Below are 49,503 nucleotides of genomic sequence, written 5' to 3' on the forward strand. Positions count from 1 at the left end.
GAGCAGCGACCACTCCGCCGACGGCGCCGCCCTGCGGCGGGCCCAACTCGCCCGGCTCGCGGACGGACTCGGCGGGGTGGCCGGCGACCTCGTGCTGGCCGGCGACTTCAACGACGGCGGCGACGCCCCCGCCACGGCGCTCGGGCTGGCGGACGTCTGGACGGAGGTCCACGGCCCGTCCGACCGGACACCCACGTTCGATCCGGGGGCCAACCCGCTGGCCGCGGTCTCCTCGCTCTCCGGCCGGGCGGGGCGGCTGGACCGCGTCCTCCTGCGCCCGGGGCGGTGGCGGGCGGCGGCGGCCGTGCTGCGGGGGGACTCCCCCGCGGCCGACGGGCTGTACGCCTCGGACCACTACGGCGTCGAGGCGGAGCTGCGGCCGGGCGCCGCCGGACCCGCGACGCCGCCGGCCGCGGCGGACGGCGCCGAGGACGCCCGGGCCCGCGAGGTCGCGCGGCGCGTCGCCGAGGCGCTGGGCGAGGGCGTCGTCCACCTCGCCGGCTCGCGGCGCATGGGCTGCGCCCCGGCCGGCGCGGACGTGGACCTCGTCGCGGCGCTGCCCGGCGCCGCCGACCCGGCCGCCGTACGGGCCCGGGTGACCGCCGCGCTGCCGGACGCCACCCGGGTGCGGCAGGTGGCCGGCGCACGCGTACCCGGGCTGCGGCTGCACACCGGCGGCCTGGACGTCGACCTGGCGGTCGTCGCCACCGGGGCGCTCGATCCCGCCGAAGCGGTCGCCCGCCGCGCCGAGTCGGGCGGGGCGGCGGCGGTGGCGCTGAGCGCGGTGAGCGACGCGGACGCGGTACGGGCCGCGGTCGGCGCCCGCCGCGCCGCGTTCGCCCGGCTCGCCGTCCCGGTGAAGGCGTGGGCGAGGGCCCGCGGTCTCGACTCGGCCCCGTTCGGCGGACTGCCGGGCCTGGCCTGGTCGGTGCTGGCGGCCCGTACCGTGCGCGAGGCCGGGGACGCGCCCGCGCCGGACGCGCTGCGCCGCTTCTTCGGCACCTGGGCCGCCTGGGACTGGCGGGAGCCGGTCGGGCTCCTCCCGGGGGCCGCGGGGCCGCGGGCGCCGCTGGTCGTCCTCACCCCCACGGAGCCGGTCCGCACCTGCACCGGGCAGGTGACCGCCGGCTTCCGGGACCTGCTGGCCGAGGAGTTGTACCGCGCCTGGGCGCTTCTGGAGCAGGCGGCGGAGACCGGCGCGGATCCCTGGCCCGAGCTGCTGTCGCCGCCGCCGCTGCACGGGCGGCACGCGGCGTGGGCGGTCGTGACCGTACGCCGGGAGGGCACCGCCGAGTTCGAGGAGACCCTGGGGCGCATGCGGGGGCGGCTGGTGGCGCTGCTCACCGCGCTGGCCGAGGCCGGAGCGGCGGACGCGCACGCCTGGCCGCGGCCGTTCGAGACCGGGCCGGCGCTCGCGCGGTACGCGATCGGCCTCGGCCGCACCCCGCCCGGCGCCGCCCGGCTCGCGGCGATCGCGGCCGGGTGGCGCGACGGGCTGCACGGCGTCGCCGTCGCGCGGGCGGATCCGGACGGCGTACCGGCCCTGCGCTGACCTCCGGCCGCGGGGGCGTTACGGCTTCCTGGCGATGAGCCCGACCAACGACGCCTCGGCGTCGGTGTAGAGGGGCGTCGGCGGCTCGTCGGAGATGTCCGGGGTCCAGCGGCTGACCGGCAGGACGCCCGGCGGCAGCAGCTCCAGGCCGAGGGCGTCGAGCAGTTCCACGAGCTGCTTCCCGGTGCGGGCCTGTGCCGGGAGGCCCTGGCTGCGGTAGAGGCGGGCGGTGGCCTCGACCTGCTCGGGGGCGTACTCGTCCGTGATGTGGCTGAGGATGAGGTGGCTGCCGGAGGGCAGCGGGTCCATCAGGGTGCCGATGATCCGCTCCGGGTCGTCCTCGTGCGTGATGAAGTGCATGATCGCCAGGAGGGTGAGCGCCACGGGGCGGCCGAAGTCGAGAACCGGCTCGGGACCGGCGAGGCAGGGGTGGCCGAGGATGCCCTCCGGCCGGCGCAGGTCGCCCTGGATGTAGTCGATGCGGCCCTGCTCGGTGGAGTTCATCAGGGCACGGGCGTGCGCGAGCACCACGGGGTCGTGGTCGGTGTACAGGATGTGCGCCCCGGGCTGTTCGCGCTGGACGATCTGGTGGACGTTCGGCGAGGTGGGGATGCCGGTGCCCACGTCGAGGAACTGGTCGATGCCCGCTTTGGCAAGCCGCTCGACGGCCATGTTCATGAAGAGCCGGTTGCCGCGGGCGGCCTGGCTCACCGTCGGCCACACCTTCTCGACCTGCCTGGCGGTCTCCCGGTCCGGCGCGTAGTGGTCCTTGCCGCCGAGGAAGTAGTCGTACATCCGGGCCGTCTGCGGCTTCGTGAAATCGATCTCCGGCGGCGTCCAGGACGTTCCGACCGCGGTGCTCAGCCAGGCGGTTTCGCCGTTCCCGGTGGTCACATGCACTCCGTTCTCGTGGTGGTCCTGTCGGGCCGGCGCGCTGCCGGCGGTCACGGCTTCCTGGCGATGAGGCCCAGGCACGACGCCTCGGCGTCGGTGTAGAGGGGCGTCGGCGGCTCGTCGGAGGTGTCCGGGGTCCAGCGGTTGACGGGCAGGACGCCCGGCGGCAGCAGCTCCAGGCCGAGGGCGTCGACCAGTTCCGACAGCTCGCGCTCGTCGCGGGCCTGCGCCGGCAGGCCCTGCTGGTGGTAGAGCCGGGCGGCGGCGTCCACCTCCGCGGGGGCGAACTCGGCCGTGATGTGGCTGAGGACGAGGTGGCTGCCGGAGGGCAGCGCGTCCATCAGGGCGCCGACGATGCGCCGCGGGTCGTCCTCGGGGGTGATGAAGTGCATGATCGCCACGAGGGTGACGGCCACCGGGCGGGCGAGGTCGAGGGCCGGGTCGGGGCCGGCCATGCAGGGGTGGCCGAGGATGGTCCCGGGGCTGCGCAGGTCGCCCTGGATGTAGTCGATGCGGCCCTGCTCGGTGGAGTTCATGAGCGCACGGGCGTGCGCGAGCACCACGGGGTCGTGGTCGGTGTACAGGATGCGCGCCCCGGGGCGTACCGCCTGGGCTATCTCGTGGACGTTCGGCGAGGTGGGGATGCCGGTGCCGACGTCCAGGAACTGGTCGACGCCGACGGCGGCGAGCCGCTCGACGGCCAGGTGCATGAAGTGCCGGTTGGCGCGGGCGAACTTGCCGACGCTCGGCCAGACCCCGACGACGCGCTCGGCGGTCTCCCGGTCCGGCTCGTAGTGGTCCTTGCCGCCCAGGTAGTAGTCGTACATCCGGGCCGTCTGCGGCTTCGTGAAATCGATCTCCGGCGGCGTCCAGGACGTCCCGGCCACGGTGCTCAGCCAGGCCGTCTCGCCGTTGTCGGTGGTCACATGCACTCCGGATTACGCCGTCGGATGATCCGAACTCTGTCATACGAGGTGCGGTTTGTCTCGGACTCCCCTGCCCCCGGGTCCAGTTGGGCACACCCCCGGCCGGTGCCGCGGACCCCGTCCGAGGTCCAGTTGACAAGATGTCCTGACAAACCCCTTGCCCCGGCTCTCCGTCTGGCTTAGAAAGGCGGTCGTGAGCCTCATCGAGCGGGGCTCACCTCGTACGTCAAGGGGAGGCCATCGGTGACGAACTCGCCGCAGGGGGACAGAACAGGGCCCGCGGGGGCACAGGACGCGGACCGGTCGGGGCCGAGCCGGCGGCTGGTCTCGGCCGCGCTGGTATCCGGCATCGTCGGTACGGCGCTGGGCGCGACCGCTCCGTCCGCGTGGGCGGACGACTGGAGCGTGCCGCGCCCGCGCAAGGCGCCGCCCGGCGGGCGGGACCGGGCCCACAACGACGTGCTCTTCGTCGGCGCGCACCCGGACGACGAGTGCGGCAACCTCGCCACCTTCGGGCAGTGGCGGGAGCAGCACGGGCTGAGCACCGGCGTGCTCACCATCACCCGCGGCGAGGGCGGCGGCAACGCGGCCGGCCCGGAGGAGGGTCCGCCGCTCGGGCAGATCCGCGAGGACGAGGAGCGCGAGGCGGTCGGCCTCGCGGGCATCGACAACATCTACTACCTGGACAAGCCCGACTTCTGGTACACGCTGTCCGGCCCGCTGACGGCCGCGATCTGGGACGTGGACGACACGCTGGAGCGGGTCGTCCGGCTGATCCGCGCCACGACGCCCGACACCGTCGTGACGATGGACCCGCGCCCCTTCAACCAGCACGGCGGCCACCAGCTGTCCGCCCGGCTGGCGATCGAGGCGTTCTTCCTCGCCGGCGACCCGCGCGCGTTCCGCTCGCAGATCACCAAGGAGGGCTACCGCCCGCACCGCCCGCGGCTGCTGCTCGCGCAGAACTACGGCTTCGGCAGCCTGCTCGGCCCGGACGCCCCCAAGCAGCGCCGCACCGACCGCGCCAGCGGCCTGCCGGTCTTCGGTGTCTTCACCGGTACGCGCAGCAAGGAGTACGGCACGAGCTGGGCGCAGGTGGAGCGGGACGCCGCCCGCAAGTACGTCACGCAGGGCTGGGCCGCGCGGCCGCCCCAGGTGCCGACCGACCCCGAGCAGCTCGGCTCCGACTGGTACACGGTCCTGGCGGCGAACGGCAAGGCTGTGAAGTCGAAGGTGCGCCCCCAGGGCGAGCTGCGCCCGCTGTACGCGGAGTTCCGCGACTGGACGCAGCGCGTCGGCCTGCCGTGGCTGGCCAACGACGCGCAGCCGGAGTACCCGGAGGCGCCCGCCACGACGATCCCCGAGGTCGCCACCGCCCCCGTGCTCGACGGCGTGGAGCGCCCCGGCGAGTACCCGGGCCCCGAACTGCCGCTGGTGCACTGGGAGGGCGAGAAGGTCGGCGCGGAGGACGTCTCGGCGACCGCGAAGCTCTCGCGGCACGGGGACGACCTGTACGTGTTCGTCAAGGTCACCGACGACCGCAGGGGCACGGCGCTGGAGGAGGACGACGCCAAGCGCCACTGGCGTACGGACGCGGTCGAGATCACCCTCGACCCGCGCGGCACGGCCGACGACACCTCGACCACGTTCAAGACGGGCATCTTCCCGTACAGCGCGAACGGCGGCGGCGCGCTGGCCGAGCGCGACGGCGACAACCGGCAGGGCCCGGCGGCCGTCACGGCGCCCGGGATGCGGGTGGTCTCGGCGGTCTCGGACCCGTACCGGGGCTACACGATCGAGGCGAAGATCGCGCTCGCCGACCTGCCGGCCGCGGCGGACCCGGCGAAGTTCGCGCTCAACGTGCTGGTGTACGACTCCGACACCGACGACAAGACGGGCCAGACCCGGCTCGCCTGGTCGCCGTTCGGCAGCGCCCAGGCCGACCCGTACGTCTGGGGCAACGCCGCGCTGGAGGGCTACACCCCGCCCGCCGACCGGCCGACGGAGCCGGCGGAGCCGGAGATCCCGACGGACGCGGCGCGCAGCGAGGACTCGCCCGCGTCGGTCGCGCAGTCGCGGCGTACGGGCGTCCCGCTGGCGGTCGGCCCGCGCCCGCGCCGCTGACGCGGCAGGGCAGCCGCGGGCCGTACCCGCTCGCGGCTGCCGGGTGCTCCGCACCCGCCGGGAAGACAGACCCCGGGCCCCCGGCAGGCGCGCGCCGTTGACGCGCTCCTCCCGGGTGTACGCCCCGCGCCCCGCCCGCCCCGGCGGGGCGCGGCCGTACGCCCCGGGCGCCGCCCCGGTCCCGTGGCGGCGCGCCGGTATCGTGAGCCGCATGGTCACGGACACCAGGGACGCCCAGCGCGGCGAGGAGATACTCGCCGTCTTCGACTCCGCATTCGGCGAGCTGCTCGCCGCCGATCCCGCCGCCTTCCGGCTCAAGTTCCGCAAGATGGCGGCCTCGGCGTTCGCCTTCTACCGCGGGACGGCCTGCCTCTATTACCACGACCTGGAAGCCGGCGAGCGCGGCGACCCGTTCCTGACCGAGCAGACCGGCCGGGTCTGGATCCACGGCGATCTGCACGCCGAGAACTTCGGCACGTACATGGACGCCAACGGCCGGCTCGTCTTCAACGTCAACGACTTCGACGAGGCGTTCGTCGGCCCGTTCACCTGGGACGTCAAGCGGCTGGCCGGTTCGCTGGCGCTCATCGGCTACACCAAGGCGCTCAGCGACGGGCAGATCACCGGCCTCGTCCGCGCGTACGCCGACGCGTACCGCGAGCGCATCCGCGCGCTCGCCGCCGGCGCCAAGGACGACGAGGTGCCGCCCTTCACCCTCGACACCGCCACCGGGCCGCTCCTCGGCGCGCTGCGCGCCGCCCGCGCGCACACCCGCTTCGGGCTGCTGGAGTCGATGACGGAGGTACGGGACTACGAGCGCCGCTTCACCTCCGGCGGCGGCGCCATCGAACTGGACGCGGCCACCCGCGCGCGGGTGCTCGACGCCTTCGAGGGCTACCTGGAGACGCTGCCCTCCGGCGGCCGCGAGCGGCGTCCGGACGCGTACCGCGTGAAGGACGTCGTGGGCCGCCGCGGCATCGGCATCGGCAGCGCGGGGCTGCCGTCGTACAACATCCTCCTCGAAGGGCACAGCGACGCCCTGGAGAACGACATCGTCATCTACATGAAGCGCGGCCAGACCCCGGCGGTCGCGCGGCACGTCACCGACCCGGCGATCCGCGCCTACTTCCGCCACGAGGGGCACCGCACGGTCATCTCGCAGCGCGCGCTGCAGGCCGCGTCGGACCCGTGGCTGGGCTGGACCGAGCTGGACGGGGCGGGCCAGCTGGTCGCCGAGGTGTCGCCGTACGCGGTGGACCTGGACTGGTCGGACATCGACGACCCGGAGCAGGCCGAGGCCGTCGTGGGCGACCTGGGGCGGGCCACCGCCACCATGCACGCGGCGGCGGACGTCGCGGAGAGCGGGCACTCGCTGGTGCCGTTCTCGACGGAGCGGGCGATCGACGCGGCGATCTCGGCGGACGCCGACGGGTTCACGGAGATGCTGGTGGACTTCGCGCACGACTACGGCGTACGGGCGCGGACCGACCACCAGATCTTCGTCGACCTCTTCCGGAACGGGCGGATCTCCGGCCTCTGAGAGGAGCCCGGCAGCACAGCGGAACACGGCACAGGGCGCGCACGCGGACGGCGTGCGCGCCCTGACCTGTACGCGTCCCCTTGACATCATTATTGGTCTGGACCAACCTGTCCCACGCGCATCCCCCGCCAGGCCCCAACACCCCAAGCCGTGGAGGCAGTTGTGGACCGATTCCTGCGCTTCTCCAGACACCGCTCCCGCCGCAGCGCCCCGCTCGCGGCCCTGATCGCCGCGCTCGCCCTGCTGGGCGGCGCGCTCTCCGGCACCGCCGCCGGCGCCACCGCGCCCGAGGCCGCCGCCGAGCCCAACCTCGTCCGCAACGGCGGCATCGAGGCCGGCCTCGACGGCTGGAACTGCTCGGCCGGCAGCGGCTCGGCCGTCTCCAGCCCCGTGCGCACCGGGACGTCCGCCCTCCGGGTCCAGCCCTCGGGCAGCGGCCAGGGCCAGTGCACCCAGAGCGTGTCCGTACGCCCGAACGCGCAGTACGCGCTGAGCGGCTGGGTGCAGGGCTCGTACGCCTACCTCGGTGCACGCGGCACCGGCACCGCCGACGTCTCGGACTGGACGAACTCCGCCGGCACCTGGACCGAGCTGAGCACGTCCTTCACCACCGGCCCGAACACCACCTCGGTGACGGTGTACACGCACGGCTGGTACGGCCAGCCCGCCTACCACGCCGACGACATCACCCTGACCGGCCCCGGCGGCGACCCGGGCACCGTCCCGGCCGCCCCCTCCGGGGTGTCGGTCGGCGCCACCACCGCGACCTCCGTCTCGCTGTCCTGGAGCGCGGCGAGCGGCGCGACGGGCTACACGGTCTACCGCGACGGCACCCGCGCCACCTCGGTGACCGGCACCTCCGCCACCGTCACGGGGCTGACGCCCAGGACGGCGTACCGCTTCGAGGTGACGGCGACCAACGCCGCCGGCGAGTCACCCAGGTCGGCCCCCGTCAGCGCCACCACCGGCGACGGCGGCGGCAACCCCGGCGGCACCCTGCCGCCGCACGCGCTCGTCGGCTACCTGCACACGAGCTTCGCCAACGGCTCCGGCTACACCCGGCTCGCGGACGTCCCGGCGAGCTGGGACGTCATCAACCTGGCCTTCGGCGAGCCCACTTCCGCGACGTCCGGCGACATCCGCTTCCAGCTCTGCCCGCAGACCGAGTGCCCGAACGTGGAGCCGGTGGCGGACTTCAAGGCGGCGATCGCGGCCAAGCAGGCCGCGGGCAAGAAGGTGCTGCTGTCCATCGGCGGCCAGAACGGGCAGGTCCAGCTGAACAGCACGGCCGCGCGCGACGCGTTCGTCCGGTCGGTCGGCGGCATCATCGACGAGTACGGGCTGGACGGCGTCGACATCGACTTCGAGGGCCACTCGCTCTCGCTCGACACCGGCGACACCGACTTCCGGAACCCGACCACCCCGAAGATCGTCAACCTGATCTCGGCGCTGAAGAGCCTGAAGGCCAAGTACGGCGAGAAGTTCGTGCTGACGATGGCGCCGGAGACGTTCTTCGTGCAGATGGGCTACCAGTACTACGGCACCGGTCAGTGGGGCGGCCAGGACCCGCGCTGCGGCGCGTACCTGCCGGTGATCCACGCGCTGCGCGACTCGCTGACGCTGCTGCACGTCCAGGACTACAACTCCGGCCCGATCATGGGCCTGGACAACCAGTACCACACCATGGGCGGCGCCGACTTCCACATCGCGATGACGGACATGCTGCTCACCGGCTTCCCGGTCGCGGGCAACTCCGAGCGGTTCTTCCCGGCGCTGCGCCCGGACCAGGTGGCCATCGGGATGCCGGCCAGCAGCCAGGCGGGCAACGGGCACGTGTCGACCGGCGAGGTGAACAAGACGCTGGACTGCCTGACGAAGGGCAGCAACTGCGGCTCGTACCGGACGCACGGCACCTGGCCCGGCATGCGCGGGCTGATGACCTGGTCGATCAACTGGGACCGGTACAACAACTGGGAGTTCAGCAGGAACTTCGACGCCTACTGGCCGTAGGCCCTTGGACCTGCGCGGCCCCAGACTCGAAGGGCCCCAGTGGGTGTCGACTGGGAGTTGATCACGCCTGGTGGAGTCTCATCGACTCCATCAGGTGCACCCAGCGCTCCTGCAGGACACCCATTGTCTCGCGCTCCATCGTCGGCGTCACGTTCGAGTACACGCCTTCCACGCCGGGAAGCTCGTGGCCCATGCGGGACTCCACTGCCACGCGACTGATGCGCCCCGAGTCGTCCAGCCACTCCTTGTGGCCGTGCCGCAGCAGGTACATCCGCTTGCCTTCGTAGTCCGGCACCGCGGGGATCTCAGGGATCGGGCGGCGGCGCCTGTCCCCCGTCGCCTTCCTCTCCTCGTGGCCGTCGGCGATCGGCCGCCAGTAGGCGCCGTCGAAGTTCGTCGACACAAGCTCCCCGCCCTTGATGCCGGGGAAGACCCACTCCTCATCGTGACTGTCGAGGAGCAGCCGCAGGAGCGTCGCCAGGAACGGCGGGATCACCAGCGTGCGGTAGGAGCCGTACTTCGGCGGCAGCGTCAGCAGCTCACCCTGATCGCGCTGGCGCTGCGTCTGCACGCGGATGGCGGGCATGCCTCCGTCACCCTTGTACCGCTCGGGCTCCGGCTCCGCATGCTCCCCGTCCGGGTCGGGGTCGGACGACGGCCAGTTCGGGTAGCAGTACTCCCGCCGGAGCCCGTACAGCTCCCCCGGCCGCATCCCTGTGACCGCCATCGTCAACATGAAGACGTAGCCGGGGAACCCCCAGTACTGCTTGGCGTTGACGGCGAGCTGGTACACGGATTCGGCGCGCATGTGCCGCTTCCGCTCCCGCGGCTTCTTCTTGTACCGCCCCCGGCGGCGCTGGCGCTCCACCGGCGACGCGCTGCGCAGGCCGGCGCCCACCGCGTCTTCCATGAGCATCCCGAAGACCATGAGGATGTTCTTCGCGCTGCCCTCGCCGACTACTCCCCCCAAGTGCTTCTTGAAGCCCCTGTAAGCGACGATGTCGATCTCTCCGACAGTGCGGCGCTCGAAGTACGGCTTGATGTGCTTACGCAGGTGGCCGCGGTAGCTCTTCTCCGTCAGCGGCCCGTGATCGAGACTCTTTTCCCAGGTGTCGCACCAGTCCGACATCAGGGTCGAGCCGTCCCGGTTTCTGATCAAGTGCCCGTGGCGCTGCTCGTGCTCGCGGTCGAGGCCGTAGTTCCATGCCTCTTCCTCGGCAGTGAATCCGCCCTTGGACTCGTACTTCCTGCGGCCGGACGGGTAGTACTCGCCGGCCCACCACTTGACCCGGCAGGTGCCCCCGCGCCATTCGATCTGCGGCATGGGCCCCCCTGGGGTGCAGTGTGCGTGTGCGCGGCAGGCTCTCGCCTGCCGCTTTCACGCTACCTCGTGTACTGCGGCGTTCGTTCGCGAGCAGGAGCACGTGGGTGTGACCTCGACTCCCTGGCGTTTGGCCAGCTCGCGCACTGCCTGTTGAGCGGTGGGACTCTGCAGAACGTCCGGGGAGACCGCAACCAGTATGTCTTCCCCGATCTTGATGGACCATCCGAAAGCGTTCGGCCCAAGGTCCATGGTGCTGATGTGATGCATGGGCCCCCTCGTCCCGTGTCTACTCGGGTGCCCCCCAGGTGGATGCACACCAGGGTGACACGAGGGGTTGGAATTTCACACACTCCGCAGTCTCGCGGATGCCGATCCGTTTGTAACAATCGCCGTGGTTCGAAAGGTTGTAGTCCGAACGGCCCTTTTATTGATCGGTTTCGGGCAGCACGCCTTGGCGTTGCAGCTCCTCGATCACGCGGCTGTTGAGCGCTTTGATCTCCCGCACGGTGAGGTCTGGCGTGACGGCCATGGTCGCGTCCGTCACGGCCCGCTCGATCTTCTCCGTGAGGCCGGTGATCGGCACGGTGGCGTACATGACGTCGCCATCCTCGGACATCTGCACCGGGACAGGCTCGCCGCCCTGGGCGATCTCGTCGCAGGAGCCGGGCGCCCAGCCGAGTGCGCGGTCGACTTTCACGTAGCTGACATCGCGGACGGGCTGGCCCTCTTCGATGCGCTGAAAGGTGTCCTTGGAGACGCCGGCGGCGATGGCGGCTTCTCGGCGTGAGGGGTAGCGCTCCAGGCGTCGGGCCTTTACGGCCTTCGCCAAGCGTTCAAGATCGCGATCCGGCATGACCACCAGTGTGCCAGGACCAGGCAGGGCCAGCTAGGGCCAAAGTCGCCAAGGGCGTCAACCCAGGGCGACCAGCGAAGACGCCATGAGGCTAGCTAGGACGATCTCATGCCTGACTTCGACGCGACTTAACGCGAACTAGGGCTAGACATGAGGGCTAACTAGCGCTACCTTCAATGCCATGCACAGACCCCAACCCTTCTTCGAAGTGGACGGGGACGCGATACGGCGGAAGCGCATGGACCTCGGACTGGACACCGAAGTGCTCGCAGACTCCGCCGAGATCAGTCGTCGCTACCTGAGCCACCTCGAAAACGGCACCCGCCGGCGGATGCGGCCTGGCAAGTACGCAGCCCTCAGGGCCGCACTGGGTGCCGATGCCAACGAGCTACTGCTCGCCCCACCGAGTACCGACTCCCCGAAGGAGTGACATGGCCACCAGCGACCGGTACGCGAAGTACGGCCGCCCCCAGGCCCCCGCCGATCCCAACCAGGAGTACATGACCATCCAGGAGACGGCCTCCGTCCTGGGGTGCAGCGTCGACACGATCCGCCGCCTGCTCAAGGAGCTGGACATCAAGGCGAAGGTCGGGCGCCGCGTCATCACCGACAAGGCGGACCGAGCCCTGATCTACGAGTACCGCCGCAGCGACCGCAAGCCGGTCCGCCGCCGCACCTCACAGCCCCGCCGTCCTGCCGCCGCCTAGAGCGGCTGCGGCCCCGCCCCGGGCCTTCACACACCGGGACGAGGCCACCGCGGCCCGAGGGCCGCGTGCGACCCACCCCCACCATCCCTACAGAGAAGGGCGGACCACATGTCCTCCATCATCCCTGATCTTCCGGACGGCGTGCAGTCTGTGTTCGACGAAGCCGTCGACGCGTACCGCCGGTTCGACGAGTCGTCCACCTACATGTCGGCAGGCGAGCGCCTGCTGGCCCGCCGTGAGGCTGTCGCGGATATCGCTGCGGCGAAGAGGCTGCTGGACCACCACGACCCGAAGCTCGCAGAGCAGGCCGCGCGCGCCGCGCAGTCCGGCGGTGCCCGATGAACCCCCGCCGGACCGCCGAGCAGGAGCGCGACTTCGCCCGCTGCTCCCAGCGCTGGGGGTCGGCCCACTGCTTCCGGAACTTCCGCACGGCCCAGCAGGACGAGGCCGACCGCAAGTTCACCGCACGCATCCGGCGCCTGTTCCGAGGCGGTGCGCGATGAACTTCCCCGAGTTGGACGCCGAGTTCGACGCCGCGACGGTCGACGTGGAGGCGGTAACGCCGCTGGCCGCGATGTGGGCCGAAGCCGAGGAGAAGGCGGCCGTCATCTCCGAGTTCCCCCCGTCGTCCGCGGCGGTCGGCCGCATCGCGCTGGACATGCTCCCCGAGGGCGAGCACGACGAGGCGTGGGACGAGCTGTTCTACGTGTACGCCCAGGCCCGCGCCGCGGGTGCGGAGACCCGGGAGCGCTGGGAAGCCGAGCGCCAGCAGCGTGCCGAGTTCAACGCGAAGCTCGCCGCGTTCCGGGAGTGCCGCGACCACGGCGGCCCCTTCCCGGCCGGACTGCTGGACGACATCGCCCGCCTCACCGACGAGCTGCACGGCGGTGCGGCATGAGCGCCCACGCCCCTTCCCCCAACTGCGACTGCGGTGCCTGCTGCAGCGCCTGCGGCCACGACGCCGGCTGCTCGGTGTTCGAGCCGCAGCCGGAGCCGCTGTCGATGACCGAGCTGAAGGCGCGGGCCGACGCCCGGCCGGACAGCCTCCTCGCATCGCTGATGTCCGACGTCGACAGGGACCACGCGCGCTACATCGACATCTTGGGGGGTCACTCATGAACGCCGAGACCTGGAACGAGCACTACCCGATCGGCACCCCAGTCATCGCCTACCCGCTCCTCCGGCCGGAGGACCCGATGTCCGTCGCCTACCGGCAGCGCGCCGAGGCCGGTCGCGCCTACGGGGATTCCGACCCCTGTAAGCGGCTGGAGACCCGCACCCGCAGTCGGGCATGGGCGCTCGGACACGGCACGCCCGTGGTGCTGGTCGACGGCTACTCGGGCGGCATCTGCCTGACGCACGTGGACCCGGAGCCGAGCGGCGCGGACGAGATCGGCGGTGCCTGATGGACGCCCTCGACTCCACCCCCGCCCCGGTCCTGGATGCCGCCGCCGTGCGGCTGGCTGCCGCGCTGGACACCCGGCGCCCCCCGCGGCCGATCGCCGCACTCCTTCGCTGGCTCGGCCTGGGAGGCAGGTCATGACCATCCCGCAGACCCTCCGCATCAACGCCCTCGACGTGCCGGCCGCCGCGGTAGAGGCCGACGCGCTCCGGCTCCTCGCCGCCCGCGTCGACCCCGAGACCCGACACCAACTCCTCGACCTCGACACCGACTCGACATGCCGCCCCGCCGGCTTCGCGTGCCCCGCCTGCCCGCCGAAGGGCGTGGACTCCGATGGCTGACCGCGCCGAATCCCGCGAGATCCAGACCGCCGCGGACACCGCCCGGCACGTGGGCCAGCACCTCATGCGCACCGGCGGCACCGTGGGCATGGGCGAGTCCGCGCTCCTGTCGATCGGGCTGCTCCTCGCCGACGCCGCGGACGCCCACACCCCGTACCAGGACCGGGACGGCCTGCACTGCGAGCGGGACGACGACACGTGGCCGTGCACCGACGTGCGGCGGGCGCATGCCGTCGCGCAGCTCGTGAACGCCGCGTGGCCGCGGCCCGCCGCCGCCGAGGGGGAAGCGGCATGAGCCTCATCGACGACTTCACGCCGGTCAGCGCGATCGAGTCCCGGGCGCCGCTCGCGGACCGGGCGCAGTACGCGCTGGTCGACCTTGACGCCGCCTGCCGCCGCATGTGGGGCGACGAGGCCGGGTGGACGGGCAGCCAGCGCCAGTTCTACGAGCGGGCCAGCGCCGAGGTCTTCGCCGACTACGAGGCCGCCGCCACCCCGGGGGTGCGCCATGGCTGACACCCGACTCACGAGCGCCGGCATGGTCCTCGGACCCGACCCGGCAGACATCGAGGTCGCCCACAGCGAGACGCCCTTCGGGGTCCAGTACGCCGCGCTGCGACTCGGGCGGGCCCTGAGCATCCACGTCGAAGCCTCCTCTCCGGAAGCCCTCGACGCACTCGCCGCGGCGGCCACCCGGCTCGCCGACTGGAAGCGGCAGCAGCAGGCCCGAACGGAGGCCGCGTGATGACCGCCCTGTCCCCGCGGCAGCACCGCCTGTGGGCCCTGCTGTCCGGCCGCAAGAAGATCACCACCGGCGACGTGTGGGCCATCAACCGGCTGCGGCTGAAGGCCCCGAAGCGCACCACCACTCGGGGCGACCTGCGCCTGTTCTGCCAACTCGGGCTGCTCTCCCCGCACGGGCCGGAGGACGCCCGCTGGTACGAGCCGGTGGGGGTGGCCTCGTGAAGCCCCGCCTCCTGGCCGCCTACTGCGGCGTCGGCGGCTGCACCCGCGGATACCAGCTCGCCGGCTTCCACGTCGCGGGCGTCGACATCGCCGACCAGCCGCGCTACTGCGGCGACACCTTCATCCGCGGCGACGCGATCGACTACATCAAGGCCCACGGCCACAAGTACCACCTGATCCACGCCGGGCCGCCGTGCCAGCACGACTGCACCCTCACCGCCGGCACCAACGCCGGGAAGTTCACCTACCCGGACCTGATGGCCGACACCCGCGCGGCCCTGGAGTCGACCGGCCGCCCGTATGTGATCGAGAACCCGCCGGGTCGGGCCGCGAAGAAGATGCGCGTCGACCTCACCCTGTGCGGCGAGCAGTTCGACCTGGCCGTGATCCGGCACCGCAACTTCGAGCTCGGCGGTTGGGCCGCGCCGCAGCCGGCGCACCGCAAGCACCGCGGGCGGGTCGCCGGAATGCGGCACGGCCAGTGGTACGAGGGCCCCTACTTCGCCGTGTACGGCGACGGCGGCGGCAAGGGCTCGGTCGCCGACTGGCAGCGGGCCATGGGCATCGACTGGACCGACATCCGTAAGGAGATCGCCGAGGCCATCCCGCCCGCCTACTCGCAGTGGCTCGGCGAGCAGTTCCTCGCCCGACCCGAGGCGGTGGCCGCATGACCGCCCCGACGCGTGAGGCGCTGGCGGCCCAGGTCGCCGCTCTCACCGCCCGCCTGGCCCGCGTGGAGGCGCAGCTCGCCGCCGCCCAGGCCGCCAACGCCCGCCTCCGCGGGACCCCCGACTACGCGGCGTCCCTCGCCGCCGGCCACACCGAGACGCTCGCCGGCTTCGAGGCGCGTACCGGGCGCCGGGACCTGGGGGCGCTGGTCCGCGGGGCGATCCACCAGCGCGACGGGCAGCGGTGGACCGCCCGCCCGACCCACGACCACCAGACCGAACGGAGCACACGATGACGGACACGAAGACGTACACGGCCGAGGAAGCCGCCGCGCTGCTCGGCAAGCCGGAACAGCTCCCGAAGAGGCTGAGCGCCAGCCAGATGCCCGCATCGTGGGTGTCGGCCGACGAGCGCGAGCAGGACATCGCGAAGCGCTTCCGCACAGACACCGCCAGCCACCAGATGACCGTGCTCCACAACGACGGCCTGTACCGGCACATCCGGTTCCGGCAGACCAAGCACAGCGCCTACTGGTTCGACCTCGTCACCTGGCCGGGCGCCCTCCACATCCGCGGCGACCTCGGCAACAACTACACCTTCCAGCGCCTGCCCGACATGTTCGAGTTCTTCCGCAGCAGGCGCGGCGGCATCAACGCGCACTACTGGGCGCAGAAGCTGGACAGCGGCAGCGACTCCGTGAAGACGTACTCCGAGGATCTGTTCCGGCAGCTCGTGGTCGAGCACTTCGTGGACTCGGTCCGCTGGAGTGACGCCCCCCGCGGTCTCGGCAAGGAGATCCGCGCGGAGATCCTCGATCAGGATCTGTCGGACGAGGGCGAAGCCCGCGGTCTGCTGGAGTCCTTCGAGTTCAAGGGCTTCAAGTTCCACGACGTGTGGGAGTGGTCGTTCGGCGACTGGGACTGGTCGTTCATCTGGGCCTGCCACGCGATCGTGTGGGGCATCCGCCGGTACGACAATGTGCGCGGCTACGGCCTGGAGCGCCTCGCCGAGCCGGCGCCCGCCCGCGAGGCGGTGGCAGCGTGAGCGACCACCCGGAGATCATCTCCATCCCGAAGGCCGACTTCCTGCGCGCCCTCACGGGCGGCGATCTGCCCGCGGACGCGATCCGCGAGGAGCGCTGCCTGAAGCCGCCGATCGGCTGCGGCCAGCCGCTCATCTCGGAGACCGGCGAAGCCCGCGTCTTCTGGGACCAGGACGAAGCCCGCCGCTACGAGGCCGAGTGGCGCATCACCGGCCTCTGCCCGACCTGCCAGGACGCCAACGAAGCAGCCGCGGAAGCAGGTGAGATCTGGTGAGCATCCTCCACCCCTCCCGGGAGCGCCGGCACCGCGAGGCCCCGCCGCGGGCATCGACCAAGCTGCGCCTGCTGCGCGACCGGCTGGCCGATGCCGAGCAGCAGCGGGACGGGCTGCGGCAGCGGAACATCATCCTCGCCGACGAGCTGATCGTCACCACGGCGCGACTCCAGGCCGCCGACGAGCGCATCGCGCTCCTGCAGCAGCAGGCCGAGCGTGCGGCCGACGCCGAGAAGCGGGCCGCCGCTGCGGAGTCGAAGCTCGCCGAGGTGGGCGCGATCACCGTCCCGCCGATGGTCCGCAACGTCACCGCGCCCGACGACCAGGCGACCGCACCCCACGGCGTGCGGACCATCGGCGGGCCCGCGGCGAGGGTCATGCCGCTCGCCGAGGCCGCCCGGCGCGGGCACTTCGGGACCGCCGGCGACACCATGCCGCTGCGCGTCGGCCGACAGCCCGGCCAGGGCGAGGACACCGGGGAGGTGGCGTGACATGAACTACGCGATGACCGCGGCCGAGCGCGTCGCGCAGATCCGCACCGCTGCCGCCGGAGCAGTCGCGTCGTACCGCGACAAGGTCGCCTTCCACATCAAGAACCAGAACACCGAGTCGCTGGAGGCTGCCCGTCGAGACCTGGCCCACGCCGAAGCCGAAGCGAAGACCCTCGACGGACTGTCGGATCTGGAAGTCCTGAACCGGGTCTGCGAGGAGGTGATGCAGGAGCGGATCACCGTCAACGACCGGTACATGGGCCTGCTCGTCGAGCAGCGCAAGTACGGCGAGCGGGTGCGGGCCGGCGTGATGCGCGAGGTGCGCGATCGACTCGACATGCTGGCCTGCCACGCGGTCAGCCGGAAAACCCAGGAACTTACCGCCGTCCTCACCGCCGTCGACGCACTGCCTGAGCGGGCCAACGCGGAACGGATCGCCCAGCTCAAGAGGATCGCGTCCGGCGCCCGGCACGGGCTGCGCGTAACCGACGGGACGCAGGGTGAGGACCCGACGAGGTCGTGGCGCCTGGACGACAACCGGGCCCTCGTGCATGCCGCCCGCTCCGTGCTCGGCGTGCTGCGTGACAAGCCCGAGGTTTCCGCCGACGACGTGATCCGGCTCGTCGGCGAAGCCCTCACCCCGAACGGGAACCTGCGCGAGCTGTTCGAAGTGGCCGGCCCCACCCCGGCCCAGCCGAAGCCTGTGTTCCTCACCGGCGCCCACTGGCACGACGGCGGCACCTTCTGCGCCTACGAGCCGCCGTCCGGCGCCCGCGTCGTCGCCTACAACGTGGGCGACGCCTGGCACCTGGATCTGCATGCGGCGACGGGCGCCCTGCTTGCCTACGGCAGCGCCGACATCGCGGAGGTGGCCGAGCTCGCCCCGGCGCTGGCGGCGCGCGCGGCCGAGTGGGCGGTGGACCGCAGCGGCTACGGGTGGCAGCGGTTCGCGGAGGTCGCCGAACAGCGGAGGCGGGTGGCGGCATGAACCCACGCCCGGGTCGCGCAACAGGCAGACGCAGCCGCCTTAAAAGCGGATCAAGTGCGGGTTCGAATCCCGCCCCGGGCTTCGCCTGAGTCGGGCCCCGCGGGCGGTGACCGCCGCACCCGGCCGCGGGGCCGCACCACCCACCCACACCCCACCCAAGATCAACGCGTCCGTGAGGAGACCAGGACATGACCATCCGCCTCGGCCGCTGGACAGCAGAGCTGTACCAGCGCGCCATCTACATCACCCGCGGCCCCAACCCCGACTGCCGCCACTGCCGCGGCGAAGGCGGCATCGAAGTCGGCCACCGCATGACCGACAGCGGCGACATCGACTACGACACCGACGTCTGCGGCTGCTGGGACCCGGCCGGGTTCCGCATCCCGCTGTGGCGGCGCTCCCGCCGCAACCAGGCGGTGCCGTTCTGATGACCGCTCTCGCCTTCGTCGACACCGAAACGACCCACCTCGACCCCCGCTTCGGGGACGTCTGGGAGGTCGCCGTCATCCGCCGCGAGCACGGCGTCGAGACCGAGTACCTGTGGCAGGTCCGCCCGGACCTCGCCACCGCCGACCCCGAGGCGCTGAAGATCGGCCGCTACGAGGAGCGGTTCGCCGTGCCCGACGGCTGGGACGCGGTGGGGCTGCCGCATGAGCACCCGCCGTGGCGACTCACGATGCCGGAGTTCCTGTACGACCTGCAGACTGCGCTCCGCGGCGCCGTCATGGTCGGCTCGAACCCCGCGTTCGACGCCGCGCACCTGACGAAGCTCCTCCAGGACCACGGCCGCCGCATCCCCTGGCACTACCGCGTCCTCGACATCGCCACCCTCGCCGCTGGATACATGAAGGGGCGCGGTCTCGCCGAGTGGCACCCGGGCGAGCTGCTTACGCCGCCCTACTCGTCCCGCGACCTGTCCCGCGCGGTCGGCGTTGAGCCGCCGGGCGACGACGGCCACCAGGCGCTCGTCGACGCCCGCTGGGCGCGCGACGTGTACGACGCCGTGACGGGCGACCGGCAGGCCGTGGAGCGTGCCGCATGACCGCCGTCGCGCCGCCGGCGACGCCCACCCTCGGCGTGGTCGACGGCATGGACGCCGACGACTACCACGCCCACCCGGCGCTGTCGTCCACCGGCGCGCGGAAGCTGCTGCCGCCGTCGTGCCCGGCGAAGTTCCGGTGGGAGCAGATCCACGGCCAGCCGGCGAAGCGAACCTTCGAGTTCGGCCGAGCCGCTCACCAGTTCATCCTCGGCGAAGGCGCAGAAATCGCCGTCCTCAAGTACGACAGCTACCGCAGCAAGGCCGCACAGGAAGAGGCCGAAGAGGCGCGCGCCGTCGGTGCAACGCCGCTCCTGGAACGCGAATGGCAGCAGGTCGAAGCCATGGCTGAGGCGATCCGCCACGACCCCCTCGCCGGCCCCCTGTTCACCCCCGGCCGCGGCGTCGCCGAACGCGCCCTGTTCTGGACCGACGGGCCCACCGGCGTTGAGCGCCGCGCGCTCCTCGACTGGACGCTGCACCGCGACACCGGCCAGCGCCTCGTCATCACCGACTACAAGACGACGACCGACGCCAGCAAGGCCGGTGTCGAGAAGGCCATCACCGCCTACGGCTACCACCAGCAGGCCGCCTGGTACATCGACGGCGCCATCGCTACCGGCATCGGCGGCGAGGACACCGTCATGGTCTTCGCCTTCCAGGAGAAGACCCCGCCGTACCTGGTCACCGTCGCCGAGATCGCCCCCGACGACGTTCGCCGCGGACGCGAGCGCAACCGCCGCGCCATCAACACCTACGCCCGCTGCGTCGAGACGGGCCACTGGCCCGGCCATGCCGAGGGCGTCATCACCGCCTCACAGCCCACCTGGGCCCAGGTCCGCCACGACGAGGAGTACGCATGAACCAGCCCGCCCACCTGCCCACCCCGGCGCCGGCCGTGCCGAATCGCGTCGGCCAGGGCACTGCCGTCGAGCAGTCCCGCGCCGCCGCCGAAGTCCAAGCCGCTGTCGTCGTCGCCCAGCAGTGCCCCCGCAACATGCAGGCCGCCGTCGCCGAGATGCGCGAGTCCTGCAAGCAGCAGGGCCTCGCCGAGCGCGCCTTCTTCCGCTACTCCCGCGGCGGCTCCACCGTCACCGGCGCCTCCGTCCACCTCGCCCGCGAACTCGCCCGCTGCTGGGGCAACGTCCAGTACGGCCTGGTCGAGCTGCGGCGCGACGACGACTACGGGCAGTCCGAGATGCAGGCGTTCGCGTGGGACGTACAGACCAACTCCCGCAACTCCTCGACGTTCATCGTGCCGCACCGCCGCGACACGAAGAACGGCGCCAAGCAGCTCACCGACATGCGGGACATCTACGAGAACAACGCCAACAACGGTGCCCGCCGCGTCCGTGAGGCGATCTTCGCGATCCTGCCGCCCTGGTTCGTGGAGGAGGCCAAGGCCCTCTGCTCGCAGACGTTGAAGGACGGCGGCGGCAAGCCGCTGCACACCCGCATCGCCGATGCGGTGAAGGTCTTCGAGCGGTTCGGCGTGACGACCGCGCAACTGGAGCAGAAGATCGGCCGGCCGACGGCGAAGTGGAACGAGCACGACGTCGCCCAGCTCGGCGTGATCTTCAAGTCGCTGGACCGCGGCGAGGTCGCCGTCGAGGACGAGTTCCCGCCCGAGCGCGTGACCGCCGACGAACTGACCGGCGGCAGCAGCGGCAAGGCCGCAACGAAGCGCCAGCAGCCGGCGAACGAGCCGGACCCGAACTTCCCGTCCACCCCGTAACCCCGCGGGCCCGCCCGGGGCGTAGCCGGGCGGGCCGTAAGGAGATCATGACATGAGCGACACGACGCCCGACGCATCCGCGACGGTCAGCCGCAACGTGCGGCGCCTGCGGATCCTGCGCGGCTGGACGCAGGACGAAGCCGGGAAGCGCTTCGGCGACATCACCGGCGCCCCCTGGTCCAAGGCCGTCTGGTCCAGCGCCGAAGCCCGCACCAGGCCGCGCAACTGGACCGCCAACGAACTGGCTGGCCTCACCGAACTGTTCGGAGTGACCTTCGACGAACTGTTCGCCCCGCCGGGAGAAGCAACCTGCCCCACCTGCGGGCAGCAGCTCCCCGACAGCCTGCCGCCCGAGAGCCCGCAGGAAGGCAAGCGCTACCGCCTCACCGGCGAACACTTGCAGGCCGTGGCCGCCACCTACCTCGCCGCCGAGAACGATGCCCTGCCGCCGACCGTCACCGTCGCCAGCCGCTACGGGGTGGGCCACTCCACCGCCGCCAAGTGGATCGGCAAGGCGCGCGAGGCTGGCTACCTGCCGCAGTGGAGCACGACCCCCGGCGGTGCGAGGTGACCGGCCAGCTCCAGTTCCCCGAGCCCACCCAGGGCACCGTCAACCCGGCCGCCGGCTCCCTCGCCATATCCGACGAACTCGACCTGCTCATCCGCTCCGTCTCCGACTGGGACAAGCAGCTCATCGAGCAGGCCATCGAGGTCTTCGGGGCCGACGGCCGCCCGTTCTCCATGAACGACTTCCGGCACCTCCTGCCCGACATGGCATGGGGCATGGCCGGTCGCGTGATCCTCTCCATGGTTAACCGGCGGCCGGCGCCCATCGTCGAGATCGGCAAGGTCCGCTCCACGTCGCCCGACACCCACAAGAAGGAGATCGGGCTGTACGTCCTGACGGCCTACGCGCCCACCCGCGCCGCACGCGAGCGGAGGGCCGCCGCATGACGACCACCCTCGCCCTGCTCGCCGCCGGGGTCCTCCTCGCCGCCGCAGTCCACTGCATCCGCCGCGCCGCACACCACGTGCGCGCCCTGCAGCGCGAGTACCGCGACGCCACGGCGAAGACCGACTTCGACAACCACTGCGACGAACTGCTCGCCATCGTCCACGACACCCAGCCCGGCCGCAACGAGAACGCGCGGCGGCTGCTGGAGGAGATGTGGCGGCAGCCCGCCGCCACCCAGCGCAACACCGGACCCCGCCCTCGGAAGGAGCAGCAGTGAGCACCCCCACGAAGCGCCGCGTCCGCCAGCCCGGACCCATGCCCGACCACGGAACCCCCAGCCGCTACCACCGCGGATGCCGCTGCGACTCCTGCACCCGAGCCAAGAGCGCCGACGTCGAACGCTGGAACTACCTCCGCGCCACCGGCCGCCCCGGGCGCGTCCCCATCGAACCCGCCCGCCGGCACCTCCAGCGCCTCCAAGCCGCCGGCATGCCCAACAAGGACATCATGCGCGCCGCACGCATCACCGCCGAGATGCTGTGCCGCATCGCCCGCGGCGAAGGGCGGATCCTCCACAGCACACAGGCCCGCCTCCTCGCAGTCCCGCCCCCAGCGCAGCCCGGCCGCACCTCACGCACCCTCGACGGCACCGGCACCCGCCGCAGGCTGCAAGCCCTCATCGCCATCGGCTTCACCCGCGCCGTCATCGCCCAGCACATCCCCGAGGGCATGACGAAGGAGTACATCGGCTACCTGCTGCGCACCGACGGGCCCGTGACCACATGGAACGCCGGCCGCATCAACCGGGCGTACCAAGAACTCGCCGACCGGCGGCCCGAGGACCACGGCGTGGCCCGCCACCACGCACGCGCCGCCCGCGCCCAGGCCCAACGCCAAGGCTGGGCGCCCCCCATCTGCTGGGACGACGACACGATCGACGACCCCGCAGCGCAGGCCAACTACGGCGAGGACACCCCGAAGTTCGTCGCCCTCGCGGAGAACGCCCTCGAACTCGAAGCCCAGGGCTACACCCGCGGCCAGGCCGCCGAGCGCCTCGGCGAGACCAAGCAGAACGTCCAGGCTGCCATCAGCCGGTGGCGCCGGCGGGTCCAGAGCGATATGGAGACCGCGGCATGAGCGCCCCCGACTGGCGCACGGCCGCCGCCTGCCGCGACGAGCCCACCGACCTCCACTTCCCAGTCGGCGACCGCGGCCAGATCGAGCTGGCGAAGGACGTCTGCCGACGCTGCCCGTCGCGTCAGCAGTGCCTGGCGTTCGCACTGAAGATCGGCGCCAGCGACGGCATCTGGGGCGGCCTCGACGAAAGGGAACGCGCCAACCTTGCACGACGCATCGCACGACGGTCCGGGACAGAGCAGCAGCGGCGGCATGGCGGCGGGCGGCCGAAGTCGGACTGCGGCACCTACGCCGCGTACCGCCGGCACCTCGACCGCGGCGAGCCCGTCGACGACGCCTGCGCCGAGGCACACGAGGCGGACAAGGCGCGGCGGCGCAAGGCGAAGTGGACGACGCCGGCAGGTGCGGCGTGAGGCTACTTCTCCAGCGACTCGAGGCGTGCTCGGTCCTCGAGGGCCTGCCGGTAGAACTCCGGCGACACGATCACGGCTGCTTCCTTGCCGCGGTTGATGAGGATCGTCGGTTCGCCGGCGAAGCGGGCGCGCGCGATCACCTCTCCGAGGACGTTGCGGGCCTCGGCGATCTTCGCTCGGTGCTCAGTGGGGGTCGCGCTCATAGGCAAAGCGTAGCTGACGGCTTGGATGGACATCTTAGCCTCCGTAGCGTTCTTAGCTATAATAGCTACGCCGGGAGTGAGATCACCATCCCGCCCTAAGGGCTTTGGTTCCGCGCTCAGACCCCCGTCAGCACCACCATCGAAAGAAGACGCCAGTGACCTTGGATGCCATGCACTGGGTGTGGAACCACTCCCAGACAAGGGGTAACGCCCGGCTCGCCATGCTGCACGTGGCGGACCAGGTGCGAACTCCGGCGTGCGAGGTACGGCTGAGCTACGCCGACTTCAGCGCCGCCCTTAACGCCTCCCGGTCGGTGGCGAGGGCGGCAGTGCGGGCGGCGGTCGACAGCGGCGAACTTCAAATCGTCGAGCAGGGCAAGGGCACCCGGTCGTCTCTGTACTGCCTTCCGAAGGCGGCCGGGTTCATCCGCCCCGCCACTCCTAGTGGGCCGGAATCAGGCCCACTAGACCCCTCCGAAGATCACGCTAGTGGGCCGGAATCAGGCCCACTAAGCGTTGCTAGTGGGCCGGAATTGAGCCCACTAGAGGGATCTTCGGATTCGCCTAGTGGGCCGGAATCAGGCCCTCTGGAGGCCGCTAGTGGGCCGGAATCAGGCCCACATCTCCCACATACACCCAGCAAGCAAGAGAGGGAGCCAGAGCGCCCGGTCTTCGACGACTACGGCATCCCCGAGTGGGCGCGCCCACTCATCGACGGCCTCAGCAACCGGGGCGTGATCGTCCGCTGGCCCTTCCGCGCCAACCAGTGGTTCCCCGTCCACTCACTGATCTTGAAGTCCGGCATCCCCGCCATGGTCGACCACGCCGCAAAGGTCGCCGCCCGGACCAACGTCGAGTCCGCCAAGTACTTCATGCAGGGCTGGGCGGAACTACCGCCCCTCCCGCGGCGGCCCTCGCCTTCGGCCCGCGACTCGCCGCGGCCCACCCGACCCCCGTGCGGCGGCTGCGACCCGGACACCCGCCTCGTCGAGATCGAACACGACGGGCTGCCCTCCCTCGCACCCTGCCCCGACTGCCACCCCAAAGCTGAAGGAAGCCGCCCGTGAACGACCACGACCAGCCGCCGCCAGACGACACCATCGCCGCACCGCCACCCCACGACCTCGGCGCCGAACAGTCCGTCCTCGGTGGCATGCTCCTGTCCCCGGACGCCGCCGTAGACGCCGAATCCGTCCTCGGCGACGGCCACGCCTTCTACCGCCCCGCCCACGAAACGATCTACCACGCGATCCTCGCCGTCCACGGCAAGCCCGGCGTCCGCGCCGACCCCATCACCGTCACCGACCGGCTCCGCCGCACCGGCGACCTTGAGCGCGTAGGCGGCGCGACCTACCTCCACACGCTCGTCCACAACACCCCCACCGCCGGGAACGCCGGCTTCTACGCCGAGATCGTCGCGAAGCTCGCCACCCTCCGGGACCTCATCGAGATCACCACCAGGGCCCTGCAGCGCGCCTGCGAAGCCGACGCCGACCCCGGCGACATCCTCGACGAACTCTCCACCGCCACCAGCAAGCTCATCGCTGACTCGGCAGGCAGCGAAACCGAAGAAGACCTCTCCGTCGCCGGAAACTGGGAACCGTTCGTCGACGAACTCGCCGCCGGCCGCGACCCCGACGCCCTCGACTCCCCGTGGGTCGACCTGAACGCCGCCGTGCAGTTCAAGCCCAAGGAGCTGACCGTCGTCGGCGCCGCCACCGGAGGCGGCAAGTCCCTCCTCGGCATGAACCTCGCCGCGCACATTGCCTTGCGTCGCGGCCTGCCCGTCCTCGTCGCCTCCATGGAGATGAGCCGCAAGGAACTCCTCGCCCGCCTCACCGCCGCCGAAGCCGGCGTCGAACTCAACCACCTGGTCCACCGCAAGCTCACCGACCGCGACTGGCACTCCATCGCCAAGGTCACCGACCGCATGGTCAAGGCCGACAACTTCATCCTCGACGACTCTCCCGCCCTCACCGTGCCGAAGATCCGCGCCCGCGTCCGGTGGATGGCCGCCAACGGGACGCCGCCCGCCATGGTCGTCGTCGACTACATGCAGTTGATCACCCCCGAGCACACCCCGCGCAGCGACGCCTCCCGCGCCCAGGAGGTCGCCAAGATCTCCCGCGGGCTGAAGCTCCTCGCCGCCGAGGCCGGGATCCCCGTCGTCGCCCTGGCCCAGTTCAACCGCGGCCACGTCGGGCGCACGCCGCTCGTCACCGACTTCAAGGACTCCAGCCAGATCGAGCAGGACGCATCCGTGATCATCCTGCTCCACCGCGAACTCGCCGCTGACGGCACCGACACCGGGCCCCGCGCCGGCGAAGTCGACCTGATCGTAGGCAAGAACCGCAACGGCCAGCAGGGCGTGACGATCACCCTCCAGTTCCAGGGCCGGTACGGGCGCCTGCGCTCCCACCAGAAGACCGAATGGACCCCCACCGGATCGATCGAAGGAGCGGCGTGATGACCCTCCAAGAGGACTTCGACGGCCGCGACATATTCGAGGCCCTGATCGACGACCTGGAGACCTCCCGGGCGCGGAGAGACCGGACAGCCGGACAACTCGATGGAGACATGACCACCGAGGCACTGCCGACTGCGTACCGCGGCACCATCTTCCGGTCCGCCCTTGAGGCGTCCTGGGCGGCCACCCTCGACTCCCTCGGCATCACCTGGGAGTACGAGCCGAGGAAGGTGACCCTGCCATCCGGCGCGGGCTACGTGCCCGACTTCCACCTGCCCGAGATCGGCACCTGGGTCGAAGTGAAGGGCACCGGCGTCCCGCGCATCGAGAAGGCCATTGAGTACGGGCAAGCCCTCGCCTGCCACTGCCCCCGCATCCGCGGCATCCAGCACTGCAGGTGCCGCTGGCCTGGCGGCGAACTCGTGCTGATCGGCCATCCGCCTCGCCCGATGCACCCCTGGGGCGACGAGTCCTACGACCATTTGCACCCCTACGCGAAGCTCCGACTGGCATGGAGGCACGGCGGCTTCCTCAGGTGGGAGTCCACTCGCGGCCGGCGTACCTGGCTGGCGAGGTGCCTGGACTGCCGCCTCGTTACGTGGTTCGACTCTGCGCGCTGCCGGGCCTGCCGCGGCCCTCTCGCCGGCGCCCGCGGCCTTCTATCCGGCGACGGCGAGGTCGAGTTCATCCGCATCAGCGGCTCCGCACTCAGCCATGCCGAGCCCGATAGCGAAACCACATGACCCCCGCCCGACCCGAGATCACCTAACCGAAGGAGCACCCCGCCATGCCGAACCACCCCTCGATCATCGCCCGCCCCCGCGGCGCGAGCGGCTTCGAAGGCCGCTACGTCCACAACGGCGGCCACCCCGCGTTCCGCGTGCCTCTGCTGCACGCCCTGTACGCCGGGCCGTTCGCCGGCGACCTCGACGCGATGGGCCGCTTCCTGATCGACGAGCACCCCGCCGGCTGGTCGCAGCTCGGACCGGACCCGGCGGTCGACACCGGGTGGATCAACCCGATGCCGCCGGTCGGCGACCGCAACTTCCGCTGCTACTGCCACGGCGACCGGGCCGAGACCCCGCTGACGCTCACCGACGAGACGGAGGACGTTGTGTGGCTGCACGACTGGGTGTTCGTGCTGCGGCCGGCGGGCGTGGACATCTGGCAGTCCTTCGACGGCGTGTGGCTGCGGCACGGCGTGCGGGGGTGGAAGCCGAAGGCGCGGCCGGCGGCCGACCAGGGCGAGACCGCGTGAGTACCCACCCGAATCCGCTGCTGCTGGACTCCCTGCAGCTCACCGTCCCGCTCCTCCAGCAGAAGCTCCGCGGCCTGCCTGAGGACACGATGCGGCAGCTCCTCGACAGGGCCCTCGCTTCCCGCGGGCTGGACTACGCCGACGACTTGATGTTCGGAGGCGGCCGGTGCGGCGAGTCGTTCGCGGCGTTCGCCGAGGTGCTGGCGGTGATGTCTCTGACCGCGTGGGGCGGCGTGACGTTCGCCGGCGTCCACTGGTGCACCACACCGGGCTGTCCGCGGGTCGACGCCGGGCACGAGCAGCCGTACCCGTGGTCGCCGCCTCCGAAGCCGGCCCCCCGGCCGGTCGCCGACATGCCCCTGCCCGCTGGGGAGGTGTCGTGATCCCCACCCGCCCGTCCGCGTGGACCGTCGGCCACGGCTACAGCCTCGCCGACGTCGACCGGCTCGCCCGCACCTCGGTCGCCGCCGCGCGCGGTGCTGGTGTCGATGCCGCGACCCGCTACGGGCTTGCCTGGTCGGCGATCGCCGAAACCATCGTCGGCGCTACCGAGCCGCCGGCCCGCGCCGAACTGGTGCAGGCCGGATGGAAAGCCATCCACGCCGAGTTGCGGGCCGTGCTCCACGCCCGCGGCTACCGCGACGGCCACGTGTACGAGGGCGCCGGGTCGTCGCCGCGGTACTGGCGCTACTGGTGGACGCCGGCCGACGAAGGCGCTGTCGACCGCGTCACGGATGCGATCGCCGTGCAGCAGGCCCTCGCCGTACTCACACCCACGCAGCTCGACGCTGTGGCGGCGCTCGCCGCGCACGACGACTACGCGGCGGCGGCCGAGGCCCTGGGCTGGCCGTACAAGCGGCTCGCGTCCCGGGTCGCGGAGGGGCGCCGGCGAATCGCCGCGGCCTGGTACGCACCCGACAGCCCGCCGGCGCGGCGCGGGCACGACAAGCGCCGCGGCACGCATGCGCCGCGTGAACGGTGCAGCGCCGGCCACCTGCTGGACGGCGACAACGTGCGCGTGCGGCGCCGTAGGGGCGGCAAGGCGGAGCGGATCTGCCGCTCCTGCGAGGCCGCCCGCTCCCAGGCTCGGGCCGCCGCATGAACCCCGGCCCGGGTCGCGCAACCGGTAGACGCGCCCACCTTAAAAGTGGATCAAGTGCGGGTTCGAATCCCGCTCCGGGTGCCCAACGTTCCCGCCACCGACCGCCGCTGCAACCGACAGGAGACCCGCTGATGCCCGAGTCAAGCCCGCCCCCGACCCGCGTGATGTTCCGCGGTGGCCGCGTCGTGCACGCCGTCCGCCCGGGCGAAGGCGCCCGAACCGTGTGCGGCAGCCGCCTGCTGCCCGGCGAGGACCGGCCGCAGCCTGACGACGCGCCGATCACCTGCCCCCGGTGCTGCCGACTGACCTCCGAGGCTGCCCGCTGATGCCCCGCCGCCCGCTGCCGCTAGGTGCGTGGCCGCCGCCCCGCCCCTGGTGGCGCCAGCCCACCGAAATCCTCTGGCTCCCCGTCCACGCCGCCGCCGAAGCTGTCAACACCTGGGAACGCCTCGGACTCCCCACCCCACACACCATCCGCAACCGACGAAAGGCCCGCCCATGACCACCCCGATCGACTGGTCGACCGTAGAGATCACCGTCCGGCACATCGACCCGCCCCTCCCGCTGTGCGCCACCTGCCGGACCGTCCACGCCCCGTACCTGTCGTGCGAGGGCGCGGCGCTACAGCGGGGCCGGTGGGAGCCGCTGCTGCGCGCGGTGTCGGAGCAGTTCGCCACCCCGGGGGTCAGGCCGTGACCGACCGCCCGACCGCGAGCACGATCACCGACGACGAGTTGGACGCCCTGTACGCCCGCCTCGATCTGCTGGAGCGGCGCGACTGCGGCGCCAGACCTGACGGCTTCGTGGTGTTCGACACCTACGTGCCGGGCCTCGCCGCCATCACCGAGCGGCCGGTTCTGCGGCAGTCACCGCAGAGTGCCGCAGCCGCCCCACGCCCCGATGCCCCGGGAACCATGCCAGGCGCCCGCGAGAGCGCCGAACACCCCCTCTCGGGCGTGGAGCAGCGCCCGGGGGGTGAGATAGGCGCTCACGCGGGCGCTGAGGGCGTCGACCCTCCCGCCGCCCCCTGCACCGCCACGAACACCCGGCCATGGGGCAACGGCCCCACCATCAACTGCACCCTCCCCGCCAACCACTACGACGAGGACAACGAGCCCACCTTCAACGAGGACGGCACCACGATCACCCCCGGCGGCTGGCACCACGGCCTCATGGACGGCCTCGACCTGCGGTGGTGCGACCGCGCCGAAGGAGCCACACCCCACACCCCGGCGCAGCCCGCCCCCGACCAGTCGGAATGCTCCGACCCTGCCCACAACTTCTTCGGACGGTGCAACGCGCCCGAGAAGCACGCCCCGCCCGCCGGCGCGCTGCGCGACACGATCGCCGAGGCCGTCCACGCCACGTCGGTGTGCGAGGTCGGCGACCCGGTCCGCTGCGGTGGCGGCTGCCGGGACGCTGCCGACGCCGTGCTGCCGGTCGTACAGGCCGAACTCGCCCGCGTCCCCGACCTCCACGCCGACACCGAGCGCCGGCTGCGCGCCGACCTCGCCGCCGAGGTGCGGAAGCGGGAGGAGGCGGAGACCACCGCCCGCACCCTCGGCGGCCTCTACGAGAGCGCGGAGGCCACCGTGACCCGCGTCCACGAGTACGTGCAGAACCTCGACCAGATGGCCGAATCCACCGCCAGTGCCGACGACCGGCGGTTGTACCGCGCGCTCGCCGCCGACCTGCGGAAACGGCTCGGCTACGACACCAACGACGTCCCGAAGGAGCCCACCCCGTGACCAGCACCGACGCCATCCTCGACCAGATCGACGCCGCCCTCGGCGACGGCAGCGTCAGCCCCGACGCCATGCGCTGCGGGCCAGCGCCCGACGACGAGCCGCGCGCCGCCCAGGCCACGTCACGTGCCGCGGTCAGCGCCGCCCCTGACGCCTACCACCTCCGCCTCGCCGAGCGGCTCGCCCGCCGCCCCTGAACCGCCCGCACAAGGAGCACAACCATGGCCGCCGATCCGCTTCGGTTCCTCGACCAGCTTGAACACGACTGGCACGCCGCGCAGTCCGCCGCCCCGGATCGCGACCGCCGGCTCGACCCGCTGCTCGACGCCGCGCTCATCCACCTGGCCGTGCAATCCGGCGTGCACCCCGAGGAAGCCCGCCGGCAGGTCGCAGCCGCCCGCCGCGCGCTGGACGACCGCCCATGACCCGCACCACCGAACGGAGCACGACGATGCACGACACGGACGCGATGGAATCCTGGCCCTGCATGCTCTGCGACCGCCCGTCCCGCTGGCGGATACACCCCGGCTGCCAGCGGAAGGTCGACGAGAACCTGGCCGCCCTCCCGGCCCTGTATCGCGCCCTCGAGGCCATCCTGCCTCCCGGCCGGCGGGGCGGCGACGGCCGCATGGCAACCCGCAGCGCGCCCATCCCGGCCAACATCGACGTCCTCGACCTCCGGGCCCGCGGCGGCATCGAAGGGATGGTGGGCACCTGGGCCCGCGACCTGTGCGAGCGCGAAGGTTGGGAACTCCCCGAGTACGGCAGCATCGAGGCCGCGGTGGACGCGTACACGGGACTGCTCCGCAACAACCTCAACGCCATCTGCGACGACCACCCCGCCGTCCGGGAGTTCGCGGACGAGATCAGGAAGACCGCCGGCCAGGCTCGACGCCTCGTCACCGGGGAGAAGCCGGAGCGCCGCATCGGCGTCGTCTGCACCTGCGGGGCGGTGCTGCGGATCACCCTCTCCACGCCGGGCAAGAAGTGCGGCGACTGCGGCGAGCACCACGGCTTCGCGGCGCTCCGCCACCTCGACCCGGCGCCGAGGAGCGCGGCGTGACCGACGACGACGCGCCGGTGCGGCACGCATCTGACAGCATCCCCATCGTCACCGCAGTCGACGGCCAGCCCATCATGCGGGTCGACGCTGCCGTCGCACTCCTGCGGGCCATCGCCGAGAGCCACCGCAACCTCGCCGACGACCCCGACTGCGACCTCCGCACCGCTGCTGCGGCGATCGACCTTGAGGCTGACGCGCTGGAGGTGCGGGCCATCGGGTACACCCGGGCGTCGGCGTGACGAAGCCCCCGACCAACCGGTCGGGGGCTTCGTCGTGTCCGCTACGTGCCGGCCTGCTCCTCCTTCACCCGCTCCACCAGAACCTCCAGGCCGCGGCCCGAGGCGACCCGCCGCGCGATACCGTCCAGGCACCCGAGCCAGTCCCGCAGACCCTCGTCCGCGACCTCCAGCGCCGCCGCGAACACCTGCCCACGAGCCATCAGCAGACGAACCTCCGGCGCGTCCTCCGGATCCGTCAGGACCGTCGGCGTGCTCACGCGACCACCCCCCGGCGCAGCAGCGCCTCCAACTCGTCACACTCCGGCGACAAGGCGGGGAACAGGCGCCGGACCGTCGCCAGATCCGCCAAGCGGTCCGCGAGGGACAGGGGCGGCGGTGGCTGCGCGACGATCGCGGCGAGGGTGTCGGGCGTCGGGAGTAAGGTGGTCATGGAGCTACCTCTCTTCGCGGAGTGGAGTTTCTGATCAGCGGGTGGCCGCCCGCTTTGATCGCTTCAGGGGCCGGGTGTTCTTACGAGCGCTCGGCCTCTGCTGTGCGCCCCCACTGTAGGGACACAAGCCTTCTACCTGCACGGATAGTTGCATAACTCGTCAAAGACGTGCATTTAGGTCATAGTCGCTGGACAGACAGGACGTAGACGACCTGCCGCACCCGGTACTCCTGGAACCAGACCATCCAGCGGCCCTCGGCGAACGTCTGCACCGGAGCCCGCCCCGCCTCAGCAGCCGGCGGATCACTCAGGTACTTCACCTCCGCCGCGTCCGCGAGACGCCGGGCGATCACCTCAACCTCGGCGCGCTGCCCATCCGGCAGACCGCCCACCGTGTGCTCGGCGCCCGACAGGTACTCCCAGCGCCAATCGCTCACGCGGCAAGAACCTCCGCCGACGCGGCAGCCAGCAAGTCGCCGATCTCCGCCGCGGCCTCCCGCGCCTCCTTCTCCGACTCGGCCGAACCCACGACACGCTCCAATTCCCGCAGCCGCGCCGACCGCGCCGGATACCGATGCAACGCAACGTGCACCGCCCACTTCCGGAGGAAGGCGTGCATCGGAACCGTGCTGTCCGCCTGCAACGCCTGCTCCCACGCCGTGTGGAACTCCCGCTCGAAGTCCACCGCAGCCACCGGATCCAGCCGCTGAACCGCCGCCCGCAACGCCGCCTCCGACACCGCTGGCATAGCAATCACTGGGTCGTCCGACGACTCGAAAGGCTGTGCACTCACAGTGAGACTCCTGGATACGGTCCGTACAGAACGGGGCGGGAGGTAACCCCGAGACAGTCTGCCGCAGCGAGGGCGGGTGGCGAAGGGTTCCGCTGTTGCTGAGCTGTTGCCGAGTGGGTGTAGGCACGGGGTCACCGGTCCTCGGTGAGATCGCGAACGCGGTAGCCACTGCACCCGGCCAGCTTCTCCAGCAGTCCGTCGTCGGCCAGGGACCGTAGAACCTTGTACACGGTGGGCATACTCAGCCCGTACCGTCTGGCGACGGCGCGTCCGGAAAGGAACCGGCTCCCCGCCGGGTACAGGCCGGTCTGGATGTCGACCTTGATCGCCTTGGCCACTCGCAAGTAGAGCGGAGTGCCGCGGTCGTCCTCGACTTCAACGTCAGGCTTCACCCACTTGGCGACGGGCCGCCCCGCGGGGACTTTCGACCGGTTGTTCAGTGGCCGCTCGCCCTCAATCGCCCGGGTTTCCGCGCGTTCGGCAGCGTTGCGGTCCGAGAACCACTCCACCGTTTGACTGGCCACGGAAGGCCACCAGGTGTCGCCATTGAAATATGCGTGCTGCTTCCAGCGCTGCTTGGGGTCCGTGGTGATCCCCACATAGAGAAGCCTGTTCTTCGCGTCGTACAGGCGGTACAGGGCGGTGCGTTCCGGTCCGGTCATGGCCTCTCTCGGTCCTAGGACTTGTGGATGATCTGTGGTGGTCCCGCGGCTGATCACTTCCGGTTTCTGCGGGCTGGCGCGTAGCCTTGGACTGGTGTACGGGTATACCGGAGAACGGAGTGATCATGGTTCGGGGTGAAGAGCTGAAGTACGTGCAGCTCGCCAACACGCTGCGCGACGGCATCAGAGACGGCACCTACCCTGCGGGCAGCGAGTTGCCTACCGTCACCGAGCTGCGGGAGCAGCACAGGGTGACCGTCGTGACGGTGCAAGAAGCGCTGAAGATGCTCAAGCGTGAGGGGCTGATCGACAGTGCCCAGGGGCGCCGCTCCAAGGTGCTCAAGGAGCGCCAAATCCTCCAGCGCTCTGCTTCGTATGTCGCGCCTGGCCCTGACGGGAAGTGGCTGACCTGGAAGCAGCAGTGCGCCGAACTCGGCATCGACGGATGGCAGGAACTTGGTCGCGTCGGCGAGGTGCCGGCGCCAGAGGAGATCGCCACGATCTTCGGCCTGGAGCCGGAGGCGCCGGTGCTCGTTCGGCCGCGTGTGATGTTCGCGGATGGTGAGCCCGTCGAGGTGGTCGACTCGTACTACCCGGTCGAGGTGGCATCCGGTACGCCGCTGGCGCAGCAGCGGCTCGTGAGCGGCGGCTCCATCAAGGTGCTGACCGAGGCGGGGTATGCCCCGGTCGACTGCACGGAGGAGCTGACCTTTCCGCTGGCCACGCAGGACGAGCGGAACCGACTGAACCTGAGCGTGGAGGACAGGGTCGTTCGGATGGTGCGCACACTGTCCGCCGCCGAGGGGCGGCCCGTTGAGGTGCATGTTGCGGCCCTCAAGGCGGACCGTCACCGGCTGACGTACCGGCTGCCAGTGCACTGAACACCCCCTTCCCTTCGGCGGGATCCCGCATGCACCGCGGGGTCCCGCCTTTGTTGTACCCAACTACCCGACGCTGTACGGGTAGAGCTTGACGGATACCGGTATAGCACTCACTATGGAGCACATGGAAGAGGGACGGACGAAAGAAACGACGGGGCGTCAGACGCCCTACAGGGTCGGGGAGATCGCCCGGAAGCTGGGGGTCTCGCCCAAGACGATCTACGCCGAGATCGCCGAAGGCGCGCTCGTCGCATTGCTCATCGGCGGCACCTACCGCGTGGAGCACGACGAGTTCGAGGCGTATAAGGCCCTCTGCCGCGCCCGTGCCCTCCGTGTCCCGACTCCGACGGAGGCTGCGTGATGACCGTGCTGACCACCCCCACCCCCAAGTCGGCGGCCGACGTCGCCGCCCACGCCGCGGCGAGCTACGTCCGCACCCCCGCCCCGCTGTCCCCGCAGACCCGCGCCGCGGTCCTCGCAGAGCTGCGCGCCGCGGTCGCCGAGGGCAACTGGGGTCGGGTCCTCGACATCGAGCTGATCGCGGTCGAGGAGGACCAGCGCCACCCCGACCAGCCGCGGTTGATGAACGAGGTTCGCGCGGTCGTCGGCTCGGCGCGAGAGGTGGCGGCCTAATGGGTACGACGATCATCGCCGTGGTCGGCGCCCTGGCCGGCGCGTTCGGCACGACTGCGCTGCAGTACGTGACGACGACCCGCCAGCAGCGCCGCCAGGCCCTCGCGGATGCCGTGAAGGCCCTGCTCGCCGCCATCGTCGGCCACCGTGAGCACCAGTGGCTGAAGATCGCCGCGCGCCGGGATGGCCTGCGGGACGTCGAGGGCGCGCGCGAGAAGCGTTACGCCGCGCGCTCATCTGTCACATCCGCCATGGACGCGGTGTACATGGCCACCCGGGACTCCGCGCTGCTGGCCGCCGCTCAGGAGGCTATCGACGCGGCGTTCGCCCTCGGGGACGCCCCGGAGGACGAGATCGACGCGGCCGGGGAGCGGGCCCGCAAGGCGCACACCGCGCTGAGGCTCGCCGCCGCGAAGGCGGTGGCTTGAGATGCGTACCCGACCGGCTGTCGTCCTCGCCGAACTGCTGACCATCGCCCTGTTCCTCGCCGCCCCGCAGGCGTTCGGGGCCGCGGCCAACGCAGCCCTCGCGACGTTGCACTTCCTCCTGACGACCGAGCCGGGCGCCGTGCTCCTCGGGGTCGCGCTCGCGGCGACGCTGCTGTGGCTGGCCGCCTCGTCGCTGGGCCGGCCGCGCGGGAGGTGCGCGTGATGGCCGGCCCGGACGGCATGCCGCCGCTGGCCGCCGCGCGCGTCACGGCCCGAGAGGTGCTCGACCACTACCGGGTGACCGACGTCAACGACCTCGACGCGCTCGCCGAGGCGTACAGCGCACTGCACACCACCCTCGGGCGCCTTCTGGACGCCCACGACCGAGAGGAAGGACTGTGACCACCCCGCCGACGAACGGCACGCCCGTCGGGTCGTTCGAGGGCTTCCGCCCGCTGCTGCCGCTCCAGGCCGAGCCGGACCCGGCGCAGCAGGCCGCGATCGACCACCACGCCCGGCGCATCAAGGAATTGGAGGCGCAGCTTGACGGGATTCGGAAGCAGCGTGAGGAGCGCCGCCCGCCGAAGCCGGAGCCCGCTACCGCGGTGAAGCCGGACCGCGCGGAGCGGTTCGACACGTGGTCGCTGCGCCTGGCGCTGGCCGCGACGATCGGCCTGACCGCCTCCGGCGAGTACGCGCTCGCGAAGCTCGCGGGCTGGCCCGGGTCGCTGGCGTGGCTGCTGCCGGTCGCGATCGACGTGTACGTCGTGCAGACGTTCCGCCGGCACCGCGACGTTCTGCCCGCCCTGCTGCTGATGATCGCCGCGAACGCGATCTACCACCTCGCGGACCGGACCGAGTTCGGCATGGCCGCGAAGGACCGCCCGGAGTGGTGGCTCATCGTCGGCGTGGCCGCTATCGCGCCGGTCGTGATGTGGCGCATCCACCGCATCGGCCGACCGCGCGAGAGTGCCCCGGCGCCGAGTGCGAGTGCTCCCGTTGAGAGTCCCGCGCCCTCCGTGGATGAGAGTGCGAGTGAGGCACCGCGCGTGGATGAGAGTCCGCGTGAGAGTGCGCCCGCTGAGAGCCCCGGTGCGAGCGGTGAGAGCGCGCCCCCGCCCCCGCCGCGCGAGAGCAAGCCGAAGCCCCGGCGCCGTGCACGCGAGAGCAAGCCGACGGTGTCGGCCATAGGCGACCGTGAGCGCGAGATCGACGACCTCGTCGCTCTCATGCGAAAGCGCGGCGACGCCGACGCGGTGAAGCTCTCAGACGCTCAGGCGATCGTCGCCAGCAACTCCGAAGCGACCGCCGCCCGCCGCCTGAAGGCGGCTCGTGAGACCTACCGCCAATCCGCGTAACCCCAACCTGAAGGAGTCTGATGGCTACCCCGATCCCGCGCCCGTCGGCACCTGCGCCGAACGGCCGCCCGACGCCGAACGGACGTGGCCGCCCGAGCGCCCCCGCGCCGAAGATCAAGAACGGCGGCGGGTTCAACACGTCGCTGAACCCCACGATCAACATCACCAAGATCCAGGGCGGTGCGCCTGCGCCTGCCGTCACTAAGGACGGACAGCAGGGCTCCCCGGGCGGCGACTTCATGTCGAACGAGGACATCCGGGCGTTCTCCGAGTATGTGCGCAAGGCTGCGCGGAAGCGGGCGGTCGAGCGGGCGCTGGACGCGGAGATGCTGGAGGCCCGGCTGCGGAACATCCCGGACGGGTACGGGTCGATGTCCGGTTCGCGGGCCCGCGCCCGTCGTGTGAGCCGGCATCTGAAGCGGATCGCGCAGGCCGAGAAGCTGATCGCAAAGTACGGCTCGGCGCTGTACGCCGCGTTCGAGCGCGAGTACGAGGCCGAGCTGATGAAGATCGGCAAGGCGCGCACGCAGCAGAAGCGGCCGCAGAAGTTCGGCTGGTTCTGATGCCGGACCTGTTGATCGCTGCCGGGGCCGCGCTGCTGTTCGCGGTGTGGCTCCGGCTGGAGTTCTACGTCCTGATCCACGACGGCCTGATGATCGCCGCCGGGCTGTTCTTCGCCTACATCCTCGTCGCCGCGCAGGTTCGCGGCTGACACCCCTCTGACCTGCACCGACACTGGAGCTGACATCGTGGCTGACACCCTCAAGAACGATGCGTGGAAGGGCGTGAAAAGCCCGCACGCCCGCCCGTGGATCGCGCTCGTCGGCCAGGTGCCGGCGACGTTCGCGGCGAACCAGGCGTGGGGCGGCTCGCCCCTCGCCGCCGTCGGCATCACCCTCGCCTCCGGCGCGCTGACCGCGGCCACCTGGTGGGCGGGGAAGGACACCAGCGAGCCGCGGCGCATCCACGCCACCGCCACTACCGCCTGCGCGACCGGCTACTTCACCGCCGCGACCTACTCCGACCCGCTCGGCTCGACGCAGCTCTCGTGGCTGGCGATCGGCGGGGCGGCGCTCGCCGCCTCGTGGAACGTCCGTAAGACGCTGCGGGTCAACCCCGACAAGCAGCAGGGCGAGCAGCAGGCAGGGGAGACCGGCGTGCTGGTCAAGAGCCTCGGGAAGGCGAAGGCCAAACTCAGGGGCGAGCCAACTGTGGAGCCCAACAAGGTCACCGCCGACCTGCAGCTCGACTCGGGTCATGTCACCCCCGACGACCTGACCGGCCGCGTCAAGAACATCGCCTCTGAGCTGCAGGTATCGCCCAACTCGATCCGCTTCGTCACCGACCCGGAGCGCGCCGACCGCCTCACGATGGTCGTCGTGCCCGAGGACATGCTGAAGGAGCCCACCCCCTGGCCGGGGTTCTCCAACCCCGGCGGGTCGATCACCGACCCGATCCACATCGGGGTTTACGAAGACGGACAGGCCGCGGTGCTCTGGTTCCCCGCCGACCCGGGCACCAACAGGAACGCCACCCACCTCCTGGTGCCGGGCATGACCGGCTCCGGAAAGACCGAGGGCCTGTCCGTGGCTCACCTTGAGGTGCTGTCCAAGCGGGACGTGTTCATCTGGGCCGCCGACCCCTCCAAGGGGCAGCAGTCCTTCGGCCCGTTCCTGCCGTGGCTGGACTGGGTGGAGATGTCAGAGGCGGGTGGCGAGGCGATGATCGACGCCCTGCAGCAGGTCATCACCGCCCGCGCCGATGCCCTCGGTCGCGCCGGGTTCAAGAACTGGACCCCGGAGGCGTTCGAGCAGTTGGGCATGAAGTACGGCATCGTGTGGATCGAGGAGGCTGGCCGGTTCTTCCGCAACGGCACGGAGATGGAGGCCCTGGTCATGGAGGCCCGCTCCGCCGGCCTCAGCGTGGAGATCAGCCTGCAGCGCCCTTCGTCCACCTCGATGCCCACTGACGTGCGCGAACAGCTCGGCGCAGTGCTCTGCTTCGGCGTCAAGAAGAGCGAGACCGCCGACATGGCGCTGCCGGAGGACGTGCGTGACGCCGGCGCCCGCCCGGAGGCGTGGGAGAACCGCAAGCCCGGCTACGCCTACCTCGTCGCACCCGGCGTGGACGAGGAGCGCTACCCCATGCCGCTGCGCACCTACCGGACGAAGCCCGAGGTGATGGCCGTCGCGCTGGCCCAGCTTCCGCGCAGCGAGGCCGACGCCGTAACCGCTGTCGCCGCAGGTGAGGCGTATGCCAACCGCACGATCTACCTGCCCGACGACGCGCCGCAGCAGACCGAAGGGGTCACGATGACCAAGGAACAGCACGACGAGCAGCGCGCGGCCGACGAAGAGACGCTGCTGGAGCGGCAAGTCGAGCGGGACATCGCTGCCCGCCTCGGCGACGACGACGGCGACGACGCCGACCTGCAGGGCATCGACCCGGACCGGGAGATCCCGCCGATCCCGGCGGGTCAGGTGTGGCAGTTCGCCGAGCCGTCGCAGGCACGGGAGCGCACTCCCGACGAGGCGATGGCCGAACTGTTGGCGATGCTCGACGAGTTCCGCGCGAACGGGTTGGAGCACGTCGGCCCGAAGGACTTCAAGCCCTACGGGAAGGACTCGCGGATCGGCCGCTCCCGGTCGTGGATCTCGGAGAAGCTGACCGACCTCGCCGACGACTCCATCCACCTGGAGGAGACCGAGGAGGCCGGCGTGTACCGGCTGCTCTACCCGGAGCTGGCATCCGCCTGACCTGCACCAACATGCACCAGCACCGGCTGGCATGTCAGCGGCGAATGTCAGCCGGTCTGGCAGCCCCGCCCACCTAGGTCAACGCGCGCGCGAGAGCGCCTGACACCCCCCTCTGGCACCCCCGCCGGGACCGCCTGGCCTTCCAGTCGTCACAAACCACAACAAACCTCACCATAATGAAAGGAGGCGTTGAGCGTGCTTGCCTCGTTCGATACCGCCTGGTGCTTCGCCCGAACCGAAGACGGTCAGTGCCCCGCGTCGGCCGCCATCGCCGCCCCGATCCCGCTCTGCAGGGCGCACCAGATCGAGGTGGCCCTTCAGGTCGTGCCCGGTGCGCTGGCCGAACTGTGGAGCAGCGCCCGCGCGGCGCAGATACGACCCGAAGGCGTCACCGCCGAAGCCCTGCCGGTCGTCGTCCCGGCGCAACTGCCGCGGGCCCACGCCTCCGTCGTGTACTTCATCCAGAACGGCAATCGAGTCAAGATCGGTCACACCACGCGGCTGCCGAACAGACTCGCCACGCTCACCCTCCGGAAGACGAACGTGCTCCTCCTCCTGCAAGGAGGGAGCGAGCTGGAGTCGGCACTGCACGCCAGGTTCCAGCAGGCGCGCGTGGACCGCACGGAGTGGTTCAGGACTACGCAGGAGCTGCTGACGTTCATCCGCGAGAAGCAGCAGTCCGCCCTCAAGGGCGAGCTGGTGGCCATGGATGTGGACGTGGAGGGGGAGGACAGGCTTCCGCCCGGCGTCGCCCGTCAGCGCCTCCTCGACCACATCCGGGCGCACCGGGACTCCGGGGAGGAGCTGATCGGCCCTCGGCACTTCAAGCCCGTCCTGGGTGCCCTCTCGCGGTCCCGCGCGTGGGTGTCGGGAGAACTCAAGCAGCTCGCCGCCGAGGGAGCCCTCGCGCCGGGCGACGAGCCCGGCGACTACCTGATCGTTTCTCTGCCAGGCGAAGGCGCCGAGGAGGCCGACCGCGGCTGACGGCTGCCCGCGCCGCCGGTCCCGCACCGGCGGCAAGGGGAGTTGTCAGCGCCGGCTGGCACCCACACGAGAGGAGACCACCGTGAGCATCCGTGCCCGCCACGCCGCCGTGCGTGAACTGAAGGCCGCCGAGGAGGCCCTCGCAGGCCTGTACGACGAGACCGATCAGACACCGCGCTGGTACGAGGCGAACCGGCGGGTTGCCGACGCCGAAGAGAACCCGCACCTGCCGGACCGCTACCGCGACCCCCGCGACCGCTGCGGCTGACCGGGCACCTGTCCGGCACGACGGGAGGAGATCGAGATGGGATTCATGGATCGGATCATCGGCACCCCGGAGGCGCGCGCCGCGCACCGCGAGGCCCGCGAGCACCTGGACGAGGTGTCGCGCAGGGACCGCGAGGAGACCGACGAGTTCCTGGACGCGAACAACCGGGTGATCGAGACCGAGAAGGACCTGCCGCGGTGGCGTCGCGGCTAGGGCAGACCGGCCGAACCAACAGAGAGGAGATCGACATGGGAACGAGCGACGGACTGTCCAGCTACTCCGGGGCCGACGAGGAGATGCGGACCGGCCAGGACCGGGACAAAGGCAAGACCGAGCGCCGCGGCTGACGGCTGCCTGTCCTGCCCGGCGCCGCCGGGTGGGGCTGGGAGCCGGAACAGACCCGGACACCGAAAGGAGATCGACATGGGCAAGAAGGAGACCCAGGCTGCCGTGGACGCACTGCGCGTCGCGCACCAGGTCGTGCACGACTACGGCGAGGACTCCCCGGAGGCATGGAGCGCGGCGGAGGCGGCGGTCGACGCCGCCCGGCGCCCGGGAGTCAACCCCGACGACCACAACAACGCCTGAGGAGGACTGATCATGACCGCAACGAAGACCCGCACCATCGACGGACTCATCGCCGAGTACGCCGAGCCGATCGCCGGCGCCGTCGGCATCGAAGTCGACGGCGGCCTCACCCTGCCCGGCTTCACCCGGCTGCTGTCCGACGCCGCGGACACGCTGAGCCCCGCGGACTCCATCCGCGAGTACCTGGAGGACGCCGCCGAAGCGCTCGGCGCGCTGGCCTACGTGGACACGGACAGCGCCCGGCAGGCCGTGCTCCGCAAGGTGGACGGGCTGCTGTACGAGGCCAACAGCGACCTGGAGCTGATCTGATGATCCGCCGACTGATCGCCATGGCCGCGGGCTGGACCTGCGGCATCTGCGGCGACTGGAACGGAAGCCAGGAACTGACGTGCGCCTGCGGCGCAGGGAGGGGTTGACCACCATGACCACCGAGACCGAGCCCGAGACCATCCGCTACACCGCCGACGTGGTGTGCATCCGGAGCGGCGCCGTCCTGCTGATCGAGCGCGGTCACCCGCCGCACAAGGGGGCGTGGGCGCTGCCCGGGGGCCACGTCGACACCGGAGAGACCAGCCGTGCCGCGGCTGCCCGCGAACTGGCCGAGGAGACGGGCGTGAAGGTCGCCCCCGCGCACCTGCACCAGATCGGCGTGTGGGACGCCCCCGGCCGTGACCCCCGCGGCCGGTACGTCGGTGTCGCCTACCTCGCCGTCGTGCCCGCCGGCACCGAGGCGGTCGCCGGGGATGACGCGCGCCGTGCCGAGTGGTGGCCGCTGGACGCGCTGCCGGACCTTGCCTTCGACCACGCCGACATCATCGCCGCCGCCGAAGGCGAGTTCGGCGAGCTTCACAGGAGGGACTGACCGATGTTCGAGACCACCACCACCGCGTGGCCGGAGGGCGTCATCGCCCGCTACCTGACCGTCGGCGGGGCGACCGTCGACCTGACTCACCGGCTCACCGTGCACAAGCACCCGGAGCCGTTCGCGACCCGCGCCTCCTGTTCCGCCTGCCCGGCCTCCAACGAGTTCAGCCACTGGTTCCGCTCCGGCTGGAGCTCCGACAAGGAGGAGCGCGACGAGGAGAAGGCCAACGAGCACGCCCGCGAGTGGGCCCAGTCCCACGCCGAGGTCTGCCGCGCCCTGCCCAAGCCCGAGGGAGTCTGACCGCCATGCGATTTAGCGACGAGGACTGCGCCCGCATCGCCACCGAGTACGACGAACGCGCGGATGACCTGGAAGGGATTGCCGACAATCTCGCTGCCATGGGCTGGTCGTTGGCCGCCGAGTACAAGCGCAGCAGCGCGCAGGCTGCCCGCGAAGTCGCCGACGCAGCCCGCGAGGGTGGCAGCGCTCTGACCCAGATGTGGGGGGACTGACCGATGCCCAAGCCGCTGCCCGAGACGCCGCGCCCCGAGGTGGGGCAGCGGCCCGTACCCGCCGCGATGACCGAGGAGGAAGCCGCGGTCGCCGGGGACGCCATCATCCGACGGGCGCTGAGCGACCAGCCGGTGCCGACCTCGTTCCGCGACGACACCCCCCTGCCCGCTGTTGGCTCGACGCCGCCGGTCGCGCAGCCTGGCCGGCCGCCGATGTCCCAGGCCGCGACCGACGCGTCCGGGCTGATGCTCGCCGCCGGTGTCGGCTCCCTCGGTGTCGGCGGCGCCGTGTCGCTGGTGCTGTTCGCGTCCGGGTACGCCGACCCGGTGGTGGTGGCGCTCCTCGGCGGGGCGCCCGTCGCGCTCGTGGCCGCTCTCTCCCGGCTCGCCAAGCGGGCCCGGCCCGAGCCCGAGCACCACCACCACTACACCGGCCCCGTCGTGCACGAGCACCGCGAGGTCACCAACCACAACCGGTGGTGGGGCAAGTCCACCAGCAGCAGCTAAGGAGGGGGCATGGCCTGGATCCCGCCCGGCTACACGCCGGCCGAGTACGTCGACGCCCTGCTCGTCACCGCGTTCCCCGCCGCCTACGCGTTCGAGGGGGCCACCGACTGCGACGTCACCATGTACCTGAGCGAACCGGACGGCATCGCCCAACTGCAGCGGTTCGTCGCGGACGCACCCGACGCGCGGATCCCCGAGTGGATGCGCGGCCGGCTCCGTGACGCCGCCGCCGGTATCCCTGCGACTTGAGGGCCGACACCGACGCGAGGAGAAATGACCAATGGGCTACATGCACTACGAGATCACCCGCAATGGCGAGACCATCCAGGCCGGCTACGGCGTCGAGACCATCTGCGAGGAGGACGGTTGCACGGAGCAGATCGACCGCGGGCTGGGCTGCCTGTGCGGGGAGACGCCGGGTGGCGACGAGCACGGCTGCGGCGGCTACTTCTGCGGCAAGCACCTGTTCATCGGCTCCGGCGTCGGCGAGGGCCTGTGCAAGCGCTGCGACGACCGCTACGAGGCCGAGCACGGCGAGCCGGAGGACTTCGAAGGCGACGCGATGACCGTCACGTTCGCCCACAACGGAGGATGATGGGCGGCATGGACGATCTGGTGGCGTTCCTGCGGGCGCGGCTGGGCGAGGGCGAGGCCGCGCTCATCCGGTACCGCGACGGCCACGACGGGCCCTGCCTCAACTACCGCGGCCAGGAGCCCGAGGGCTACGACGAGTACGACTCGTGCTACCTGCATATCGAGACCGCGGACGCCACGCCGTACCGGGACGTGGCGTTCGGTCTCGCCGACATCGACGCCAAGAGGCGGATCGCCGATCTGCACCAGGCTGATGACGAGAAGGCGGAAGCCCCCATCTGCACCACATGCCTGTATGCGCCGCCATGCGAGACCCTGCGTGCCCTCGCCCTGCCTTACGCCGACCACCCGGACTACCGCGAGGAGTGGCGACCGTAGGGCCGTCCGGCCCATCCGCCCGCCGTCGAGCGCCCCGTACACTCCCGGGGCGCTCGCATCATTTCAGGGGGGATCATGCGTATCCGCACCATCGCCGCCGCAGTCGCGGCACTCGCCCTGCCGCTCACCGCATGCGGCAGCGACGGCGGGACCGTCAGCCAGTCCAAGGGCTCCTGCAAGGACGCCATCCGGGACCTCGTCAAGGATCCGGACGCCGCAGGCGACGAGAAGCCGCCAGCCTGTGAAGGCTTCACCGACGCCGAGCTGGAGGACATGGCGAAGGAGGTCCTCGGCGACGAACTCGCCGGCAGCCTCGACGTCGATGCGGAGGAGCCCGCCGAGGAGAAGCCGGCGGCGGACACGTCGCTGACGGTCGGCGAGACGTTCACCTACGACGACGGCCTCGCGGTCACCGTCGACTCGATCCGGGAGTTCAGCGACTTCGGCGAGTTCGACTACCCGCCGGAGGACGGCGACACCGCGTTCCGGATCAACCTCACCTTCGACAACGGCACCAAGAAGCCCTTCTCCCTCGACGACCTGTACCTGTCGGTGGAGGGCGCGACGAACGGAGGCGCGGCCGAGGGCAACTACTGGGAGAACGGCTCCAAGGAGATCACGGGCCGCGTCGCTCCCGGCGTGGCGACCAACGGCACCTCGGACCACACGCTCGCGGCCAAGTACGGCCGGGACGTCGTCGTGACCCTCGGCCGGCTCGACGAGGCCAACCTGATGGCGGACGACCTCGAATGGTCCGGCAGCATCAAGTGACCGGGATAATGGGCTGCATGGACCCCTTCCCGCCGCTCGGCTGCCGCCTCCACGGTCAGTGCTGCTCGGTGCCTTGGGGATACGACCCCGACCACACCGACTCCGCCCGCCCGTACACGGTGGATGAGCTGGCCGAACGGCTGGAAGCACCGCACCGCTACGCCTACGGGCCGTACCGGGACTACGAAGTCGCCTTCCATGTGTGGCGGTCGATGCGCCGCGACTCCCGGCTGAACGCCGAGGAGGAGGATGTTCATGTGCTCGGCCGGATCGAGAACGCCGGGCTCATGGACGTCTTGCGGGACCACCCGGAGATCGCCGAAGCTCTCGGAGTCGCTTGACAACCAGACCTGCACCGAAGGATCATTCCAGGCAACCTAGAACTTCTGTCGCAAGGGCCACTCACGCGAGTGGCCCTTCGTCATTTCCGGCGGGAGGTGCACATGCCTCCGATCCTCGTGGCAGCCGACGAGGCCGCCTACTACAGCGGCCGGTCCGTGGGCGCCATCTGGCGGTGGGCGTCCGAAGGTCGCATCACCCGGCACCGGTCCGGCCGCCGAGTCCGCTACGACCTCGACGAGCTGCCGCACGCGATCCGCGACGAGGACACCCGCGAGGTCATCGACATCCCGCCCGCGCCGCCGCTGCCCGAAGGCACGCAAGCCGCCTGAGCCTGGAGGCCCCATGGAAATGATCCGCCGCGGCATCGACTACATCTGCGCCCGCTACGGCAGGAAGGCGCGCCCCTTCCCCGTGCAGTATCACGTCGGCGGCACGATCGATGGTGCTGAACTCCAGCGTGCCGTCCAAGGCTGCCGGGCTGGCCGAATCCGCTGACCCCCTGATCGCCTCCGCTCCACTTCCCCCGGGGCGTAGAGGCCCTGCGGCCCGCCCGGTCACGGGCAACGGGCGGGCCGCCACACTCTCCCGCTGTCCGGCGATGGGACCGAAGAGATCCTCCCGCGGCCGTTAACGCGGTCGCGGTGTGCGCGCAGCGACCGGACAGCGGGGCACACGCCCGAACCCGCAACCCGCTGAGGAGCCCGCCCATGGCGAACCCGCTTGCGCACCTCGTTGGCAGTGTCTTCGTCGGGACCGACGACGAAGGCAACGTCATCGCATCGGGCCGCATCACCGAAGCCGAGTATGTCGACGGGGCGGTCACGTTGACCGTCCACGGGTACGAGGACCCTCCCTCGCTGACCCAGCCCCCCAGCGCTACCCCGTAGGAGTCCGCCATGCCCCGTACCGCGCTCACCGTCACCCAGGCCACGCGCGCAGGCGTAGCGCTCCCCGCAGCCACCGCAGGCGACGTCGCCAACGGCAACAGCGTGGCCAACAACGGGCGGGTCATCCTGCTCGTCACCAACACCAACGCATCCACCACGGCGCGCACCATCACGTTCAACACCGTGCGCACAGTCGACGGACTCACCGCACCCGAGCGCGTGGAGTCCATCCCCGCGGGCGAGACGCAGTTGTTCGGGCCGTTCGACCCCACCGACTACGGGCCCAGCCTCGCCATCGACCCCGAGCACGCTGAGGTCACCATCCAGGCCATCCGGGTGTGAGCCCATGGCCCGCCGTGGACTGAGGGTGTGCAGCACACCCGGCTGCCCCGAGTACACCGAGGGCGGCAAGTGCGCGGGCTGCAAGGGCGATGCCGAGCGCAGGCGCGGCACCTCCACGCAGCGCGGCTACGGCACCGCACACCGGCGCCGCTTCCGGGCCGCCGTCCTCGACCGCGACCCCGTGTGCACCGTGTGCGGGCAGGCCCCGTCCCGGCACGCCGACCACCACCCCCTCAGCCGGCGCGAGCTGGAGGAGCAAGGGCTCGACCCCAACGACCCCAGGCACGGGCGTGGCTTGTGCGGGCCGTGTCACTCGGCGGAGACCGCAGCCCATCAGCCCGGCGGGTGGAACGCCCGGTGACCGCGAGCGGTTACGGAGGGTGGGGGGTCACCCCCGGCGAGCATGATCCACAGACCGCCGGGGAGGGTTCTGGGAGGTCTGCGGGGTTCAGAGATCCACTGCCGGTGACGCAACGTGACCGGCCTCGTGTCGCGCAAGGCGACCAACCGAAGGAAGATCACCATGCCGAAGGGTGGTGCACGTACCCGATCGGGCCCGGCCCCTGATCCCAATGCGCTTCAGCGTGAGCGGGACGCGGGCGAGTGGACGATCCTCCCCGCCCAGGGGCGTGCTGGCGCAACGCCGGTGTGGCCGCTGACGGAGGAGTCGCGGCGTGAGGCCGAGCTGTGGGAGCGGCTCTGGCGGTTGCCGCAGGCGTTGATGTGGGAGCGATACGGCCAGGAGGTGGAGGTCGCGCTGTATGTGCGGCGCCTCGCCGAGGCTGAGGAGCCGGAGTCGAAGGTCACGGTCGGCACGCTGGTGCGCCAGATGGCCGACAGTCTGGGGCTGACGACGCCTGGGATGCGGGCGAACCGGTGGCGGGTCGACGCCGGGCAGGAGCCGGCCCCGTCCGCTCGCCCCGCGGCGAAGCGCGCGTCTGCGCGGTCGCGGCTGAAGGTCGTGCCGGGTGGTGACGGCTGATGGACGAGCAGCGGGTGTTCCTGGTCAAGCCCGGTGACCTTCTGGTGTTCGGCAACGTAGGCGAGGTGCCTGCGGATTCTGTGCAAGCCCTGAGCCATCTGCTGCGCGAAGAGATCGGCGTGCGTGCCGTCGTGTTCGCGGCGGACATCGACATGGCTGCGGTGCCCGGTGGAGACGCCTGACGGGTTCGTCGTCGACTTCCCGACGTTGTGGGTGGGCATCGACTGGATCGAGCACCACTGCGTGGTCCCGGACGGGTTCCGCAAGGGCGAGTCGTTCGAGATGTACGACTGGCAGTTGTGGTGCACCGCGAACCATTACCGGATCAAGCCGAGGGCGAAGCAGGGTCAGCTCGCGCCGGCATTCCACAGTCGGCGCAGCCAGTGCGTCGCCCCGCAGAAGACGGGTAAGGGCCCGTGGTCGGCGGGGATCTGCGCTCTTGAGGGTGTGGGGCCGGCGGTGTTCGACGGCTGGGCCCGCGGCGGCGAGGTGTACGAGTGCCGGACGTGGGGCTGCGGCTGCGGCTGGGTGTACGAGTACGAGCCCGGCGAGGCGATGGGCCGGCCGTGGCCGACGCCGCTGATCCAGATCACGGCGTTCTCGGAGGAGCAGACGGACAACGTCTACCGCCCTCTGCAGTCGATGATCCGCAATGGTCGGCTCGGTGAGTTGATGCGGGTCGGCGAGCAGTTCATCCGGCTGCCGAACGAGGGCCGCATCGACGTCGTCACGTCGTCCGCGCAGTCGCGCCTGGGTAACCCGGTGACGTTCGTGCTGCAGGACGAAACGGGCCTGTGGACGGTCGGGAACAAGATGACCCGGGTCGCGGAGACGCAGCGTCGCGGCGCGGCCGGTATGGGCGGCCGGACGATGGAAACGACGAACTGCTGGGACCCGTCCGAGGAGTCCGTGGCGCAACGCACGTCCGAGGCGAAGGTCCAGGACATCTTCCGCTTCCACCGCACCCCGCCGGCGAGTCTGTCGTACCGGAACAAGGCGGAGCGGCGGCGGATCCACCGGTTCGTGTATGCCGGGTCGACGCACGTTGATCTGGATGCGATCGAGGCTGAGGCCGCCGAGCTGTTGGAGCGAGATCCGGAGCAGGCTGAGCGGTTCTTCGGCAACCGGGTGGTGTACGGCGCCGGGTCGTGGGCGAACGGAGACCTGTGGGACAGCCGGGCCGAGCCCCGCGAGGTACCGGACGGCACGCCGGTGGTGGGCGGCTTCGACGGCTCCGATGTGGACGACTGGACGGCACTGCGGCTGGAGACGCTGGACGGCTACCAGTTCACCCCCACCTACGGCCCGGACAGCCTGCCGACAATCTGGAATCCGGCGGACTTCGGCGGACAGGTGCCGCGGCTGGAGGTCGAGGCCGCGGTGGACGAGATGTTCGCGCGGTTCGACGTGGTGAGGTTCTACGTGGACCCGCCGTACTGGGAGTCGGAGGTCGACGCCTGGGCTGAGCGGTACGGGGAGAAGCGGGTGGTCCGCTGGTACACGTACCGCACGGTGCAGATGCACGCGGCGGCTGAGCGGCTGCTGACGGACATCGGGAAGGCCGAGTCGACGTTCCGGCACGACGGTTGCCAGATCACCGCGACGCACATCCGGAACGCCCGGAAGGCGGCCCGGCCCGGGGGTCGGTATGTGCTGGCGAAGGCGAGCCCCACGCAGAAGATCGACGCGGCGATCCCCTCGATCGTTGCCCACGAAGCCGCCGGTGACGCGGTCGCGGCCGGGCTGGCGAGGCCGCGGAAGAAGTCCCGGATGATCGTGCTGAGGTGAGGTGAGCCCGTGGAGCGGACCGACCTGCAGTGGCTCACCCACCTGATCGACTGCCACGACACGGAGAAGCGGGAGCTGAAGCTCCTCGACTCGTACTACGAGGGCGAGCAGCCGCTGTCGTACATGGCGCCGGAGTTGCTGGCGGAGATGGACGACCGCGTTCGCCAGGTGGTGGTGAACTGGCCGCAGTTGGTGGCCGACTCGATCGAGGAGCGCCTCGATGTGGAGGGCTTCCGCTTCCCGGGCGAGCCGGCGGCGGATGAGGATCTGTGGCGGATCTGGCAGGCGAACAACC

General features: G+C 71.3%; 88 protein-coding genes and 2 tRNA genes (2 of these 90 cut by a window edge). 80 read left to right on the forward strand and 10 right to left on the reverse strand.

Annotated features, from left to right (window positions below; all coding sequences use genetic code 11):
- Positions 1-1,552: the 3' portion of a poly(A) polymerase gene (locus tag LG396_RS11920; RefSeq protein ID WP_225794701.1), read on the forward strand. 716 nt of this gene lie to the left of the window's left edge; the window shows 1,552 of its 2,268 coding nt (coding positions 717-2,268); its start codon lies off the left edge, out of view; it ends in the stop codon at positions 1,550-1,552.
- Positions 1,553-1,570: 18 nt separating this feature from the next.
- On the opposite strand, the gene LG396_RS11925 is transcribed toward LG396_RS11920, so the two are convergent.
- Together LG396_RS11925 and LG396_RS11930 are read right to left on the reverse strand one after the other, a co-directional pair.
- A complete protein-coding gene (locus LG396_RS11925; protein ID WP_225794702.1) occupies positions 1,571-2,446 on the reverse strand; it encodes an SAM-dependent methyltransferase in 876 nt (291 codons plus the stop codon).
- 50 nt (positions 2,447-2,496) lie between these two features.
- The gene (locus tag LG396_RS11930; protein ID WP_225794703.1) at positions 2,497-3,372 is read right to left on the reverse strand and encodes an SAM-dependent methyltransferase; all 876 of its coding nucleotides are present in this window, start codon (positions 3,370-3,372) and stop codon (positions 2,497-2,499) included.
- A gap of 243 nt (positions 3,373-3,615) precedes the next feature.
- Between LG396_RS11930 and LG396_RS11935 the strand changes: the two genes are divergently transcribed.
- The 3 genes from LG396_RS11935 to LG396_RS11945 all read left to right on the forward strand — a co-directional run bounded on the left by LG396_RS11935 (position 3,616) and on the right by LG396_RS11945 (position 9,046).
- On the forward strand, positions 3,616-5,496 hold the full coding sequence (locus LG396_RS11935; RefSeq protein WP_225794704.1) for a sugar-binding protein: 1,881 nt from the start codon (positions 3,616-3,618) through the stop codon (positions 5,494-5,496).
- Positions 5,497-5,707: 211 nt separating this feature from the next.
- Positions 5,708-7,036, forward strand: a complete 1,329-nt coding sequence (locus tag LG396_RS11940) for a DUF2252 domain-containing protein (RefSeq protein WP_145899705.1) — start codon at positions 5,708-5,710, stop codon at positions 7,034-7,036.
- Between the two features lie 162 nt (positions 7,037-7,198).
- On the forward strand, positions 7,199-9,046 hold the full coding sequence (locus LG396_RS11945) for a chitinase (protein ID WP_225794705.1): 1,848 nt from the start codon (positions 7,199-7,201) through the stop codon (positions 9,044-9,046).
- Between the two features lie 61 nt (positions 9,047-9,107).
- Here the strand turns inward: LG396_RS11945 and LG396_RS11950 are convergent, their stop codons facing one another.
- Both LG396_RS11950 and LG396_RS11955 read right to left on the reverse strand, forming a co-directional pair.
- A complete protein-coding gene (locus LG396_RS11950; protein WP_225794706.1) occupies positions 9,108-10,370 on the reverse strand; it encodes a site-specific integrase in 1,263 nt (420 codons plus the stop codon).
- A 424-nt stretch (positions 10,371-10,794) separates the two neighbouring features.
- Positions 10,795-11,223 (reverse strand): helix-turn-helix domain-containing protein, encoded by a 429-nt coding sequence (locus tag LG396_RS11955; protein ID WP_225794707.1) that lies wholly within the window; start codon positions 11,221-11,223, stop codon positions 10,795-10,797.
- Between the two features lie 181 nt (positions 11,224-11,404).
- On the opposite strand from LG396_RS11955, the gene LG396_RS11960 reads away from it, so the two are divergent.
- The 29 genes from LG396_RS11960 (at position 11,405) to LG396_RS39660 (ending at position 23,382) form a co-directional block, all read left to right on the forward strand.
- Entirely contained in the window at positions 11,405-11,653 is a 249-nt protein-coding gene (locus LG396_RS11960; protein WP_225794708.1) for a helix-turn-helix domain-containing protein, read from the forward strand.
- A gap of 1 nt (position 11,654) precedes the next feature.
- Positions 11,655-11,930, forward strand: a complete 276-nt coding sequence (locus LG396_RS11965) for a helix-turn-helix domain-containing protein (protein WP_225794709.1) — start codon at positions 11,655-11,657, stop codon at positions 11,928-11,930.
- Positions 11,931-12,038: 108 nt separating this feature from the next.
- Complete coding sequence (locus tag LG396_RS11970) at positions 12,039-12,272, forward strand: hypothetical protein (protein WP_225794710.1); 234 nt, start codon at positions 12,039-12,041, stop codon at positions 12,270-12,272.
- A complete protein-coding gene (locus LG396_RS11975; protein WP_225794711.1) occupies positions 12,269-12,433 on the forward strand; it encodes a hypothetical protein in 165 nt (54 codons plus the stop codon). The genes LG396_RS11970 and LG396_RS11975 overlap by 4 nt, the downstream gene beginning before the upstream one ends.
- Positions 12,430-12,828, forward strand: a complete 399-nt coding sequence (locus LG396_RS11980) for a hypothetical protein (protein WP_225794712.1) — start codon at positions 12,430-12,432, stop codon at positions 12,826-12,828. Before LG396_RS11975 ends, LG396_RS11980 begins: the two co-directional genes overlap by 4 nt.
- Positions 12,825-13,049: a hypothetical protein gene (locus LG396_RS11985; RefSeq protein WP_225794713.1), complete on the forward strand. Its 225-nt coding sequence runs from the start codon at positions 12,825-12,827 to the stop codon at positions 13,047-13,049. Before LG396_RS11980 ends, LG396_RS11985 begins: the two co-directional genes overlap by 4 nt.
- Positions 13,046-13,336, forward strand: coding sequence for a hypothetical protein (locus LG396_RS11990; protein ID WP_225794714.1), 291 nt, complete (start codon positions 13,046-13,048; stop codon positions 13,334-13,336). Before LG396_RS11985 ends, LG396_RS11990 begins: the two co-directional genes overlap by 4 nt.
- Positions 13,336-13,473: a hypothetical protein gene (locus LG396_RS11995; protein ID WP_225794715.1), complete on the forward strand. Its 138-nt coding sequence runs from the start codon at positions 13,336-13,338 to the stop codon at positions 13,471-13,473. Before LG396_RS11990 ends, LG396_RS11995 begins: the two co-directional genes overlap by 1 nt.
- Positions 13,470-13,673: a hypothetical protein gene (locus LG396_RS12000; protein ID WP_225794716.1), complete on the forward strand. Its 204-nt coding sequence runs from the start codon at positions 13,470-13,472 to the stop codon at positions 13,671-13,673. The genes LG396_RS11995 and LG396_RS12000 overlap by 4 nt, the downstream gene beginning before the upstream one ends.
- The gene (locus LG396_RS12005; RefSeq protein WP_225794717.1) at positions 13,666-13,968 is read left to right on the forward strand and encodes a hypothetical protein; all 303 of its coding nucleotides are present in this window, start codon (positions 13,666-13,668) and stop codon (positions 13,966-13,968) included. Before LG396_RS12000 ends, LG396_RS12005 begins: the two co-directional genes overlap by 8 nt.
- Positions 13,965-14,189, forward strand: a complete 225-nt coding sequence (locus LG396_RS12010; protein ID WP_225794718.1) for a hypothetical protein — start codon at positions 13,965-13,967, stop codon at positions 14,187-14,189. Before LG396_RS12005 ends, LG396_RS12010 begins: the two co-directional genes overlap by 4 nt.
- Complete coding sequence (locus LG396_RS12015; RefSeq protein WP_225794719.1) at positions 14,182-14,418, forward strand: hypothetical protein; 237 nt, start codon at positions 14,182-14,184, stop codon at positions 14,416-14,418. The genes LG396_RS12010 and LG396_RS12015 overlap by 8 nt, the downstream gene beginning before the upstream one ends.
- Complete coding sequence (locus LG396_RS12020; protein WP_225794720.1) at positions 14,418-14,639, forward strand: hypothetical protein; 222 nt, start codon at positions 14,418-14,420, stop codon at positions 14,637-14,639. The genes LG396_RS12015 and LG396_RS12020 overlap by 1 nt, the downstream gene beginning before the upstream one ends.
- The gene (locus LG396_RS12025) at positions 14,636-15,310 is read left to right on the forward strand and encodes a DNA methylase (protein WP_225794721.1); all 675 of its coding nucleotides are present in this window, start codon (positions 14,636-14,638) and stop codon (positions 15,308-15,310) included. Before LG396_RS12020 ends, LG396_RS12025 begins: the two co-directional genes overlap by 4 nt.
- A complete protein-coding gene (locus LG396_RS12030) occupies positions 15,307-15,603 on the forward strand; it encodes a hypothetical protein (RefSeq protein WP_225794722.1) in 297 nt (98 codons plus the stop codon). Before LG396_RS12025 ends, LG396_RS12030 begins: the two co-directional genes overlap by 4 nt.
- Entirely contained in the window at positions 15,600-16,352 is a 753-nt protein-coding gene (locus LG396_RS12035) for a hypothetical protein (protein WP_225794723.1), read from the forward strand. Before LG396_RS12030 ends, LG396_RS12035 begins: the two co-directional genes overlap by 4 nt.
- On the forward strand, positions 16,349-16,624 hold the full coding sequence (locus LG396_RS12040) for a hypothetical protein (protein ID WP_225794724.1): 276 nt from the start codon (positions 16,349-16,351) through the stop codon (positions 16,622-16,624). Before LG396_RS12035 ends, LG396_RS12040 begins: the two co-directional genes overlap by 4 nt.
- Positions 16,621-17,115, forward strand: coding sequence for a hypothetical protein (locus LG396_RS12045; protein WP_225794725.1), 495 nt, complete (start codon positions 16,621-16,623; stop codon positions 17,113-17,115). The genes LG396_RS12040 and LG396_RS12045 overlap by 4 nt, the downstream gene beginning before the upstream one ends.
- Before the next feature lies 1 nt (position 17,116).
- Positions 17,117-18,103 (forward strand): hypothetical protein, encoded by a 987-nt coding sequence (locus LG396_RS12050; protein ID WP_225794726.1) that lies wholly within the window; start codon positions 17,117-17,119, stop codon positions 18,101-18,103.
- Between the two features lie 6 nt (positions 18,104-18,109).
- Positions 18,110-18,184 (forward strand) — tRNA-Leu (locus tag LG396_RS12055).
- A 107-nt stretch (positions 18,185-18,291) separates the two neighbouring features.
- The gene (locus LG396_RS12060; RefSeq protein ID WP_225794727.1) at positions 18,292-18,531 is read left to right on the forward strand and encodes a hypothetical protein; all 240 of its coding nucleotides are present in this window, start codon (positions 18,292-18,294) and stop codon (positions 18,529-18,531) included.
- Positions 18,531-19,145 (forward strand): 3'-5' exonuclease, encoded by a 615-nt coding sequence (locus LG396_RS12065; RefSeq protein WP_225794728.1) that lies wholly within the window; start codon positions 18,531-18,533, stop codon positions 19,143-19,145. The genes LG396_RS12060 and LG396_RS12065 overlap by 1 nt, the downstream gene beginning before the upstream one ends.
- A complete protein-coding gene (locus LG396_RS12070) occupies positions 19,142-20,005 on the forward strand; it encodes a PD-(D/E)XK nuclease-like domain-containing protein (protein ID WP_225794729.1) in 864 nt (287 codons plus the stop codon). The genes LG396_RS12065 and LG396_RS12070 overlap by 4 nt, the downstream gene beginning before the upstream one ends.
- Positions 20,002-20,877 (forward strand): type 2 periplasmic-binding domain-containing protein, encoded by an 876-nt coding sequence (locus LG396_RS12075; RefSeq protein ID WP_225794730.1) that lies wholly within the window; start codon positions 20,002-20,004, stop codon positions 20,875-20,877. Before LG396_RS12070 ends, LG396_RS12075 begins: the two co-directional genes overlap by 4 nt.
- A 52-nt stretch (positions 20,878-20,929) precedes the next feature.
- On the forward strand, positions 20,930-21,448 hold the full coding sequence (locus tag LG396_RS12080) for a helix-turn-helix transcriptional regulator (RefSeq protein ID WP_225794731.1): 519 nt from the start codon (positions 20,930-20,932) through the stop codon (positions 21,446-21,448).
- On the forward strand, positions 21,445-21,831 hold the full coding sequence (locus LG396_RS12085; RefSeq protein WP_225794732.1) for a hypothetical protein: 387 nt from the start codon (positions 21,445-21,447) through the stop codon (positions 21,829-21,831). The genes LG396_RS12080 and LG396_RS12085 overlap by 4 nt, the downstream gene beginning before the upstream one ends.
- Positions 21,828-22,109, forward strand: coding sequence for a hypothetical protein (locus LG396_RS12090; protein WP_225794733.1), 282 nt, complete (start codon positions 21,828-21,830; stop codon positions 22,107-22,109). Before LG396_RS12085 ends, LG396_RS12090 begins: the two co-directional genes overlap by 4 nt.
- Positions 22,106-22,969: a hypothetical protein gene (locus LG396_RS12095; protein ID WP_225794734.1), complete on the forward strand. Its 864-nt coding sequence runs from the start codon at positions 22,106-22,108 to the stop codon at positions 22,967-22,969. The genes LG396_RS12090 and LG396_RS12095 overlap by 4 nt, the downstream gene beginning before the upstream one ends.
- Complete coding sequence (locus LG396_RS39660) at positions 22,966-23,382, forward strand: WhiB family transcriptional regulator (protein WP_308190092.1); 417 nt, start codon at positions 22,966-22,968, stop codon at positions 23,380-23,382. The genes LG396_RS12095 and LG396_RS39660 overlap by 4 nt, the downstream gene beginning before the upstream one ends.
- Before the next feature lie 2 nt (positions 23,383-23,384).
- On the opposite strand, the gene LG396_RS12105 is transcribed toward LG396_RS39660, so the two are convergent.
- Positions 23,385-23,585 (reverse strand): type II toxin-antitoxin system Phd/YefM family antitoxin, encoded by a 201-nt coding sequence (locus LG396_RS12105; protein ID WP_225794735.1) that lies wholly within the window; start codon positions 23,583-23,585, stop codon positions 23,385-23,387.
- 734 nt (positions 23,586-24,319) lie between these two features.
- Here LG396_RS12105 and LG396_RS12110 point away from each other — a divergent pair.
- The 14 genes from LG396_RS12110 (at position 24,320) to LG396_RS12175 (ending at position 31,459) form a co-directional block, all read left to right on the forward strand.
- Entirely contained in the window at positions 24,320-24,652 is a 333-nt protein-coding gene (locus LG396_RS12110) for a hypothetical protein (protein ID WP_225794736.1), read from the forward strand.
- Positions 24,649-26,052 (forward strand): replicative DNA helicase, encoded by a 1,404-nt coding sequence (locus LG396_RS39665; RefSeq protein ID WP_225794737.1) that lies wholly within the window; start codon positions 24,649-24,651, stop codon positions 26,050-26,052. The genes LG396_RS12110 and LG396_RS39665 overlap by 4 nt, the downstream gene beginning before the upstream one ends.
- Positions 26,052-26,795, forward strand: a complete 744-nt coding sequence (locus tag LG396_RS12120; RefSeq protein ID WP_225794738.1) for a PDDEXK family nuclease — start codon at positions 26,052-26,054, stop codon at positions 26,793-26,795. The genes LG396_RS39665 and LG396_RS12120 overlap by 1 nt, the downstream gene beginning before the upstream one ends.
- Positions 26,796-26,839: 44 nt before the next feature.
- Complete coding sequence (locus LG396_RS12125; protein ID WP_225794739.1) at positions 26,840-27,310, forward strand: hypothetical protein; 471 nt, start codon at positions 26,840-26,842, stop codon at positions 27,308-27,310.
- A complete protein-coding gene (locus LG396_RS12130; RefSeq protein WP_225794740.1) occupies positions 27,307-27,693 on the forward strand; it encodes a hypothetical protein in 387 nt (128 codons plus the stop codon). The genes LG396_RS12125 and LG396_RS12130 overlap by 4 nt, the downstream gene beginning before the upstream one ends.
- A complete protein-coding gene (locus LG396_RS12135) occupies positions 27,690-28,412 on the forward strand; it encodes a hypothetical protein (protein WP_225794741.1) in 723 nt (240 codons plus the stop codon). Before LG396_RS12130 ends, LG396_RS12135 begins: the two co-directional genes overlap by 4 nt.
- 6 nt (positions 28,413-28,418) lie before the next feature.
- A tRNA-Leu gene (locus LG396_RS12140) sits at positions 28,419-28,493 on the forward strand.
- Positions 28,494-28,543: 50 nt separating this feature from the next.
- Complete coding sequence (locus tag LG396_RS12145; RefSeq protein WP_225794742.1) at positions 28,544-28,738, forward strand: hypothetical protein; 195 nt, start codon at positions 28,544-28,546, stop codon at positions 28,736-28,738.
- Between the two features lie 172 nt (positions 28,739-28,910).
- Positions 28,911-29,108 carry a hypothetical protein gene (locus LG396_RS12150; protein WP_225793790.1) on the forward strand — a complete coding sequence of 66 codons (198 nt, stop codon included), beginning with the start codon at positions 28,911-28,913 and terminating at the stop codon, positions 29,106-29,108.
- Positions 29,105-30,160, forward strand: a complete 1,056-nt coding sequence (locus LG396_RS12155) for a hypothetical protein (protein ID WP_225794743.1) — start codon at positions 29,105-29,107, stop codon at positions 30,158-30,160. Before LG396_RS12150 ends, LG396_RS12155 begins: the two co-directional genes overlap by 4 nt.
- The gene (locus LG396_RS12160; RefSeq protein ID WP_225794744.1) at positions 30,157-30,354 is read left to right on the forward strand and encodes a hypothetical protein; all 198 of its coding nucleotides are present in this window, start codon (positions 30,157-30,159) and stop codon (positions 30,352-30,354) included. The genes LG396_RS12155 and LG396_RS12160 overlap by 4 nt, the downstream gene beginning before the upstream one ends.
- Before the next feature lie 24 nt (positions 30,355-30,378).
- Positions 30,379-30,582 carry a hypothetical protein gene (locus LG396_RS12165; RefSeq protein WP_225794745.1) on the forward strand — a complete coding sequence of 68 codons (204 nt, stop codon included), beginning with the start codon at positions 30,379-30,381 and terminating at the stop codon, positions 30,580-30,582.
- Positions 30,579-31,220, forward strand: a complete 642-nt coding sequence (locus LG396_RS12170) for a hypothetical protein (RefSeq protein WP_225794746.1) — start codon at positions 30,579-30,581, stop codon at positions 31,218-31,220. The genes LG396_RS12165 and LG396_RS12170 overlap by 4 nt, the downstream gene beginning before the upstream one ends.
- Positions 31,217-31,459 (forward strand): hypothetical protein, encoded by a 243-nt coding sequence (locus LG396_RS12175; protein WP_225794747.1) that lies wholly within the window; start codon positions 31,217-31,219, stop codon positions 31,457-31,459. Before LG396_RS12170 ends, LG396_RS12175 begins: the two co-directional genes overlap by 4 nt.
- Before the next feature lie 41 nt (positions 31,460-31,500).
- On the opposite strand, the gene LG396_RS12180 is transcribed toward LG396_RS12175, so the two are convergent.
- From LG396_RS12180 to LG396_RS12200, 5 genes are all read right to left on the reverse strand, one after another.
- Complete coding sequence (locus LG396_RS12180; RefSeq protein ID WP_225794748.1) at positions 31,501-31,716, reverse strand: hypothetical protein; 216 nt, start codon at positions 31,714-31,716, stop codon at positions 31,501-31,503.
- Positions 31,713-31,889 (reverse strand): hypothetical protein, encoded by a 177-nt coding sequence (locus tag LG396_RS12185; RefSeq protein ID WP_225794749.1) that lies wholly within the window; start codon positions 31,887-31,889, stop codon positions 31,713-31,715. The genes LG396_RS12180 and LG396_RS12185 overlap by 4 nt, the downstream gene beginning before the upstream one ends.
- A gap of 179 nt (positions 31,890-32,068) precedes the next feature.
- The gene (locus LG396_RS12190) at positions 32,069-32,326 is read right to left on the reverse strand and encodes a hypothetical protein (protein ID WP_225794750.1); all 258 of its coding nucleotides are present in this window, start codon (positions 32,324-32,326) and stop codon (positions 32,069-32,071) included.
- Positions 32,323-32,682 carry a hypothetical protein gene (locus tag LG396_RS12195; RefSeq protein WP_225794751.1) on the reverse strand — a complete coding sequence of 120 codons (360 nt, stop codon included), beginning with the start codon at positions 32,680-32,682 and terminating at the stop codon, positions 32,323-32,325. The genes LG396_RS12190 and LG396_RS12195 overlap by 4 nt, the downstream gene beginning before the upstream one ends.
- Before the next feature lie 131 nt (positions 32,683-32,813).
- Positions 32,814-33,344 (reverse strand): GIY-YIG nuclease family protein, encoded by a 531-nt coding sequence (locus LG396_RS12200; protein ID WP_225794752.1) that lies wholly within the window; start codon positions 33,342-33,344, stop codon positions 32,814-32,816.
- A 125-nt stretch (positions 33,345-33,469) separates the two neighbouring features.
- Here LG396_RS12200 and LG396_RS12205 point away from each other — a divergent pair, with 125 nt between their 5' ends.
- The 33 genes from LG396_RS12205 to LG396_RS12365 form a co-directional block, all read left to right on the forward strand.
- A complete protein-coding gene (locus LG396_RS12205) occupies positions 33,470-34,225 on the forward strand; it encodes a GntR family transcriptional regulator (RefSeq protein ID WP_225794854.1) in 756 nt (251 codons plus the stop codon).
- A gap of 115 nt (positions 34,226-34,340) precedes the next feature.
- A complete protein-coding gene (locus LG396_RS12210; protein WP_225794753.1) occupies positions 34,341-34,586 on the forward strand; it encodes a helix-turn-helix domain-containing protein in 246 nt (81 codons plus the stop codon).
- The gene (locus tag LG396_RS12215; RefSeq protein WP_225794754.1) at positions 34,586-34,858 is read left to right on the forward strand and encodes a hypothetical protein; all 273 of its coding nucleotides are present in this window, start codon (positions 34,586-34,588) and stop codon (positions 34,856-34,858) included. The genes LG396_RS12210 and LG396_RS12215 overlap by 1 nt, the downstream gene beginning before the upstream one ends.
- Positions 34,858-35,286: a plasmid transfer protein KilB gene (gene kilB / locus LG396_RS12220; protein WP_225794755.1), complete on the forward strand. Its 429-nt coding sequence runs from the start codon at positions 34,858-34,860 to the stop codon at positions 35,284-35,286. Before LG396_RS12215 ends, kilB begins: the two co-directional genes overlap by 1 nt.
- A 1-nt stretch (position 35,287) precedes the next feature.
- Complete coding sequence (locus tag LG396_RS12225; RefSeq protein ID WP_225794756.1) at positions 35,288-35,509, forward strand: hypothetical protein; 222 nt, start codon at positions 35,288-35,290, stop codon at positions 35,507-35,509.
- Positions 35,509-35,688 carry a hypothetical protein gene (locus tag LG396_RS12230; RefSeq protein ID WP_225794757.1) on the forward strand — a complete coding sequence of 60 codons (180 nt, stop codon included), beginning with the start codon at positions 35,509-35,511 and terminating at the stop codon, positions 35,686-35,688. Before LG396_RS12225 ends, LG396_RS12230 begins: the two co-directional genes overlap by 1 nt.
- Positions 35,685-36,644 carry a hypothetical protein gene (locus LG396_RS12235; RefSeq protein WP_225794758.1) on the forward strand — a complete coding sequence of 320 codons (960 nt, stop codon included), beginning with the start codon at positions 35,685-35,687 and terminating at the stop codon, positions 36,642-36,644. Before LG396_RS12230 ends, LG396_RS12235 begins: the two co-directional genes overlap by 4 nt.
- A 20-nt stretch (positions 36,645-36,664) precedes the next feature.
- The gene (gene traA / locus LG396_RS12240; protein WP_225794759.1) at positions 36,665-37,207 is read left to right on the forward strand and encodes a plasmid transfer protein TraA; all 543 of its coding nucleotides are present in this window, start codon (positions 36,665-36,667) and stop codon (positions 37,205-37,207) included.
- Positions 37,207-37,356, forward strand: coding sequence for a hypothetical protein (locus LG396_RS12245; RefSeq protein WP_225794760.1), 150 nt, complete (start codon positions 37,207-37,209; stop codon positions 37,354-37,356). The genes traA and LG396_RS12245 overlap by 1 nt, the downstream gene beginning before the upstream one ends.
- A 37-nt stretch (positions 37,357-37,393) precedes the next feature.
- Entirely contained in the window at positions 37,394-39,400 is a 2,007-nt protein-coding gene (traB, locus tag LG396_RS12250; protein WP_225794761.1) for a plasmid transfer protein TraB, read from the forward strand.
- A gap of 195 nt (positions 39,401-39,595) precedes the next feature.
- Positions 39,596-40,384, forward strand: a complete 789-nt coding sequence (locus tag LG396_RS12255) for a GIY-YIG nuclease family protein (protein WP_225794855.1) — start codon at positions 39,596-39,598, stop codon at positions 40,382-40,384.
- A gap of 82 nt (positions 40,385-40,466) precedes the next feature.
- The gene (locus LG396_RS12260; RefSeq protein ID WP_225794762.1) at positions 40,467-40,652 is read left to right on the forward strand and encodes a hypothetical protein; all 186 of its coding nucleotides are present in this window, start codon (positions 40,467-40,469) and stop codon (positions 40,650-40,652) included.
- Positions 40,653-40,688: 36 nt separating this feature from the next.
- Positions 40,689-40,865, forward strand: a complete 177-nt coding sequence (locus LG396_RS12265) for a hypothetical protein (RefSeq protein ID WP_225794763.1) — start codon at positions 40,689-40,691, stop codon at positions 40,863-40,865.
- Between the two features lie 210 nt (positions 40,866-41,075).
- Positions 41,076-41,240, forward strand: a complete 165-nt coding sequence (locus tag LG396_RS12270; RefSeq protein ID WP_225794764.1) for a hypothetical protein — start codon at positions 41,076-41,078, stop codon at positions 41,238-41,240.
- Positions 41,241-41,252: 12 nt separating this feature from the next.
- Positions 41,253-41,549, forward strand: coding sequence for a hypothetical protein (locus LG396_RS12275; protein ID WP_225794765.1), 297 nt, complete (start codon positions 41,253-41,255; stop codon positions 41,547-41,549).
- Between the two features lie 112 nt (positions 41,550-41,661).
- Entirely contained in the window at positions 41,662-42,102 is a 441-nt protein-coding gene (locus tag LG396_RS12280) for an NUDIX domain-containing protein (protein WP_225794766.1), read from the forward strand.
- Positions 42,103-42,105: 3 nt separating this feature from the next.
- A complete protein-coding gene (locus LG396_RS12285; protein WP_225794767.1) occupies positions 42,106-42,405 on the forward strand; it encodes a hypothetical protein in 300 nt (99 codons plus the stop codon).
- 5 nt (positions 42,406-42,410) lie between these two features.
- On the forward strand, positions 42,411-42,617 hold the full coding sequence (locus LG396_RS12290; protein ID WP_225794768.1) for a hypothetical protein: 207 nt from the start codon (positions 42,411-42,413) through the stop codon (positions 42,615-42,617).
- A 3-nt stretch (positions 42,618-42,620) separates the two neighbouring features.
- Positions 42,621-43,124, forward strand: a complete 504-nt coding sequence (locus LG396_RS12295) for a hypothetical protein (protein ID WP_225794769.1) — start codon at positions 42,621-42,623, stop codon at positions 43,122-43,124.
- Positions 43,125-43,133: 9 nt separating this feature from the next.
- Positions 43,134-43,373, forward strand: a complete 240-nt coding sequence (locus LG396_RS12300) for a hypothetical protein (RefSeq protein WP_225794770.1) — start codon at positions 43,134-43,136, stop codon at positions 43,371-43,373.
- 31 nt (positions 43,374-43,404) lie between these two features.
- The gene (locus tag LG396_RS12305; protein ID WP_225794771.1) at positions 43,405-43,719 is read left to right on the forward strand and encodes a hypothetical protein; all 315 of its coding nucleotides are present in this window, start codon (positions 43,405-43,407) and stop codon (positions 43,717-43,719) included.
- Positions 43,720-43,727: 8 nt separating this feature from the next.
- Positions 43,728-44,096: a DUF6221 family protein gene (locus tag LG396_RS12310; RefSeq protein WP_225794772.1), complete on the forward strand. Its 369-nt coding sequence runs from the start codon at positions 43,728-43,730 to the stop codon at positions 44,094-44,096.
- 75 nt (positions 44,097-44,171) lie between these two features.
- Complete coding sequence (locus tag LG396_RS12315; protein WP_225794773.1) at positions 44,172-44,867, forward strand: hypothetical protein; 696 nt, start codon at positions 44,172-44,174, stop codon at positions 44,865-44,867.
- 17 nt (positions 44,868-44,884) lie between these two features.
- The gene (locus tag LG396_RS12320; protein ID WP_225794774.1) at positions 44,885-45,208 is read left to right on the forward strand and encodes a hypothetical protein; all 324 of its coding nucleotides are present in this window, start codon (positions 44,885-44,887) and stop codon (positions 45,206-45,208) included.
- A 102-nt stretch (positions 45,209-45,310) separates the two neighbouring features.
- Positions 45,311-45,538: a helix-turn-helix domain-containing protein gene (locus LG396_RS12325; protein ID WP_225794775.1), complete on the forward strand. Its 228-nt coding sequence runs from the start codon at positions 45,311-45,313 to the stop codon at positions 45,536-45,538.
- Between the two features lie 13 nt (positions 45,539-45,551).
- Complete coding sequence (locus tag LG396_RS12330; protein ID WP_225794776.1) at positions 45,552-45,704, forward strand: hypothetical protein; 153 nt, start codon at positions 45,552-45,554, stop codon at positions 45,702-45,704.
- Between the two features lie 212 nt (positions 45,705-45,916).
- Positions 45,917-46,096 carry a hypothetical protein gene (locus LG396_RS12335; protein WP_225794777.1) on the forward strand — a complete coding sequence of 60 codons (180 nt, stop codon included), beginning with the start codon at positions 45,917-45,919 and terminating at the stop codon, positions 46,094-46,096.
- Between the two features lie 9 nt (positions 46,097-46,105).
- Entirely contained in the window at positions 46,106-46,438 is a 333-nt protein-coding gene (locus LG396_RS12340; protein WP_225794778.1) for a hypothetical protein, read from the forward strand.
- Between the two features lie 4 nt (positions 46,439-46,442).
- On the forward strand, positions 46,443-46,799 hold the full coding sequence (locus LG396_RS12345) for a holin (protein WP_225794779.1): 357 nt from the start codon (positions 46,443-46,445) through the stop codon (positions 46,797-46,799).
- Positions 46,800-46,913: 114 nt separating this feature from the next.
- Positions 46,914-47,420, forward strand: coding sequence for a hypothetical protein (locus tag LG396_RS12350; RefSeq protein WP_225794780.1), 507 nt, complete (start codon positions 46,914-46,916; stop codon positions 47,418-47,420).
- Positions 47,420-47,602, forward strand: coding sequence for a hypothetical protein (locus LG396_RS12355; protein ID WP_225794781.1), 183 nt, complete (start codon positions 47,420-47,422; stop codon positions 47,600-47,602). The genes LG396_RS12350 and LG396_RS12355 overlap by 1 nt, the downstream gene beginning before the upstream one ends.
- The gene (locus tag LG396_RS12360) at positions 47,589-49,208 is read left to right on the forward strand and encodes a terminase large subunit domain-containing protein (protein ID WP_225794782.1); all 1,620 of its coding nucleotides are present in this window, start codon (positions 47,589-47,591) and stop codon (positions 49,206-49,208) included. Before LG396_RS12355 ends, LG396_RS12360 begins: the two co-directional genes overlap by 14 nt.
- 9 nt (positions 49,209-49,217) lie before the next feature.
- A protein-coding gene (locus tag LG396_RS12365) for a phage portal protein (RefSeq protein WP_225794783.1) crosses the window boundary here: on the forward strand, positions 49,218-49,503 show its 5' portion. 1,142 nt of this gene lie beyond the right edge of the window; 286 of the gene's 1,428 nt are visible here — the first part of the coding sequence; the start codon lies at positions 49,218-49,220; its stop codon lies beyond the right edge, outside the window.

It is taken from the genome of Streptomyces aculeolatus (genome assembly GCF_020400605.1).
In the GTDB taxonomy this organism is placed as follows: Bacteria; Actinomycetota; Actinomycetes; order Streptomycetales; family Streptomycetaceae; genus Streptomyces; species Streptomyces aculeolatus.

Excerpts from the sequence above, each read along its gene's own strand:
- LG396_RS39660 (WP_308190092.1), top strand. The coding sequence starts at position 22,966 with ATGAGCGCCCCCGACTGGCGCACGGCCGCCGCCTGCCGCGACGAGCCC.
- LG396_RS12280 (WP_225794766.1), top strand. The coding sequence starts at position 41,662 with ATGACCACCGAGACCGAGCCCGAGACCATCCGCTACACCGCCGACGTG.
- LG396_RS12230 (WP_225794757.1), top strand. The coding sequence starts at position 35,509 with ATGGCCGGCCCGGACGGCATGCCGCCGCTGGCCGCCGCGCGCGTCACG.
- LG396_RS12285 (WP_225794767.1), top strand. The coding sequence starts at position 42,106 with ATGTTCGAGACCACCACCACCGCGTGGCCGGAGGGCGTCATCGCCCGC.
- LG396_RS12265 (WP_225794763.1), top strand. The coding sequence starts at position 40,689 with ATGGGATTCATGGATCGGATCATCGGCACCCCGGAGGCGCGCGCCGCG.
- LG396_RS12215 (WP_225794754.1), top strand. The coding sequence starts at position 34,586 with ATGACCGTGCTGACCACCCCCACCCCCAAGTCGGCGGCCGACGTCGCC.
- LG396_RS12000 (WP_225794716.1), top strand. The coding sequence starts at position 13,470 with ATGACCATCCCGCAGACCCTCCGCATCAACGCCCTCGACGTGCCGGCC.
- LG396_RS12150 (WP_225793790.1), top strand. The coding sequence starts at position 28,911 with ATGACCACCCCGATCGACTGGTCGACCGTAGAGATCACCGTCCGGCAC.
- LG396_RS12005 (WP_225794717.1), top strand. The coding sequence starts at position 13,666 with ATGGCTGACCGCGCCGAATCCCGCGAGATCCAGACCGCCGCGGACACC.
- LG396_RS12015 (WP_225794719.1), top strand. The coding sequence starts at position 14,182 with ATGGCTGACACCCGACTCACGAGCGCCGGCATGGTCCTCGGACCCGAC.
- LG396_RS11955 (WP_225794707.1), bottom strand. The coding sequence starts at position 11,223 with ATGCCGGATCGCGATCTTGAACGCTTGGCGAAGGCCGTAAAGGCCCGA.
- LG396_RS12165 (WP_225794745.1), top strand. The coding sequence starts at position 30,379 with ATGGCCGCCGATCCGCTTCGGTTCCTCGACCAGCTTGAACACGACTGG.
- LG396_RS12060 (WP_225794727.1), top strand. The coding sequence starts at position 18,292 with ATGACCATCCGCCTCGGCCGCTGGACAGCAGAGCTGTACCAGCGCGCC.
- LG396_RS12290 (WP_225794768.1), top strand. The coding sequence starts at position 42,411 with ATGCGATTTAGCGACGAGGACTGCGCCCGCATCGCCACCGAGTACGAC.
- LG396_RS12035 (WP_225794723.1), top strand. The coding sequence starts at position 15,600 with ATGACGGACACGAAGACGTACACGGCCGAGGAAGCCGCCGCGCTGCTC.
- LG396_RS12305 (WP_225794771.1), top strand. The coding sequence starts at position 43,405 with ATGGGCTACATGCACTACGAGATCACCCGCAATGGCGAGACCATCCAG.
- LG396_RS12270 (WP_225794764.1), top strand. The coding sequence starts at position 41,076 with ATGGGCAAGAAGGAGACCCAGGCTGCCGTGGACGCACTGCGCGTCGCG.
- LG396_RS12185 (WP_225794749.1), bottom strand. The coding sequence starts at position 31,889 with ATGACCACCTTACTCCCGACGCCCGACACCCTCGCCGCGATCGTCGCG.
- LG396_RS12125 (WP_225794739.1), top strand. The coding sequence starts at position 26,840 with ATGCCGAACCACCCCTCGATCATCGCCCGCCCCCGCGGCGCGAGCGGC.
- LG396_RS12310 (WP_225794772.1), top strand. The coding sequence starts at position 43,728 with ATGGACGATCTGGTGGCGTTCCTGCGGGCGCGGCTGGGCGAGGGCGAG.
- LG396_RS12210 (WP_225794753.1), top strand. The coding sequence starts at position 34,341 with ATGGAGCACATGGAAGAGGGACGGACGAAAGAAACGACGGGGCGTCAG.
- LG396_RS12050 (WP_225794726.1), top strand. The coding sequence starts at position 17,117 with ATGAACTACGCGATGACCGCGGCCGAGCGCGTCGCGCAGATCCGCACC.
- LG396_RS12245 (WP_225794760.1), top strand. The coding sequence starts at position 37,207 with ATGCCGGACCTGTTGATCGCTGCCGGGGCCGCGCTGCTGTTCGCGGTG.
- LG396_RS11980 (WP_225794712.1), top strand. The coding sequence starts at position 12,430 with ATGAACTTCCCCGAGTTGGACGCCGAGTTCGACGCCGCGACGGTCGAC.
- LG396_RS12070 (WP_225794729.1), top strand. The coding sequence starts at position 19,142 with ATGACCGCCGTCGCGCCGCCGGCGACGCCCACCCTCGGCGTGGTCGAC.
- LG396_RS11970 (WP_225794710.1), top strand. The coding sequence starts at position 12,039 with ATGTCCTCCATCATCCCTGATCTTCCGGACGGCGTGCAGTCTGTGTTC.
- LG396_RS12010 (WP_225794718.1), top strand. The coding sequence starts at position 13,965 with ATGAGCCTCATCGACGACTTCACGCCGGTCAGCGCGATCGAGTCCCGG.
- LG396_RS12340 (WP_225794778.1), top strand. The coding sequence starts at position 46,106 with ATGCCCCGTACCGCGCTCACCGTCACCCAGGCCACGCGCGCAGGCGTA.
- LG396_RS12170 (WP_225794746.1), top strand. The coding sequence starts at position 30,579 with ATGACCCGCACCACCGAACGGAGCACGACGATGCACGACACGGACGCG.
- LG396_RS12300 (WP_225794770.1), top strand. The coding sequence starts at position 43,134 with ATGGCCTGGATCCCGCCCGGCTACACGCCGGCCGAGTACGTCGACGCC.
- LG396_RS12335 (WP_225794777.1), top strand. The coding sequence starts at position 45,917 with ATGGCGAACCCGCTTGCGCACCTCGTTGGCAGTGTCTTCGTCGGGACC.
- LG396_RS12345 (WP_225794779.1), top strand. The coding sequence starts at position 46,443 with ATGGCCCGCCGTGGACTGAGGGTGTGCAGCACACCCGGCTGCCCCGAG.
- LG396_RS12080 (WP_225794731.1), top strand. The coding sequence starts at position 20,930 with ATGAGCGACACGACGCCCGACGCATCCGCGACGGTCAGCCGCAACGTG.
- LG396_RS12295 (WP_225794769.1), top strand. The coding sequence starts at position 42,621 with ATGCCCAAGCCGCTGCCCGAGACGCCGCGCCCCGAGGTGGGGCAGCGG.
- LG396_RS11975 (WP_225794711.1), top strand. The coding sequence starts at position 12,269 with ATGAACCCCCGCCGGACCGCCGAGCAGGAGCGCGACTTCGCCCGCTGC.
- LG396_RS12065 (WP_225794728.1), top strand. The coding sequence starts at position 18,531 with ATGACCGCTCTCGCCTTCGTCGACACCGAAACGACCCACCTCGACCCC.
- LG396_RS12145 (WP_225794742.1), top strand. The coding sequence starts at position 28,544 with ATGCCCGAGTCAAGCCCGCCCCCGACCCGCGTGATGTTCCGCGGTGGC.
- LG396_RS12120 (WP_225794738.1), top strand. The coding sequence starts at position 26,052 with ATGACCCTCCAAGAGGACTTCGACGGCCGCGACATATTCGAGGCCCTG.
- LG396_RS12355 (WP_225794781.1), top strand. The coding sequence starts at position 47,420 with ATGGACGAGCAGCGGGTGTTCCTGGTCAAGCCCGGTGACCTTCTGGTG.
- LG396_RS12225 (WP_225794756.1), top strand. The coding sequence starts at position 35,288 with ATGCGTACCCGACCGGCTGTCGTCCTCGCCGAACTGCTGACCATCGCC.
- LG396_RS11985 (WP_225794713.1), top strand. The coding sequence starts at position 12,825 with ATGAGCGCCCACGCCCCTTCCCCCAACTGCGACTGCGGTGCCTGCTGC.
- LG396_RS12315 (WP_225794773.1), top strand. The coding sequence starts at position 44,172 with ATGCGTATCCGCACCATCGCCGCCGCAGTCGCGGCACTCGCCCTGCCG.
- LG396_RS12030 (WP_225794722.1), top strand. The coding sequence starts at position 15,307 with ATGACCGCCCCGACGCGTGAGGCGCTGGCGGCCCAGGTCGCCGCTCTC.
- LG396_RS11995 (WP_225794715.1), top strand. The coding sequence starts at position 13,336 with ATGGACGCCCTCGACTCCACCCCCGCCCCGGTCCTGGATGCCGCCGCC.
- LG396_RS11990 (WP_225794714.1), top strand. The coding sequence starts at position 13,046 with ATGAACGCCGAGACCTGGAACGAGCACTACCCGATCGGCACCCCAGTC.
- LG396_RS12330 (WP_225794776.1), top strand. The coding sequence starts at position 45,552 with ATGGAAATGATCCGCCGCGGCATCGACTACATCTGCGCCCGCTACGGC.
- LG396_RS12275 (WP_225794765.1), top strand. The coding sequence starts at position 41,253 with ATGACCGCAACGAAGACCCGCACCATCGACGGACTCATCGCCGAGTAC.
- traA (WP_225794759.1), top strand. The coding sequence starts at position 36,665 with ATGGCTACCCCGATCCCGCGCCCGTCGGCACCTGCGCCGAACGGCCGC.
- LG396_RS12105 (WP_225794735.1), bottom strand. The coding sequence starts at position 23,585 with ATGAGCGCGACCCCCACTGAGCACCGAGCGAAGATCGCCGAGGCCCGC.
- LG396_RS12320 (WP_225794774.1), top strand. The coding sequence starts at position 44,885 with ATGGACCCCTTCCCGCCGCTCGGCTGCCGCCTCCACGGTCAGTGCTGC.
- LG396_RS12200 (WP_225794752.1), bottom strand. The coding sequence starts at position 33,344 with ATGACCGGACCGGAACGCACCGCCCTGTACCGCCTGTACGACGCGAAG.
- LG396_RS11965 (WP_225794709.1), top strand. The coding sequence starts at position 11,655 with ATGGCCACCAGCGACCGGTACGCGAAGTACGGCCGCCCCCAGGCCCCC.
- LG396_RS11960 (WP_225794708.1), top strand. The coding sequence starts at position 11,405 with ATGCACAGACCCCAACCCTTCTTCGAAGTGGACGGGGACGCGATACGG.
- LG396_RS12325 (WP_225794775.1), top strand. The coding sequence starts at position 45,311 with ATGCCTCCGATCCTCGTGGCAGCCGACGAGGCCGCCTACTACAGCGGC.
- LG396_RS11950 (WP_225794706.1), bottom strand. The coding sequence starts at position 10,370 with ATGCCGCAGATCGAATGGCGCGGGGGCACCTGCCGGGTCAAGTGGTGG.
- kilB (WP_225794755.1), top strand. The coding sequence starts at position 34,858 with ATGGGTACGACGATCATCGCCGTGGTCGGCGCCCTGGCCGGCGCGTTC.
- LG396_RS12090 (WP_225794733.1), top strand. The coding sequence starts at position 21,828 with ATGACGACCACCCTCGCCCTGCTCGCCGCCGGGGTCCTCCTCGCCGCC.
- LG396_RS12020 (WP_225794720.1), top strand. The coding sequence starts at position 14,418 with ATGACCGCCCTGTCCCCGCGGCAGCACCGCCTGTGGGCCCTGCTGTCC.
- LG396_RS12205 (WP_225794854.1), top strand. The coding sequence starts at position 33,470 with ATGGTTCGGGGTGAAGAGCTGAAGTACGTGCAGCTCGCCAACACGCTG.
- LG396_RS11940 (WP_145899705.1), top strand. The coding sequence starts at position 5,708 with ATGGTCACGGACACCAGGGACGCCCAGCGCGGCGAGGAGATACTCGCC.
- LG396_RS12075 (WP_225794730.1), top strand. The coding sequence starts at position 20,002 with ATGAACCAGCCCGCCCACCTGCCCACCCCGGCGCCGGCCGTGCCGAAT.